Source organism: Mycobacterium interjectum, from assembly GCF_900078675.2.
Taxonomy (GTDB): Bacteria; Actinomycetota; Actinomycetes; order Mycobacteriales; family Mycobacteriaceae; genus Mycobacterium; species Mycobacterium interjectum.
In genome coordinates, this window is record NZ_LT546237.1 from 4,647,148 (window position 1) to 4,699,341 (window position 52,194).

The window sequence follows — 52,194 nt, forward strand, 5'->3', positions numbered from 1 at the left end:
GTCGGCGTCGACCTCGACGCCCCCCATCACGTAGTGGCAGGTGGGCCCGACTTCCATCGGCTCCTTGGTGATGTCGACGCCGGCCAGCTCCTTGAATTGGTGGTACATCGACGGCAGGCGCCGCTTGATCTCCTCGGGCGTCAGCCGGGAGGCGATGTCGAGGTACACCCCGCCGTGCGGGGAGCCCCGGCCGGCCTTGACCTCCGAGTTGATCGCGCGCGCGACCTCGTCGCGCGGCAGCAGGTCCGGGGTGCGGCGGGCCGAGTCGTTGTCCTTGAGCCACTGGTCGGCCTCTTGCTCGGTCTCGGCGTACTGGCCTTTGAACACCGGCGGGATGTAGTCGAACATGAACCGCTTGGTGTCGGAGTTCTTCAGCACGCCGCCGTCCCCGCGGACGCCCTCGGTGACCAGGATCCCCTTCACGCTGGGCGGCCACACCATGCCCGTCGGGTGGAACTGGACGAACTCCATGTTGATCAACGACGCGCCCGCCCGCAGGGCCAGCGCGTGCCCGTCGCCGGTGTACTCCCAGGAGTTCGACGTCACCTTGAACGACTTGCCGATGCCGCCGGTGGCCAGCACCACGGCGGGGGCCTCGAACAGGACGAAGTTGCCGCTTTCGCGCCAGTAGCCGAAGGCCCCGGCGATCGCGTCGCCGTCCTTGAGCAGTTCGGTGATCGTGCATTCGGCGAAGACCCTGATCCGCGCCTCGTAGTCGCCGAGCTCCGCGAAGTCCTCCTGCTGCAGCGAGACGATCTTCTGCTGCATGGTGCGGATCAGTTCCAGGCCGGTGCGGTCGCCGACGTGCGCCAGCCGCGGGTAGGTGTGCCCGCCGAAGTTGCGCTGGCTGATCTTGCCGTCCTTGAGGCGGTCGAACAGCGCGCCGTAGGTCTCCAGCTCCCAGACCCGGTCGGGGGCCTCCTTGGCGTGCAGCTCGGCCATCCGCCAGTTGTTGAGGAACTTCCCGCCTCGCATGGTGTCGCCGAAGTGGGTCTTCCAGTTGTCTTTCGGGTTGGTGTTTCCCATCGACGCGGCGCAGCCGCCCTCGGCCATGACCGTGTGGGCCTTGCCGAAGAGGGATTTGCACACCACCGCGACCTTGAGGCCGCGTTCCCGCGCCTCGATGACCGCGCGGAGCCCCGCGCCGCCGGCACCGATGACGACTACGTCGTAGGAGTGCCGTTCGACCTCAACCATGAAACCCTCGCTAAGTTCCGATTTCTTTTTCAAATGGCTTTTCAGCCAACAAATCTCAGGTCAGGGATGGTGCCGCTGGCCACCAGCGCGATGTAGAAATCGGTGAGCATCAGCGTGCCCAGCGTGATCCAGGCGTACATCTTGTGCCGGGTGTTGATGCGGCTGACCTGCGTCCAAATCCAGTACCGCACAGGGTGCTTGGAGAAGTGCTTGAGCCGCCCACCGGTGATGTGCCGGCACGAATGGCAGGACAGCGTGTAGATCCACAGCATGACGACGTTGCCGACCAGGATCACGTTGCCCAGCCCGAAACCGAATCCGCCCGGTCCGCTGTCGGAGTGGAACGCGACGATCGCGTCGTAGCTGTTGATCACCGAGATGATGCCGGCGATGTAGAAGAAATACCGGTGGGTGTTCTGAATGATCAGCGGGAGGCGGGTCTCGCCGGTGTAGTGCACGCGGGGCTCGGCCACCGCGCAGGCGGTGGGCGACTGCCAGACCGTGCGGTAATAGGCGCCGCGGTAGTAGTAACAGGTCAGCCGGAACAGCAACAGGAACGGCAGCGACATCGCCGCGTATGGCACAAACCACCAGTTCGGCAGGAACTGCGGCCAGAAGTCGCTGCCCTCCCCGCAGGCCTTGCTCATGCACGGCGAGTAGAACGGCGTCAGGTAGTGGTACTTGGGAACGAAGAAGTAGTCCTTCTGCAACCCGCGCGCTATCGCGTAGATGAGGAAGGCCGCGAAGCCCAGGTCGATCCGCAGCGGCGACATCCACCACCGGTCGGTGCGTAGGGTCCGTTGCGGGATGTTGGCGCGGGTCGGTGAAAAGACACCTGACGCAGGACGGTTCGCCGTGGGTGCGCTCATCTAGTGTTCCTCTTCGAACGGGCTGTTGGTCGAAGGGTACACAGAGAGCACCCCCTCATTTCCGGGGGGCTTGTGTTGTCAGGACCTGCTGTGACCCCCGACACCCTCGTCGTCGACATCGCGCCAAAAATCGCTGTCGTATTGCGTGTCGGGAATGACGACTTTCTCGCCCGACTGCTGCACGGTGGCGCGGGCCAGATCCAATTCGGAGACGTCGGAATCGAGCAATTCGACGTCGGAAAGGATCCGGTCGGCGTCGATGACGATGCGGCGCATCGCCGGGCTGTCGCCGTAACGGGCCCTCAGGGAGTTCACGCACCGCCGCAAGCCGCCGATGAGGTCGTGCAATTCGGTGAGTTCAGCAGTGCCAGTAGGGCTCGTCAACAGATCTCCTCGGATCTCCCCGCGCCAGCCGGTTTCACGGATCACAGTACGCCCTCGATAGTAGCCACCGCGTCCGCCTAATGTCGGACACCATGACAGGCCAAACCACCGCCCGGCGCGCGACGGCGCTGCTCGAGCTGCACCAGCCGGGCAACCCGGTGGTCCTGCCGACCGTGTGGGACGCGTGGTCGGCCCGCCTCGCCACCGACGCCGGATTTGTCGCCCTGACCGTCGGCAGCCATCCGCTGGCCGATTCGATCGGAAAACCCGACGGCGAGGGCATGTCGTTCGACGACGTGCTCACGCGCGTGGCGCAGATCACCGCCGCCGTCGAGGTGCCGGTGTCGGTGGACATCGAATCCGGGTACGGACAGCCGCCGGCGCGCCTGATCGAGGGCCTGCTGGGCGTGGGCGCCGTCGGCCTGAACATCGAGGACACTGTGCATGCCGAGGGCAAGCGGCTGCGCTCGGCCGGCGAACACGCCGAACTGGTCGCGGCGCTACGCTCGGCCGCCGACGCGGCCGGGGTGCATGTCGTGATCAACGCCCGCACCGATCTGTTTTTGCGCAAGGACGGAGACGACTCCGACCGAGTCGAGCGGGCGATAGCGCGGCTGACCGAGGCCGCGCACGCGGGCGCCGACGTCCTGTACCCGGTGGGCCGACACGACCCGGACACGTTGCGGCGCTTGGCCACCGAGTTGCCGCTGCCGATCAACGCGATCGCGCTGCCCGACCAGGGCGACCCGGCATCGTTCGGCCCGCTGGGCGTCGCCCGGATCAGCTTCGGCCCCTTCCTGCAGGCCGCGCTGGCGGACCGGGCCAAGGAGTGGCTGGCGCGCTGGGGCTAGATCGGCTCCAGCAGCCGGTGCGGCCGCCTGAGCGCCCGGCTGACGGGATCGTCGCGGCCCGGCTTGCGCGGTCGCGGCGGTGGGTGCGCGACGAGGTCGGCGACGTCGGGAACCTGCGCGCATCGGTGGCACCGGCGGTCCGGACCGATCATGCCCCCGCAGTCCGCGTGTCGGTAGGTTCTCCTGTTGGGCTTCTCGACGTAGTTGTCGTTGCCCCAGGTGATCATCGACCAGAGCAGCGGCCACAGCCGCTTGCCCTTGACGGTCATCCGGTATTCGCCCGAATCCTTGCTCAGCACGCCCTGTTCCACGAGGAAGCCCAACCGGTCGGACAGCACCGCTTTCGGGATGCCGAGATGGCGCTGCAAGTCGCTGAAGCGCCGCGCCCCATAGAAGGCGTCGCGCAGGATCAGCAGGGTCCACCGTTCGCCGACGATCTCCAGGGACCGCGCAATGGGGCAGCTCTCGGCGGGATATTCGCGGGGAAGGGCCACGGCGCCGATGCTACGCCTTGTGGGTTCGTTGACTGAACCATATACTCGCGGGTGGCGAGTTCATTCACCGAACCAAAGTGGCCACGAAACGTGAGGGAAGACCATGACGACCAGCGTTCAACCGGCCGAATTCACCGTGGCGCCGCACGCGATGAACCGCATCGACGTGGCCACCGGCGTGGAATTCGACGAATTCCGAACCGCTTTCGAGAAAGCCGCGCCGCCGTTCGACCGTGAGTCGGTGCAGGAGATCGTCGCGCGCGGGGGCAGCTGGGACGACGTCCGTGCCGCCGCGGCACTCAACGCCCCGCACGGCCTGATGGTCTACGCCACCATCGAGGCCCTGCCCCTGCTGGGCCTCGCCGGCCACACGACCAACGCGGTGGAGTACCTGCTCGGCAACCACACGATCGCCGAGACCATGTTCCGCCACGACCCCAGGGCGCTGTTGTATGCGCCGCTGCGGGTGCTCGTCTACGCCGACGCCGACGGCAATGCCGTCTTCTCGATGGACCAGCCCAGCGCGGCGTTCGGCAGCCTGGGCATCGCGGCGGTAACCGGGGTGGGGGAGGAGCTCGACCGCAAGGTCGCAAACCTGTTGCGGGTCATCGGAATCGACGCGGGCGCCGCCTTCGGGTGCTAGACGCGGCGAATCCGGCGGAGCCGGTGCCCCGCCGGATTCGTCGCGATTGACCGCGAACTACTTCGTGATCGCGATGCGTTGCGCCTGGCTCCCGGCGTAGGCCCCAGCGACCCGCACCGTCAAGACGCCGGCGTCGTAGGAAGCCGCGATGGCCTCGCCGGTGACGTGCGCGGGCAGTTGGAACGTCCGGCGGAACGACCCGTAGCGAATCTCCCGCAGGCTCCGGCCGTTCTCCTCCTCCGCGTGCTCGTCGCGGTGTTCGCCGTGGATCACCAGGCGGCCCTTGTCCACCTCGACGTTGACGTCCTTCTCCACGTCCACGCCGGGCAGTTCGAGGCGGACGACGGCGTCATCGCCGTCCCTGACGATCTCGGCGGCGGGCGTAAAGCCGCTGGTGACCGGCTTGAACCAGTCGGTCGTCGCCGCGGGGCCGAAAAAGTCGCGCAGCCACCGGTCGGTGTCCCAGGCCGGCCGCGACCACAATGCGAGGTTGCTCATGGGGTTTCTCCTTTTGCTTCCTTGTGCTTCCTTGTGAGTTTGCTGTGACCGGCGAGCCGCCGGACGGCTATTTTTAGAAACTTGAGTCGATCCCGCTAAAGTTCCACCCGCGCGTTCGCCCGCAGCGAACACCTTCACAGCGGTCGTTGTGAGGTGTGAGGGCGCCGTCATGTGCGCGTCACATTCCGCGATTTTTCCTTAATTTGGGGCTCCTACCCTCGTGGCATGGCCCCATCCGAAACCGGGCGCGAGCACTGTGCGACGCGTCACGTCATTGTGGTCGGGCACGGCATGGTCGGCCACCGCCTGGTCGAGGCGCTCCGTGCCCGCGATACCGAGGGGTATTGGCGTATCACGGTTTTGGCGGAGGAGGCCGACGCGGCCTATGACCGCGTTGGCCTCACCTCCTACACCGAAAGCTGGGACCGGGCGCTGCTGGCGCTGCCCGGCAACGACTACGCCGGTGACGAGCGGGTCCGGCTGCTGCTGAACGCGCGCGTCACCGAAATCGACCGGGCGACGAAGTCGGTGGTCACCGCCGACGGTCAACGGCACGGCTACGACGCCCTGGTGCTGGCCACCGGGTCCTACGCGTTCGTCCCGCCGGTTCCCGGCCATGACCTGCCCGTGTGCCACGTCTACCGCACCCTCGACGACCTCGACGCCATCCGTGCCGACGCCCGGCGCACGCTGCAGGCCGGGCGCACTTCGGGGGTGGTCATCGGCGGTGGGCTGCTGGGGCTGGAAGCCGCTAATGCGCTGCGCCAGTTCGGGTTGCAGACGCACGTCATCGAGATGATGCCGCGGCTGATGGCCCAGCAGATCGATGAGGCCGGCGGTGCCCTGCTGGCCAGGATGATCACGGAGCTCGGCATCGAGGTGCACGTCGGCACGGGCACCGAATCGATCGAATCGGTCGACCACGCCGACGGCTCGACGTCGGTGCGGGTGCGGCTGACCGACGGGGAGGTCATCGACGCCGGCGTGGTGATCTTCGCGGCCGGGGTCCGGCCGCGCGACGAGCTGGCGGCCGCCGCGGGGCTGACGCGCGCCGAGCGGGGCGGCGTGCTCACCGACTTGTCCTGCCGGACCAGCGATCCCGACATCTACGCGATCGGGGAGGTCGCCGCGATCGAGGGGCGCTGCTACGGCCTGGTCGGGCCGGGCTATACCTCCGCCGAGGTGGTGGCCGACCGGCTGCTGGACGGCGCCGCGGAATTCCCGGAAGCGGACCTGTCGACGAAGCTCAAACTGCTGGGCGTCGACGTCGCCAGCTTCGGCGACGCCATGGGCACGACCGAGAACTGCCTCGAGGTCGCCATCAACGACGCGGTGAACCGGACGTACGCCAAACTGGTGCTCTCCGACGACGCCAAAACCCTTCTCGGCGGGGTGCTGGTGGGCGACGCCTCGTCGTACGGGGTGCTGCGGCCCATGGTCGGCAGCGAGTTGCCGGGGGATCCGCTCGCGCTGATCGCGCCGGCCTCCTCGGGCGGCGGGGCGGCCTTGGGTGTTGGGGCGCTGCCGGATTCGGCGCAGATCTGCTCGTGCAACAACGTCACCAAGGGCGACCTGACGGGCGCGATCGCCGGCGGCTGCGCCGACGTTCCCGCGCTCAAGTCGTGCACGGCGGCGGGCACGTCGTGCGGGTCGTGCGTGCCGCTGCTCAAGCAGCTGCTGGAAGCCGAGGGCGTGGCGCAGTCCAAGGCGCTGTGCGAGCACTTCAGCCAGTCGCGGGCCGAGCTGTTCGAGATCATCTCCGCCACCGAAATCCGGACGTTCTCGGGGCTGCTGGAGCGCTTCGGCAGCGGAAGGGGTTGCGACATCTGCAAACCCGTGGTCGCCTCCATCCTGGCGTCCACCGGTTCCGACCACATCCTCGACGGCGAGCAGGCCGCGCTGCAGGATTCCAACGACCACTTCCTGGCCAACATCCAAAAGAATGGTAGCTACTCGGTGGTGCCGCGGGTTCCCGGCGGCGACATCAAGCCGGAGCACCTGATCCTGATCGGCCAGATCGCGCAGGACTTCGGGCTGTACACCAAGATCACCGGCGGTCAGCGGATCGATCTGTTCGGCGCCCGGGTGGACCAGTTGCCGCAGATTTGGCGGCGGCTGGTCGACGGCGGCATGGAATCCGGCCACGCGTACGGCAAGGCGCTGCGCACGGTGAAGAGCTGCGTGGGCAGCGACTGGTGCCGTTACGGCCAACAGGATTCGGTGCAGCTGGCCATCGACCTGGAGCTGCGGTATCGCGGCCTGCGCGCCCCGCACAAGATCAAGCTCGGCGTCTCGGGTTGCGCGCGCGAGTGCGCCGAGGCGCGCAGCAAGGACGTGGGCGTCATCGCCACGGAAAAGGGGTGGAACCTCTACGTCGGCGGCAACGGCGGCATGACGCCCAGGCACGCTCAGCTGCTGGCCAGCGACCTGGACACCGAGACGCTGGTCCGCTACATCGACCGGTTCCTGATGTACTACATCCGGACCGCCGATCGGTTGCAGCGCACCGCGCCGTGGGTCGAGTCGCTGGACGGCGGCCTGGATCACGTGCGCGAGGTCGTGTGTGCCGACTCGCTCGGCCTGGCCGGCGAATTCGAGGCCGCGATGGAGCGGCATGTGCAGAACTACAAGTGCGAATGGAAGGGCGTGCTGGAGGACCCGGACAAGCTGTCGCGGTTCGTCTCCTTCGTCAACGCCCCGGATGCCGTCGATGAGACGGTGACATTCACCGAGCGTGCCGGACGCAAAGTACCCGTGCCGATCGGCATGCCGCGGGTCCGTGTGGGAGAGGAATCATGACAGTTCTCAACGACGTTCAGGTGTGGACGACCGCCTGCGCCTACGACCGCCTCATTCCCGGCCGTGGCGTCGGAGTGCTGCTCGACGACGGCAGCCAGGCGGCGCTGTTCCGGATGGAGGACGGGTCGGTGCACGCGGTCAGCAACATCGACCCCTTTTCCGGGGCGGCCGTGCTCTCGCGCGGGATCGTCGGGGACCGCGGTGGCCGCGTCACCGTCCAATCCCCCTTGCTGAAACAGGCTTTCGCGCTCGACGACGGCTCCTGCCTGGACGACCCGCGGGTCTCGGTGCCGGTGTACCAGGTGCGGGTGACGCCCGAGGGCGAAATCCAGATCGCCGCCTGAGGGCTCAGCCGGTGATGTCGCCGACCAAATAGCGCTGCATCGTCGGGCCGATCGCGTCGACCAGCGTCTCCACCGACATCGAGTGCAGCGGCTCGGAGCGGATGCCGTAGCGCATGATGCCGAGGCCGACCAGCTGGGAGGCGCACAACGACGCCCGAACGGCCGCCTTGTCGGCGCCCAGCATTTTCAGGATCGGGCCGAAAACCGGGCCGATGAACATGGCCTCGACGATTTCGGCGGTTTTGGCCATCCCGGTCGATGCGACCGCACTGGCCGCGAAGGGGCCGCCGCCGGCCGCGTCCCAGGTGGTGATGAGCATGTGCAACGTGCGGCGGCCCACCTGGTTGACCCCGCCGGTGACGATCCGATCGATGAACTCCGGTGTGCCGAAGGGCAACCGCAGCATCTTCGCCACCGGGTCAAGGAGCCCGCGCGAGGGCTCTTCGCGGCGCGGCATGAAGCCAGAATCGCCGGTATGCGATTAAAGATCAAGCGCCGCGCGCCTCGGCGTGCCTCTTCGGATGGGGCCGTTGAGCCAGCAGCAGGCTGGGCCGCCGCGACGCGTGGCGGGTCGTGACGGGGGCGAGCCCGGGCACGGCCCGGCGGAATCGGTTCGCGACGAGCCGGGCCAGCCCGGGGTGGGTGCCCAGCGGTTGGCTCACCACATCGGCGCCGCTGGCCAGCAGGCGTTGCTGGAACAGGCCGTCCGCCAGGAGATAGGAGGCGACCACCACGCGCCGTGCACCGCCGCGGCGGGCGGCGGCCACCGCGTGGTCCACGGACGGATCGCCGGTGGCCGCGAATCCCAGCCGCACCCGCGCCCCGACCATGGCCGACAAGGTGGTCGCGGTGACGTGCAAATCGGCACGCGCCCGCCCATCCGTGGTGCCCGCCGCCGCGAGGATCACCGAATCACCCAGCCGCCAGCCGGATTTCGTCAACTGGTCGGCGACTATCCGCGCGATCTCGCCGCTCGGCCCCAGGGCGGGGGCGAGAGTGACGCGCGGGTGGCCGCTGGCCGCGACATGGGCCGGCAGGTCGGTGCGCACGTGATATCCCCGCGACAAGAACGCCGGCACCACCACCGCGGGGCGGCCGGCGGCCGCCGCCTGCGACAGCACCTCGCTGGGGCTGGGACCCAACACGTCGACGAACGCGACCTGCACCCGGCGGTCGAGCAGTGCGCTCACCCGCGCCGCAAGGTCGCCGATCATCGCGACACCGCCCGGCCGGCGGGTGCCGTGCGCGGCCAGGATCAGGTCCACGGTTCGCCCTGGCGATCGTCGACGGCGAGCCGGTAGCCGCGCTTGACCACCGTTGCGACCATGTTCTTGTCGCCCAGGGCGGTTCGCAGCCGGAGCACGGCGGTGTCGACCGCGTGCGGGTCGTTGCTGTTGCCCGGCAGCGCCCGCAACAGATCGGTGCGCGCGACGACGTCGCCCGGCCGTTGCGCGAGCGCGCGCAGCACCGACATCCCCGACGGCGACAGCAGCTTGATCGAACCGTCCACCAGCACGCAGGTGCCGCGGATGTCGAGCGTGTGGCCGGCCGCCTGGACGGTGCACGATCCCAGCAGCGGCAACTCCTCGGCGATATGGCGGGCCAAGGCCCCCAACCTCATTCGCTCGGGCGCCGATGTCGGTACGCCTTTGCGGATCAGCGGTTTGGATGTCACCGGGCCGACGCACATCGCGTGCACATCGGTGCGCAGCGCCCCCAGCACCTGGTCCTCGATGCTGAGTTCGCGGCTGCGTTCCAGCACCGCGGCGGCCGCGGGTGCCGACGTGAAGGTGACCGCGTCGAATTGGCGGCGCGCGATCCCGGTGACCAGCTGGTCGAAGTCGCCGCCCAATGGTGTTGGCTTCCACCGGTATACCCGGATCGGGATCACGTCGGCTCCCGCGAAGCGCAGCCCGCCGAGGAACTCCGGGAACGGGTCCCAGGCGTCGGCGGCGCCGTGCAGCTGGATGGCGACGCGCATCCCCGATACGCCCGACTCGAGCAGATACTCGAGCACCTCCTGTGAGGATTCGGACTCAGGGGACCACTCCTCGTGCAGGCCGGCGGCGCGCACCGCTCCGGTCCCCTTCGGCCCGCGCGACACGATCCGCGCCGACGACAACGAGGTGACGAGCTGGCTGGCCAGGCCCCACCCCTCGGCAGCGGCGAGCCAGCCGCGGAATCCGATCCCGGTGTGCACGACCAGGATGTCGGGCGGGTCCGCGATCAAAGCCTCTGTGTGACGGTGTAATTCGTCATCGTCGGGCAGCGCGATCATGTTGATCGCGGGGGCACTGCACACCTCGGCGCCCTGCCGGCTCAACAGGGCGCACAGCTCCTCGGCGCGTCGGGACGAGGTGACCGCAACCCGGTAGCCGGTGAGCGGCGCGGATTTTGGTTGACCCATATGACCTGTGTATGCCCGCGACGTTTCCGAGGCGTTACCGCGGAATTGCTGACGCATTGCTCCTGTTGCGACGGCGCTCACACCCGGGCGAACTCCGTCTGGGCCTGCGAGCCCGCCACTTCCGGGGCCGCCGACGCGTGCCGGCGCACGTAACGCGCCCACGTCAAAACCGCTGCGGCGACGTAGAAAAACAGGAAGACCCAAAACGCCAACGTGTCGGTGCCGGTGCTCAGGTAGGACTGGCGCAGCGCGAGATTGATCCCCACGCCGCCGAGCGCGCCGAAGGCGGCAACGAACCCGATGACCGCGCCCGACGTGGCTTGCGACCAACGACGGCGGTCGGCGTCGCTCAGGCCGAGCCGGTGGCTGCGTGCCTCGAAGACCGACGGGATCATCTTGTACACCGAGCCGTTGCCCAGCCCGGCGAGGACGAACAGGGCCATGAAGCCGCAGACGTAGCCGACCATGGTGGCCGTTGTGGTGAGGCCGGGAGTGCGGTCGTCGTGGGTGCTGAGGGCGACCAGGAACGCGGTGGCGACCGCCATGGTCGCGAGCACCGCCAGGGTGACGCGGCTGCCACCGATGCGGTCGGCCAGCCTGCCGCCGTAAATTCGCGCCACCGACCCCAGCGCCGGGCCGATGAAGGCGAATTCGGCGGCGTGCAGCGCGGCGTCGGCGTGGCTCTGCCCGGTCCCGACGAAGTTGATCTGCAGGACCTGGCCGAACGCGAACGAGAAACCGATCCAGGAGCCGAAGGTGCCGAGGTAGAGCATCGCGAGCACCCACGTGTCGCGCTCGGACAGGATCGAGCGCAGGTGGCCGACGTCGTAGGTGGCGTGCGCCAGGTTGTCCATGTACCGGGTCGCACCCAGGGCTACGGCGGTCAGCAGGAGCAGGTAGAGGCCGCACACCCAGTACGGCTGGCGGTGGCCGGCGATGGCGAGCACCAGCAGCCCGACCAGCTGGATCATCGGCACCCCGAGGTTGCCGGCGCCGGCGTTGAACCCGAGCGCGAAGCCTTTGCGCCGGTGCGGGTAGAAGAAGTTGGTGTTCGTCATCGACGCCGCGTAGTTGGCCCCACCCATTCCGGTCAGCGCCGCGCACACCAGATACGGCCACAGTGGCAGGCCGGGGTGGGCCAGCAGCCAGATCGTGCCGGCGGTGGGCACCAGCAACGCCAGGATCGAGAACACGGTCCAGTTGCGGCCACCGAAGGTGGCGATGCCCAGTGAGTAGGGGATCCGCAGGCATGCCGCTACGAAAGTTGCGGTGGCGCCGAGCAGGAATTTGTCGGCAGCCGAAAAGCCGTACACGCTCTGGGGCATGAACAGCGCCATCACCGGAAACAGGGTCCAGACGCCGAAGGCGATGTGGTCACAGGCGATGATCCAGAGCAGGTTGCGCCGGGCGATCTTGTTGTTGCCGGCCTCCCAGGCGGCCGCGTCTTCCGGATCCCAGTTCGTGATGCGGTGGCTGCGGCCCATGCGATTGCACCTTTCTGCCAACTCTTCCAGCGGGTTCGCCCCGGGGGGCGACGACGATGTCGCCGGGGTCTCGCAAACGCTCGCACCGGCGAAATCGCCTGGACGCGTTGATGATTGACTGCTGCCAACCGCCGGCGTGCCAATTTGGGCCGCGCGAGGTCACGCGAACGAAGAGACTTGCCCCGCCGTATGTTTCGATGCTCACATTTAGAACTTAAGTCCGTCAACTCGATTCGGCCGATATCGCCTGTAAGTTGAATCCCAGTTATCTGGTAAATCGCTGAGCGACAATTCAGCGGCAATCGCCGCCCGCGTCAAGTGATTTCGTGCGGCCGTGGGATTTGGTGTGAGCTGGAATACATTTCGTTTAAACCGCATTCACCGGCCGCGGCGCCACTGCGGAAAAAAATCTGCCTTGCTACCAGACGTCGCCGGCGCGCCAGTCACACGCCAGGGCCGCGGAGGTGTCCAGGCTGATGCCGACGGGCAGGACGTACACGCCGCCGTCGTCGTCGGGTGTGCGGACCGGGCCGGTGGGGGCCAGCACCGACGTCGGCCCGCGCCAGGGCAGCCACCCGCGCGCCGTGTACACCCCCCGGGCCGCATGGGACGAACTGGCCGCACCCACTTCGTAGGCGCCGCGGATCACCTGCTCGACGCCGTCGAGCAGGGCGTGCACCAGGCCCTGCCCCCGGCGGTCCTCCCGCACCGCGACCCCTTCGACGTAACCGCAACGCAGCGCATGCTGGCCGTAGAACAATCGTCGCTGGATCACGGCGGCGTGCGCGATGATCGCGCCGTGCTGCCAGATCAGGGCGTGCATGCCGCCCAGCGTGTGCTCCCAGTCGTCGTCGGTGAAATCTCCGGCGAACGCCGCGGTGACCATCTCGCGGACGCGCTGTCGGGTTTCGCCGTCCAGATCGGCGGTGTGTACCAGGCGTGCGGTGTGGACCTGGGCTTGCACACTCCTTGTCTACCAGCCCTGTCCAGCGGGCCGCGCTAAGAGAACGGCCACCCCTCGGCGCTCGACACCGGCCGTCCCCCCGCCGCGCACCGGGGTCGCGCCCAGTGCAGCCGCACGTATTGGCCGGGTCGCACCTGGGCGACCTTGTCGATGTCCTCGTCGGTGAGCACCCCCACCACCGGGTAGCCGCCGGTCACCGGGTGATCGGGTCCCAGGATCACCGGTAAACCGTTGGGCGGCACCTGGATCGCGCCGCGAGTCGTTCCCTCGCTGGGGAGCTGGCGGTCGGGGTAGCGGTGCTGCATTGGTCGGCCCTCCAACCGCATCCCGACCCGGTCGCTGCGGTCGGAGGCCATCCAGATTGTGTGCACGAGGGTGTCGGGATCGACCAACCAGTCGTCGCGCGGCCCCGGCACCGCCCGCAGCTCCACCAGGTGCTCGGCGATGCCGGCCACCGGCGCCTGGTCCAGTTCGGGGTAGTCGTCGGTGTGCGCGCCGATCGCCAGCCGGTCGCCGGCCCGCAGCGGCGGCGGGCCGATCGCCGACATCACGTCGTAGCTGCACGACCCCAGCACCGGCTCCACGCAGATGCCGCCGCGCACCGCCAGGTACGTCCGCAGGCCGGCGCGCGGGGTGCCCAGGGTGATCACCTGCCCGGCGCGGACATGGTGAATGCTGTTGGTGCCGAACTCAATTCCGTCCACGGTGGGGTCCGTGTCGGCGCCCGTCACCGCGATGTCGACGTCGCCGCCGCGGACCCGGGCGCACAAGCCGCCGAACGTCACCTCGACCGTCGCGCGGTCGTCGGGGTTGGCGACCAGCCGGTTGGCCAGCTTGTGGGCGCTGCGGTCGGCGGCCCCCGAACGGCTGACGCCGAGGTGGGCCAGCCCCGGACGGCCGAGGTCCTCGACGACGGCGAACGGGCCGGTGCGCAGGATTTCCAGGGTCACCATGGCTACCTCCTCAGACCGCCCGGAACTGAACCCACATGCCCTGCGTCAGCAACGCCGGGCTGGAACGATCGAGGTCCCACAGGACGGCGTCGGTGCGTCCGATGAGCTGCCAGCCGCCGGGCGACTGCCGCGGATATACCGCGCTGAATTCTCCGGCGAGGGCGACGGAGCCGGCCGGCACGGAGGTCCGGGGCTCCGCGCGGCGCGGCACCCGCAGCCGCGCGTCGCCGTCCACCAAATACGCGAAACCCGGTGCGAATCCGCTGAATCCGACCCGCCAGAGGCTGGACGTGTGGGCGTCGATCACCTGCTCCGCGGTCAGCCCGGTGACCTCGGCGACCTCGCGGAGGTCCGGACCGTCGTAGACGACGTCGATCACCACGTCGGCGCCGCGGCCCGGCGCGGCGTCCGCGGAGGCGGTGACGCGCATCCTGCGAAGCCGCTGCCGGGTGACCCCCTGCAAGCGGGGGTCGTCGAGCTTGACCAGCACGGTGCGGGCGGCGGGGACGATGTCGAGCACGCCGGGCAAGGCCGCCGCGCGCAGCGCGTCCACCCACGCCAATACCTCGGCGGTGCTGCCGCATTGGAGCATCAACGCCTGGTCACCGTAGTCGTAGACGGTGTTGCCGACCAGCTCGGTCGACAGCTCCGTGGGGACGCCGCCGCTCATGTCCGTCACGCTCATTACTCGACGGTAACTCCGCGATCGGGGCAGGCGGGAGGGGATGCGGACGGATTTTCGAGCACTGCCAGAGGTGCCTTAGCGAACGCTCAAACAGGCGGGCTCTAACCCAGTATCTTGCCGAGCAGGGGCGGCAGTTGGTCGGCGACGACCGGGTAGCTCAGCGGCGACGCGAACGCGATCGCGCCGGCCTGGTCCTTGGTGGTGAAGATGTGGCGGTTCTGGGCGGTCGCGAGCGCGCCCGCCACCTCCGGGTCGGCCAGGATCGCCTTTTGCTCGTCGGGGCTTTCGGTCGTCCAGATCACCACGTCGGCCGAATCGAGCACCGACTTGATCTGATCGCGCGGGATGACGGCGCGGTGATCGCTGCCGAAGGGCTTGATGCCATCGGAGATGACGAGACCCATCTGGTTGAGGAAGTCGGTGCGCCAGCCCGCCAGGGTCGCGACCACCGTGCCCTGAAAAAACGTGCCCTGCATCAGCAACGCCTTCTTGCCCTTCCACTGCGGATTCCTCTGGGCGACATCGGTGAACTGCTTGTCGACGGAGTCGATCAGGGACTTCATCTGGTCGGGCTGAAACACCGCCTGGCCGACGGTGGTGGCCTGCTCCTTCCAGGGCTCGAAGAAGGCGTCGCCGTCGGATTGCGCGACGGTCGGGGCGATCGCCGACAGCTTCTGATAGGTGTCGGCGTCCACGCCGGCGTTGATGGCCACGATCAGGTCGGGTTTGAGGCCGGCGATCTGGCCGACCGGGATCCCGTTGTCCAGGTTCAGCACCACCGGCTGGGCCGAGCCGAGCTTGGGCTGGGCCCATGGCCACACCGCGAATGGCTGGTCACCGAACCAGTTGGTCACCGCGACGGGCACCACGCCCACCGCCAGCAGGTCGTCCTGCTCGGTGTAGCCGGCGCTGACGACGCGCTTGGGCGGCTCCTTGATGACGGTCTGACCGAACAGGTGGGTGATCGTCACCGACCCGCCGGGCGCGGCGCCTGGTGCCTGTTTGCGCGGCGAGCACGCAGCCGGCGCGCCGGCGACCGCGGCCACCCCCATAGCCCCCGCGAGCTGCAAGAATCCCCGTCGATTCCAACCGCCCATCGCGTGAGATTATCGCGTTCTCGGTCCGGGCCTGCCCAGCGGCATGCCGGCGTCGAGAAAGTCCAGGGCCCGATAGATCGTCTCGGCCGTTTTAGGCGCGCTGTCGTAGGCCGCCATCATCGCGCCCACCATCGCGCCGACGAACACGCGGACCTCGAAATCGTCTGCGGGACGGCCGATTCGGTCCCCGATGGCCTCGGCCATGACGGTGACGGTGCGGTGGTACTCGTCGTAGAGCGCGGCCTTGAGTTCGGGTATCGAGAAGATCAGCCGCTGCCTGGTGCTCTCGAACTCCGACTGCTCGTCGGACAGGCCCGCCATCGTCGACCCGTAGGCACGGCGGATGGCCTGGCCCGGCGACAGTTCGGGAGGCTGGGCCCGCAGCGCGGCCAAGATCAGCGGGTCCAGGTCGTCGGCCAGCAGCAGCGACTCCTTGGACGGGAAATACCGGAAGAACGTGCTCGGTGACACCTCGGCGGCGTCGGCGATCTGTTCGACGGTGGTGGCGGCGTAGCCGTGGGCGTCGAACAGGCGAAACGCCTCACGCCTGATGGCCTGCCGGGTCTTGATCTTCTTGCGTTCCCGCAGTCCCAGGGGCTGGTCGGTCGCCTGCATGGGGTCAATTCTCCCGCATTCGGGCGGCAAAAAGTTCTGACAGGCCACCATCGGCCGTTGCGAGATCCACGTATCTCTGACGTAACTGCGCACACCACGACCGGTAACAGTCCCTCCCTAGCGTCGGGTCCGTGACCATCACCACTCCCGAGACCGGCACAGGACTCGTAGCCCCCGCGCCGCCGCGCGGGCATCACCACGGACGGCGCTGGATCGACGACTGGCGGCCCGAAGACCCCGCGTTCTGGCAGGCGACCGGCAAGGCGATCGCCCGCCGCAACCTGATCTTCTCCATCTTCGCCGAGCACATCGGGTTCAGCGTGTGGATGCTGTGGAGCATCGTGGTCGTCCAGATGATGGCCGGCCCGCACGGGCACCCGGCGGCGTCCGGCTGGGCGCTGACCGCCAGCCAGGCGTTGTGTCTGGTCGCCGTGCCCAGCGGCGTCGGCGCCTTCCTGAGGCTGCCGTACACCTTTGCCGTCCCGGTCTTCGGCGGCCGCAACTGGACGATCGTCTCGGCGTCGCTGTTGCTGATCCCGTGCCTGCTGCTGGCCTGGGCGGTGAGCCATCCCCACACGTCGTTCGCGGTGCTGGTCGCGATCGCCGCGACCGCCGGCTTCGGGGGCGGCAACTTCGCGTCGTCGATGGCCAACATCTCGTTCTTCTACCCGGAGAAAGACAAGGGCTGGGCGCTGGGCCTGAACGCGGCCGGCGGCAACCTCGGCGTGGCCGTCGTGCAGAAGATCATCCCGCCGATCGTGATCGTCGGCGGCGGCGTGGCGCTGGCGCGCGCCGGGCTGTTCTACGTGCCGCTGGCCGTGGCGGCCGCGGTGTGCGCGTTCGCGTTCATGGACAACCTCTCCGAGGCGAAGGCCGACGTGAAGCCGGTGCTGCAGTCGCTGCGGCATGCCGACACCTGGATCATGTCGCTGCTGTACATCGGGACGTTCGGCTCCTTCATCGGCTACTCGGCGGCCTTCCCGACCCTGCTCAAGACCGTGTTCGGACGCGGGGACATCGCGCTGACCTGGGCGTTCCTGGGCGCCGGCATCGGATCCCTCATTCGGCCCGTGGGCGGCAAGCTGGCCGACCGGATCGGCGGGGCGCGCATCACCGCGATGAGTTTCGTGATGCTCGCCGTCGGTGCCGCGGCGGCGCTGTGGTCGGTCAACGCTAAAAACCTGCCGCTGTTCTTCGCCAGCTTCATGTTCCTGTTCGTCGCCACCGGCATCGGCAACGGTTCGACCTACCGGATGATCTCGCGGATCTTCCTGATCAAGGGCGAGCTCGCCGGCGGCGACCCGGACACCATGGTGCACATGCGCCGCCAGGCCGCGGGGGCGCTGGGCGTCATCTCGTCGATCGGCGCCTTCGGCGGGTTCGTGGTGCCGCTCGCCTATGCCTGGTCCAAGTCGCACTTCGGCAGCATCGAGCCCGCGCTGCGCTTCTATGTCGCGTTCTTCATCGCGCTGCTGGCCGTCACCTGGTCGGTGTACCTGCGCAAGAAGACACCGATGGGGCAGCGGGGCGTCTAGTCGTTTCGATAGCGCGACTCATATCGTGCCCAAGGGCTGTAGTCGGCGATCAGCTCCTCCTGCGGGGGGCGCTGGTCGTCCGGCACGTGCTGCAGGTTGATCCGGATCCGGTACCAGATGGAACTCGGCCCGCGCATCCCGTCGACCAACACGTCGGTCGGCTGCAGCAGGGCTGCCGCGGCGGGATGGCGGTCCCGCCAGGTGTCCAGCGCGGCCATCGCCTCGTCCTTGGTCTTGGTGCGGGCGATCTCGATGAGCGGCTTCGACGAGACGCGCCCGCCCTCGGTGCGGGTGCCGGAACCCTTCGGCGCTCGCTCGGGTGGTCCCATGTCCTCGGCCAGGATCAGCAGCCGGTCGAGCTCGCCCACCGCGTCGTCTATCCCGGCCCACGGGTCGCCCAGTTCGGCGAACCGGTCGGGCACCGTTTCGATGGTGAACGCCTCGGGCCGGCAGTCGGCGACCTCGTCCCAGCGCAGCGGCGTCGAGACCCGCGCGTCCGGGGTCGCCCGCACGGAGTAGGCCGACGCGACGGTGCGGTCCTTGGCGTTCTGGTTGAAATCGACGAAGACGCCCTCGCGCTCCTCCTTCCACCAGCGGCTCGTCGCGGCCTCGGGCGCCCGCCGCTCGACCTCGCGGGCAACGGTCTGGGCCGCCAGTCGCACCTGGCGGAATCCCCAGCGCGGCGCGATCCGGGCGTAGATGTGAAAGCCGCGGGACCCGGACGTCTTCGGCCACGCGACCAGGCCGTAGTCCTCCAGCACCTCGCGGGCCACCATCGCGACCTCGACGATGCGCGGCCACGCGACCCCGGGCATCGGGTCCAGGTCGACGCGCAGTTCGTCGGGGTGGTCGAGGTCGCCGGCGAGCACCGGGTGCGGGTTGAGGTCGACGCAGCCGAGGTTGATCACCCATGCCAGCCCGGCGGCGTCGTGGATGACGGCTTCGGCGGCGGAAGTGCCGCGCGCGTAGTGCAGTTCGGCCACGTCGACGTAGTCCGGCCGGTTGGCCGGCGCCCGCTTCTGGAAGACGGCCTCCTGCCGGATGCCCTTGACGAAGCGCTTGAGGATCATCGGCCGCCCTGCGACGCCGCGCAGCGCCCCCTCGGCCACGGACAGGTAATAGCGGATCAGGTCGAGCTTGGTGTACGGGCCCGCGTCACCGTGGCGTTCGAAGACCACCTTGTCGGGATGGGTGACCGTGACCCGGTGCCCGGCCACCTCCAATGACGCCGGACCGGTCATGTTCATCATCGTAAGTCGGGGGGTATTAACTAGTGGCACTGAGACGGACGTCACATAGGGTGGAATGCATGCCAAACCTCATCGGCCTGCCGGGGCAGGCTGTCGCCAAAGTTCAGCAGTACCTCGACCGCGGCGCGGCCGAATTGCACTACGTGCGCAAGATCTTCGAATCGGGTGCGTTCCGGATCGAGGCGCCGCAGAACTACGCCGCGATGGCCGCCGACATCTACAAGTGGGGCGAGTTCGGCATGCTGCCGTCGCTCAACGCAAGGCGCCATCCGGACAACGCCGCCTGCATCGACGAGGAGGGCGAATTCACCTACCGCGAGCTCGATGACGCCGCGCACGCGGTGGCCAACGGGCTGCTGGAGAAGGGGGTCAGGGGCGGCGACGGCGTCGCCGTCCTGGCCCGCAACACACGCTGGTTCCTCATCGCCTACTTCGGTGCCGCACGCGTGGGCGCCCGCATCATCCTGCTCAACAGCGAGTTCTCCGGCCCGCAGATCAAGGAGGTGGCTGAGCGCGAGGGCGCCAAGCTGATCATCTACGACGACGAGTACACGAAGGCCGTCAGCAAAGCCGAGCCGGAGCTGGGCAAGCTGCGGGCGCTGGGATCCAATCCGGATGCGGACGAGCCGTCGGGCAGCGAGGACGAGACGCTGGCCGACCTGATCGAGCGCAGCGACAAGTCTCCCGCCCCGAAGGCGAGCAAGCACTCGTCGATCATCATCCTGACCAGCGGCACCACCGGCACGCCCAAAGGCGCGAACCGCAGCACCCCCCCAACGCTGGCGCCAATCGGGGGCATCCTGTCGCACGTGCCGTTCAGGGCAGGCGAGGTGACCTCGCTTCCCGCGCCGATGTTCCACGCGCTGGGTTTCCTGCACGGCACCATCGCGATGTTCCTCGGCTCGACGCTGGTGCTGCGCCGGAAGTTCAAGCCGCCACTGGTGCTCGAGGACATCGAGAAGTACAAGGTGACCGCGATGGTCGTCGTCCCGGTAATGCTGTCGCGCATCCTGGATGCGATCGAAAAGATGGACTCCAAACCCGACCTGTCCTCACTGAAGATCGTCTTCGTGTCCGGCTCGGCGCTCGGGTCGGAGCTTGCGGAACGGGCGCTCAAGGACCTGGGACCCGTCGTCTACAACATGTACGGCTCGACGGAAATCGCCTTCGCCACGATCGCCGAGCCCAAGCACCTGGAATTCAATTCCTCGACCGTCGGCCCGGTCGTCAAGGGCGTCAAGGTCAAGATCTTCGACGACAACGGCAAGGAGTTGCCACAGGGTGAGGTCGGGAGGATCTTCGTCGGCAACGCGTTCCCGTTCGAGGGATACACCGGCGGCGGCAAGAAGCAGATCATCGACGGGATGTTGTCCTCCGGCGACGTCGGCTACTTCGACGAGAACGGCCTGCTCTACATCAGTGGGCGCGACGACGAGATGATCGTTTCCGGCGGCGAGAACGTCTTCCCGGCCGAGGTCGAGGACCTCATCAACGGGCATCCGGATGTCGTGGAGGCCACCGCCATCGGTGTCGAGGACAAGGAGTGGGGCCACCGGTTGCGCGCGTTCGTCGTCAAGAAGGACGACGCCAGCGTCGACGAGGACACCATCAAGCACTACGTGCGCGACCACCTGGCCCGCTACAAGGTCCCGCGGGAAGTGGTCTTCCTCGAAGAGCTGCCGCGCAACCCCACCGGCAAGGTCCTCAAGCGCGAGCTGCGCGAGATGGAGATCGACTGACTTAGGCCGGTCGGCGACCAGCGGCGTCCCCGGTCACCTGCGGGTCTGAATGGCGCGGGTGATCTGCGAGGAGAGCTTGGGATCGATCAGCAACTGATCGATCAGCGCGCTGAGAACCTCTTGCCCGGTCACCCGGGCGACGCCGATGCGGTCGGCGGCGTCGCGCTGCCAGACGTCGAGCGCGCGGTGGGTGGCCAACGGCAGGTCGACAGTGCGACGCGTGCGTCGATCGCGCGACGGCTTTGCGGGTACCTCGCCCAACGCGCTGAGGCGCTGCGTCGGCCCCGTCTGCCCGGGCGGGGGAGGCTTGGCGGTATACCGGGCGAACCGGTTGGGACCTGAGTTGATCGTCATCGCGCGACTTTCTCTAAGGTGCACATCAGTAGTTCCGCTTATCAGTATGCGCGCCGTTGGGGCCTTCTCATTCATACCACCGCTAGGCGCCTGCGGCGTGCCGCGAGCGTTCCACGCGGAGTGCGCGGGGACTCGGTCGCGGTAACCAGCAAAAACCGTTTACCGGCCCGTCTCTGGGCGCTGGATATAAGTAGCTACAGATAATTCGCCCTATTTTGAGCCATGATCAGTCGCCGAAGCTGGATATTTGCCGTAGACGTACAAGTCGTCTTCTAGACGATGGATCTCACCGTTACTTAATCTCACGAATTGGCGAGTAATGAGGTGCCAGACGCCGGACCTACTGAGCGCAGTAACTCCGTAAAAAGGGTTGAAAGGCCACTCGTCAAATGCGGGCTTGCGCGCTTCGGATGCGCAGATGTACTGAAGGGCGTGAATGCCAACTGGCCGAAAAGATTGTATGAAATACAAATATACGCAATTTCAGGAATAGCTAGCGCGAAAAAAAGCGTCCTATCGACGGGGCATGAATGGAAATTCATATGGTTTGCAGTGCAATTTTTGGGGTAACGTTATAACTGTCACGCGAACTTATCTCCGAAGGAGCTCATGATGATGATTTCACGGCGATCCGCCTATAACGCGGCCGCTGGTGCAGTCGGCGCCGGCGCGCTAGCGGGAGCCATGCTGTTCTGCAGCGTCCCCGCGGCACAAGCCGCCCCCGGCCCTGCTCTCGGCGCAAGTTTTGCGATGGCCGGGCCGCACGGCCCGGGTGGTCCCGCTGGGCCCCACGGCCCCGGTCCCGGCGGCCCCCACGGTCCCGGTGGGCCCCACGGCCCCGGTCCCGGCGGCGGCCGCAACGTTGGCCATGGTGGCTGGGACCGCGGTGGCCATGGTGGCTGGGACCGCGGTGGCCATGGCGGCTGGGACCGCGGTGGCCATGGTGGCTGGGATCGCGGTGGCCATGGTGGCTGGGGTCACGGCGGCGGGAATCACTGGTGGTGGTGAGCTAGCGCCGCCCGCTTAGCGGCCAAAGACCGGGCCATGCCGACCTGACAGACGTGCGACGGGTCGGCATGTCCCTTTTGGGGGCGATTACGGGTCGCGGGGCAGGCCCAGCAGCCGTTCGGCGATGATGTTGAGCTGCACCTCCGAGGTGCCCCCGTAGATGGTGGTGGCCCGGCTGGCCAGCAGGTACTCGCCCCACTTGCCCGCAAGTTCGGCGGTGTCGCCGATCGCGGCGTCGGTGCCGAAGGACGACACCGCGAATTCCGCGTAGCCCTGGCCCGTTCGCATCGACAACAGCTTCGAGATGGCCGCCGACGGCATGGCGTCTCCACCGGCCAGCGTCAACAGTGTCGAGCGCAGGTTCAGCACCTTGGCGGCGTGGCCCTCGGCGATCAGCTGCCCGGCCCGGTGCTGCGCGACCTGATCGAACTGCCCGTCGCGGACAAACTCGACGAACTCGGGAAGTGTCGCAAGGAAATTCGCGTCGCTGCCGCCGATCGAGACCCGCTCCGCCGTCAGCGTGTTGCGGCTGACCTCCCAGCCCCGGTTGACCTCGCCCAGCACACACTCGTCGGGCACGAACACGTCGTCGATGTAGACGGTGTTGAAAAACTCTTGGCCCGTCAACTCACGCAGCGGCTTGACGGTAACGCCTTCGCTTTTCATGTCCAGCAGGAAGTACGTGATGCCATTGTGTTTCGGGGCCGACGGGTCGGTACGCGCCAGCAGGGCGCCCCATTGCGAGAACTGCGCGGCGGTGGTCCAGATCTTCTGCCCGGTGATGCGCCAGCCGCCCTCCGTCCTGGTCGCCTTGGTGGACAGCCCGGCCAGGTCGGACCCGGCGCCCGGCTCGGAGAACAGCTGGCACCAGATCATCTCGCCGCGGAAGGTGGGCGGCAGGAAACGCTGCTTTTGCTCCTCGGTGCCGAACGCGACGATCGACGGGATGATCCACGCCGCGATCCCGACCTGCGGCCGCTTGACCCGCCCCGAGCTGAACTCCTGGGCGATGATGACCTGCTCCACCGGACTGGAGGCCCGGCCCCACGGCGTGGGCAGGTACGGCAGGACCCAGCCGCCCTCGGCGATCGCGACCGTGCGGGCGTCGCGCTCCATCGCCTTGAGCGCGTCCACCTCCGCCCGGATCTCGCCCCTCAGCTTCTCGGTGTCCGGATCGAGGTCGATGTTGACCGCGCGCATTCCCGTGCTGGTCGCCGTGTCCACCACCTTCTGCGGGTACTCCGAAGCGCGGCCGAAGGAGGCGGCCAGCATCACCGCCCGGCGGTAGTAGACGTTCGTGTCGTGTTCCCACGTGAACCCGATCCCGCCGTGCACCTGAATGCAATCCTGCGCGCAGCGCTGGGCGGCCGCCGGCGCCAATGTCGCCGCCACCGCGGCGGCGAACTCGACTCCGGAAGCGACGATGTCCCAATCGTTTTGGCCGGCCTCGTCGATCGCGCGGGCCGCATCCCAGACGGCCGCGGTGGCCCGCTCGGTGTCGGCGATCATCTCCGCGCACTTGTGCTTGATGGCCTGGAACTGGCCGATCGGCCTGCCGAACTGCTCCCGGATCTTCGCGTATTGCGACGCCGTGTCGGTCGCCCAGCGCGCCACGCCGATGGCCTCGGCCGACAGCAGCGTCGTCATCAGCGCGTGCGCGGTCGCCATGTTCAGGTTTCCCAACACGACGTCGTCGCCGACCTCGACGGCGTTGGCCCGCACATGCGCGATGGGCCGCAGCGGGTCAACGCTTTTCACCGGCACGATCTCGAGCTGTTCGGCGCGCAGCACCACCCATTCCTCGCCGCTGTCGATCGCGACCGGCAGCACCAGCAGCGACGCCTGCGCGGCGGCCGGGACCGCGCGGACCTCGCCGCGGATAACCAGTGCGTCACCCTGACGGGTGGCGGTCAGCGCGGAGCAATCCAGCCCGTAAGCGCCGATCGCCGCGCCGGACGCCAGCTCGGCGAGGACCTTCGCGTGCGGGTCGTGCGCGGAGATCAGCGCGCTTGCGATGGCCGACGGCACGAACGGGCCGGGCATCGCCCCGTAGCCGAACTCGGCCAGCANCCAAACCCCGGCCCGCCGCCCGACCCCCCCAACTCCCCGCCCTGCGGGCCCTGTTCGGCCGCGGCCCGCCAGTACGGCGGGGGGTTCTCGATCGGTGTCTCCATGGCCTGGTGCAGCACCTCGGGCGGCGCGACGCGCGCCACCAGGGACCGCACCGAGTCGGCCAGGTCTTGATGCTCAGGAGTTATTGCGATCGGCATTGGTCGCCTTCCCATGGCTCGCGTTTCGGCCCAGCAGCTTCCAAGCTAACAACCAGTCGGTTGGTTGACTACATGGGCCAGCGGCTGGCCGTCGCGCAGCCGGCGGCAGTTGGCCACCGCCTCGGTCAGGTACCGGCGCATGGTGTCCGCGGTGTACCAGGTGACATGCGGCGTCAGCACCACGTTGTCCAGGCCGAGCAGCGGATTGTCCGGCGCCACCGGCTCGACCTCGAAGACGTCCAGCCCCGCCGCGGCGAGCCCGCCCGTGCGCAGCGCGTCGACCAGGGCCCCCTCGTCGACGACGGCACCACGGGACGTGTTGACCAGCACCGCATTCGGTTTCATCCGGGCCAGCGCGGCGCGGCCGAGCAGATGACGGGTCTGCGCCGTCAGGGGCAGGTGCAGCGAGACGATGTCGCTGGCGGTCAGCAATTCGGGCAGCGGCCGCCATCCGGGCCGGCCGTCGTCGCGGGTGCTGGTGTGCAGCACCATGGCCCCCATCGCCGCGACGATCTCGCTCACCCGCTTGGCGATGTTGCCGTAGCCCACCAGGCCGACGGTGCAGCCACCGATGTCGCGCACCGTCTCGCCCAGCCCCGGGTCCGACGGCCAGCCCCTACCCTGGCGGATCGCGCGGTCCAGGCCCGGTAGCCGGCGCAGCGCGGCCAGCATCAGCAGCACCGTGCCCTCGGCCACCGACGGCGCGTTGGCGCCTGGCATGTTGGCGACGGCGATGCCGCGTTCGGTGGCGGTCTGCACGTCGATCGTGTTCACCCCGGCCCCCAGCTTGTGCACCAGGCGCAGCCGGGCCCCGAGCCGCAGGTCGGCGCCCGACAGCGGCCGAAGCACATGCCAGATCACCTCGGCCTGCGGCAGCTCCCGATAAAATCCCGCGTCGTCGTCTTCGGCGCACCATCGGACGTCGAGCCAATCCGATTCTGGCGCAACGAAGTCGAGCACTTTGTCGCCGGGAACGAAATGGGCGAGAACCCTCAGCGCCACCGCTTGGTGATCCACCTGGCGATGGTATCGGCCTGTTCGCTGCGTGCGCCCGGGGTGGTGAAGTAGTGGTCGGTGTCGATCGAGACCCGCGCCTTGTCCGTGCTGGCGAGCGCGTCGAAGATGCGCTGGGCGTCGGACGGGAACACGCCGGTGTCGGCCTCGGCGTTGATCACCAGCGCCGGGCAGTCGATGCGGGCCAGGTGCGGATCCGCCCGGGTCTGCGCCACCCGCAAACTCCACATGCCCAGCCAGTTGCGCAGGGTGCACGCAGCGGCGATGCCGTGTGCCGACCGGTTCGCCTTGGCCGGGACGCCCGCGTAGCACAGGTTCGGCTGGCGCTTGGTGGGCTCGATGCTGGGATCGACCATGCGGGGATCGGCCCAGGTGCGCATCACGGTGAACGGCCGGTCCGAAAACCCCGCGGCGCGAACCCGTTTGAGCTCCGTCTCGGCCCAGTCGGTGATGGCGTGGTTGCGCGCGGTCTGCGCCTTTCGGTAGCGGGCGATGAACTCCGCCGGGTACGGGGGGCCGTTGTCCTCGTTGAACAGGTCGAGGTCGGTGGCGGTGGCGACCGGGTCGTTCTCGTCGACGACGGCGGCGTCCATCCAGGCCGTCAGCACGTCGGGGCGCCCGGGGTGGGCCGCGGTGGCCACGTAGCCGTCGGCGGGGATCAACTCTGTCAGCCCGGCCGCGGGGCGCATGCCTTCGAGCGGGGTCACGTTGGGTTCGACCGCCTGTGACTGATAGGCAGCCATCAACGATCCGCCACCCGAATTACCCAGCAGCACAACGGTATCGATGCCTTGCACTTCCCGCAGCCAACGCACCCCGACACCGATGTCGACCAGCGCGTGGTCGAGGAGGAAGCTGCTCTCGAAGCCGCGGAATCTGGTGTTCCAGCCCAGGAATCCGACTCCGCGGGTGGCCATGTAGTCCGCGAGGTAGTGCTCGGAGAAGTCGATTTGATAGTGCGCAGCGATCATCGCCACCTTCGGCTTGCGTCCCACCGCACGGTGGTAGAGGCCCTGGCAGGGATGCCCGCCGGCGCCGGCACGCCCGGCGGTGGGCGACGGCAGCCCGATGAACTCGCGGAGCACCCCGGCGGCGGCGTTGCGACGGTTCAATTCGGTGCACCTCCGTCGGTGTAGATGGCCCGGTAGTAAATGTTGGCCAGCGTCCGGATGCACGCCTCGTCATCGGGCTCGCCGGGGCCGGCGAGCTGGATGTAACAGAACTGGTAGAACATGGCCAAGATCGCCTCGGCGATCAGCCGTGGATCGTCGTCGGTGCAGTGGCCCTTGGCCTGGGCGCGCTGCACCGAATCGCTGATGAAAGCGATTGGCGTAGAACAGATTTCGGACCAGTACTGCGCGAAGTCATCGTTGACCATCGCCAGCTGATAAATGCTGACGACCTCGGCGCGCCGGTTGCGGTAGGTGTGCCACTGCGCGGCGGCGGCCTGGTATGCGCGCTCGCGATCGGACAAGCCGTGTTCGGTCACCGCACGCGCCCGCTGGGTGATTTCCTCGCGGAACCGCAGGGCCCATTCGCGGACCATCGCCTCCTTGGAGTCGTAGTAGTTGTAAAACGAGGCTGAGGAACGGCCCGCCTCGGCGGCGATGTCGGCGATCGTTGTCGCCAGAATGCCCTTGCGCGCGATGACGCTCCGGGCGGCCATGTCGATCGCGGCCTGTGTCCGCCTGCCGCGCCGCGTCGGAAACGCCCGGACGGGGTCGGCTCGGCCATGAGGTTTCGCTGCGGTCGACACCCGGGCGCACCTCCCTAGAGCAAAACTGAACCTGATGTTAGATTCAGATTTGCATCTTGGCCATGACCCGCGGAGGGGAGCCGCATGATGATCAAGCCGCACAACGCCAACACCGAATTCGAGCTCGGCGGGATCAACCATGTCGCTCTGGTGTGTTCGGACATGGCGCGGACCGTGGACTTCTACTCCAACATCCTCGGGATGCCGTTGATCAAATCGCTCGACCTGCCCGACGGCGCGGGGCAGCACTTCTTCTTCGACGCCGGCAACGGCGATTGCGTCGCGTTTTTCTGGTTCGCCGACGCCCCCGACCGGGTGCCTGGCCTCTCGTCGCCGGGCGCGATCCCCGGCATCGGGGACATCACCAGCGCGGTGAGCACCATGAACCATCTCGCGTTCCACGTGCCGGCCGAGAAGTTCGACGACTACCGGCAGCGGCTGAAGGACAAGGGCGTGCGGGTGGGCCCGGTGCTCAACCACGACGAGAGCGAGCGCCAGGTCTCCGCGACGGTGCATCCCGGCGTTTACGTGCGCTCGTTCTACTTTCAGGACCCCGACGGCATCACACTGGAATTCGCCTGCTGGGTCAGGGAATTCGGCACGAGCGACACCAGGGCCGTGCCCAAGACCGCGGCCGACCGCAGGCCCCCGGTGGAGGCCGTACGCTGAAACGGAGATGACCCACGGCATACTGTCCGACGCCCAGATCGCGGCGCTGACACCCGAGCAGCGCCGCGACCTGATCAGCCGGCTGGAGCAACCGCTGAGCGACGTGATCGACCCGGCGTTCCTCAGTCGGGTGCGGCGCATCCGGTTGAGCCTGATGACCGGGGGCTCGATCGCGATGATCCCCTGGCTCGGGTATCTGTCGATGACGCTGCCGCAGAACTACGTCGCCCACAATTGGACCCTCACCTGGATCGGTTTCGACGTCCTGCTGGTCGGGTTCATGATGGCTACCGCGGTGCTCGGCTACCTGCGCCGTCAGCTGCTGGTGCCGGCCGCGTTCACCACCGGGGTGTTGCTGATCTGCGACGCGTGGTTCGACCTGATGACCGCCGGGCCCAAGGACGTCTGGCTGTCGGTCACCACCGCGTTGCTGATCGAGGTGCCGGTGGCGGTCTTCATGATCTTCAGTGCCCAGCGGCTGCTGCGGCTCACGCTGATGCGGTTGTGGTTGATCAATCCTGGGATGCGGCTGTGGCACCTGCCGCTGTTTCCGTGACGCGGTACAGGTCGGGGTTGGTCAGTTCCTCGAGCAGCGCTGCCAGGTGATCGACGAGCTGGTCTGGCTCGAGTTGGACGTCGCCGGCCAGCCAGGCGCTGATGGTCTGCCCGACGCCGCCGACCGCGAAGTGCGCCGCCGCCTTGACGCGCTCGTTCGCCGGTGCACGCAGCGCCTCGACGGCGTGCTGGCCGGACAGCATGGCGAACAGCGCGCTGGATTCGGCGCGCTTGCGCACGACGACCGCGTTGGCCAGCTGGGTGCTGAACAGCAGCCGCCCGATGCGCGGATCACCGGCGATGGTCCGCACGATGTTGGCCATCCCGGCGCGGGTCTTCTCGTGCGGCGGCACGGCGGCCACCGCGGCCTGGGTGGTGGCCGCCAGCTCGGCGACCACCCAGTCGAACACCCGCCCGACGAACTGGTCCTTGTCGGTGAAGCTCTCATAGAAATAGCGCGCCGCCAGGCCGGCCTGGCCGCAGATGCCACGAACGGTCAGGTCGGAGATGTCCTGTTGTTCGGCGCCCAGCAGTTCCAGGCCCGCGGTCAGCAGCCGACGCCGGCGGCCGGCGAGCCGCTCGGCGGCCTCGACACCGCGGTACGGCCGCGCGTTGGAACCCTCAGCCATAACAACCATCTTGACACCGGCGCCATTACAGGACAACATCGGGAAACGGGTGTTCGCAGAATTGGTGAAGCGCCCCCGGGAGGACTCACTATGGCCGTTCACGAGCCCGTTCACGAGCCAATTCGGCACGTGGAGCGCCCCGTCGCCGATCCGCCCCGTTCGCGGCATACCCGACGTTCCCGATCGCGGCGCGCCCTGGGCATCGACGAGGGTTTGATGGGCGTCGCGCTGCTGGCCGGACCCGCGAACGTGATCATGCAGTTGGCGCGGCCCGGCGTCGGCTACGGGGTGATGGAGAGCCGCGTCGACAGCGGCCGGGTGGATCTGCACCCGATCAAGCGCGCGCGCACCACCTTTACCTACCTCGCGGTGGCCACCGCCGGCAGCGACGCCCAGAAGGAGGCCTTCCGCCGGGCGGTGAACCGCGCGCACGCGCAGGTCTACTCCACCCCCGACAGCCCGGTGCAGTACAACGCCTTCGACGTCGACCTGCAGCTGTGGGTGGGGGCATGCCTGTACAAGGGCGGGGTCGACATCTACCGCACCTTCATCGGTGAACTGGACGGCGAAGAGGCCGACCGCCACTACCGCGAGGGCATGGCCCTTGCCACCACGTTGCAGGTTCCGCCCGAGATGTGGCCGGCGGATCGGGCGGCCTTCGATCGTTATTGGCAGGAGTCGCTGGCCAAGGTGCACATCGACGACGCGGTCCGCGACTACCTGTATCCCATTGCGGCGGGCCGCATTCGGGGTGTGGCGCTGCCACGCAGGCTGCAGCGCCGGTCGGATGATTTCTCGTTGCTGATCACCACCGGCTTTTTGCCGCAGCGGTTCCGCGACGAGATGCGGTTGCCCTGGGACGCCGCCCGACAACGGCGCTTCGACCGGCTGATGGCCGTGCTGCGCGCGGTCAACCGCGCGCTGCCGCGCTTCGTCCGGAACTTCCCGTTCAACGTGCTGCTGGCCGACGTCGACCGCCGGATCAGGACGGGACGTCCCCTGGTGTAGCGCCGGCGCCGGCTTGATAACGACAATCATTTTCATTAGACTCCCGGTCTGGTAACCCTTCCAGCCCGAGGAGTGCCGCGATGACCGCGCCGATTTGGATGGCCTCCCCACCGGAGGTGCACTCAGCGCTGCTGAGCAGCGGCCCGGGACCGGGGTCCCTGCTGGCGGCGGCGGGCGCGTGGGATGCGCTGAGTGCCGAATACGCTTCGGCCGCAGACGAACTCACCGCGGTACTGGCCTCGGTACAGGGCGGCGCGTGGGAGGGGCCGAGCGCCGAGTCGTATGTTGCCGCGCATGCCCCATACCTGGCGTGGTTGATGCAGGCCAGTGCGAACAGTGCGGCGACGGCCGCCCAGCATGAGACCGCGGCCACTGCCTACGCCGCCGCGCTGGCGGCGATGCCGACCCTGCCCGAGCTGGCCGCCAACCACGTCGTGCACGGAATCCTGTTGGCTACCAATTTCTTTGGGATCAACACCATTCCGATCGCGCTCAACGAGGCCGACTACGTGCGGATGTGGATTCAGGCCGCCACCACGATGGGCGTCTATCAGGCGGTGTCCACCACGGCGGTGGCGGCGACGCCGACGACCACCCCCGCGCCGCAAATTGTGAAATCCGACGCGACAACGAACCCCGCGGCGAGCACCAACCCGCTGCAGAACTTCCTGCAGCAGATCCTGCAGTTCTACCAAAGCCTGCTCACCAACCCCTTGAATTCCGATCCGGCCAACCCGGCAAATTTCCCGCCGTGGTTCGTGCAGGGCCTGCAGAACTTCGGTATCGGAAATGGCCCGGTTGTGCACGCGCCCCTGCTCGACTACCCGTGGGATACCTGGCTTTCCAATATCCTGCAGAACTTCGGGATAAATTGGAATCCCAGCCTGGGCATGGTGAACGGACTCACCTACGACGCCTATACGGATCCGACCACAAAGCTCTGGTGGGTCGCTCGATCCCTCGAAGTCTTTGAGGATTTACAACAGTTCGGCACCTACCTCGTGCAAAACCCGGTAGAGGCTTTTCAATACCTGATCAGCTGGCAACTGTTCGATTTTCCGCTTCACGTAGAAGAATNGGCGGTTCCTGTTCTGGCGCTCGGCGTCGTAGTCAGCGGGTTGATCGCGGCGTTCGTGTCACCGGAACGATTGGCGCGCTGGCTGCCGCGCCGACCCGCGGTGGCGGTGTTGGCCGCCGGCGTGGGCGGGGCGGCGTTGCCCGGCTGTGAATGCGGTTCGGTTCCGGTGGCGCGGCGATTGTTCGGCGAAGGAGGGGCCACGGGGGCGGCGGCTTTGACGTTCATGCTGGCCGCGCCGGCGATCAACCCCGTCGTGCTGGTGGCCACCGCGGTCGCATTTCCCGGTGCGCCCGGGATGGTCGTCGCGCGCATGGCCGCCTCGCTGCTGACCGCGGTGATCATGGGCTGGGCGTGGTCGCGTTGGGGCCGCGCGGAATGGATCACCCGTCGGTTGCCCGCTTCGGGAACCCGGACCGAGTCGCGGTGGACGGTTTTCACCGAGGCGGCCAGACACGACTTCCTGCAGGCCGCATCGTATTTGGTGGTGGGTGCCGCCGCTGCGGCCGCGCTTCATGTCGTGGTGCCACGCTGGGTGTTCACGCACCTGGCGTCGAACCTGATCCTGGGTGTAGCGGTAATGGCCACCCTGGCGGTGGTTCTGGCGTTGTGTTCGGAGGCCGATGCGTTCGTGGCGGCCAGCATGATCATGGTGCCGCTGCTGCCCCGGCTCGTGTTTCTGGTTGTGGGCCCGGCGGTTGACCTAAAGCTGTTCGCGATGCAAGCCGGCATGTTCGGCCGGGCCTTTGCGGCCCGCTTCGCCCCCTGCACGTTCCTCGTCGCGATCGCAAGCGCCTGCGGCGTCGGACTGTTCGTTCTGGGCGGCAGGTAGTGACCCGCGAAACCGAGAACACCGTGCTGCTGGTGGTGGGCATCAGCATCGTCATGATCACGATCACGGGCGAGTTCACCCGCTACGTCAAGCCGGGACTGCTGCCGTGGCTGGTCGCTTCGGCGGTGCTGCTCATCGGCTTGGCGCTCTTGGCGATGCTCGACGATATCCGCCGCGGCGGTCCGCGGAGCGGTGATGAGGTCGACGACCACGGCCACGCGCACTCCCATCGGCGCGGCATCGTGTGGCTGCTCGTCTTTCCCATCGTGGCCCTGTGTTTCATCACGCCACCGCCGCTGAGGCCGTCGGCCGCCGCGCCGTCGGTGACCTCGGTGTCCAATGACGTTCTGAATCGTGCGTTTCCGCCGATCCCCGCCGGCAGGGCTCCCGAACTGTCGCTGCCGGAGGTGCTCATGCGAGAGGCTCAGGACACCACCGGCTCGCTGAAGGGCCGGCCGATCACCGTGACCGGCTTTGTGCTGAACGAGGCACAGGGCGTTGACCTTGGTCGCGTCGTCATCATCTGTTGCGCGGCCGATGCCCAACTGGCCCGCATTCACCTGGGTGGCCCCGCCGCCGCCCAGGCGACGGGTTTACCCGACAACACATGGATTCGGGTCGAGGGCGAAGTCCCGCCCAGGCAACCGAATTCGCCCAAGATTCCGACGCTGCAGGCGACCGCGGTGACCCGCATCGACGCCCCGGCAAACCCTTACGATTACCCTCGTTGACGACGTGCCGGAGCCTCAATTGCTTCGACCGGCGTTGCGAGTCCAAAACTGGTGTCTGCCGAGATCCCTTGGCGCGGGAGTGTTTTCCCATTGTCCGAGCTCGAGCCAATCGCACAGGGCCGCGGCCTCGCCGTTGTCCGTGATGGGGCCGATCCAATGGGGTGGTCCGCAGGCTATCCGGTCGTCCGTGCAGGGCTGGACGAGAGCCATGACGCCGAATCCGGTTGGGCGCGAGGCACAGGTGAGTGGTCCGAGCATGCACGTGGCGCAGACCAGCATGGCGTGTGGACAGCGTCGGATCGTGGGACGAAGTTCGTCGATGACCGAGAGGGCGTGGTCGGCCGCACGCGCGGTACAGACAACGACGGTAAACGGGCGGTCGGTACCGCCGTGCGGCGAAGTCAACGGCCATTCCCTTCATATCGCCCGGATGTCTTGACTCCGCGCACGTTTCAGTGGCCCGCGGTCGGTCCCGGGTAGGGCAGCAGCGCCATTTCGCGCGCGTTCTTGATCGCGGTGGCGACCTGACGTTGTTGTTGGACGGTCAGCCCGGTGACGCGCCGGGAGCGGATCTTGCCGCGCTCCGAAATGAACACGCGAAGCGAGGCGGTGTCCTTATAGTCGACCGCGCTGAGCCCCATGCTGAGGAGGAGATTCTTCTTGGGCTTCACGAGGAGTTCCGCGGCCCGCCGACCGCGCTGAGGTTTCTTGGCCTTCACCAGCTAGCCTTCCGCACGCCGGGCAACTGCCCGTTGTGGGCCAATTGACGGACCCGCACCCGCGACAGCCCGAACTTGCGCAGGTGCCCGCGCGGGCGCCCGTCGACGGAGTCGCGGTTGCGCAGCCGCACGGGGCTGGCGTCGCGCGGCTGGCGCGCCAGCTCGCGCTGCGCGGCCTCTCGTTGCTCAGCCGTGCTCGACGGTGAGCGAATGACCTCTTTGAGTTCGGCCCGGCGTTGGGCGTAGCGCGCCACGATGGCGCGCCGCTGGTCGTTCTTGACGACCTTGGATTTCTTGGCCATGCTCAGCGCTCCTCGCGGAAGTCAACGTGGCGGCGGATCACGGGGTCGTATTTGCGCAGTACCAGCCGGTCGGGGTCGTTGCGCCGGTTCTTACGGGTCATGTAGGTGTACCCGGTGCCCGCGGTGGAGCGCAGCTTGACGATCGGGCGTAACTCGTTGCGCGCCATCAGATTCGCTGCCCCTGCCGACGCAGCCTGGCCACGACGGCCTCGATGCCGTCACGGTCGATGACCTTGATCCCCTTGGCGCTGACCCGCAGCCGGATCCGGCGACCCTCCGACGGCAGGTAGTACGTCTTGAGTTGGATGTTGGGTGACCAGCGCCGGCGAGTGCGGCGATGCGAATGCGAGACCGCGTTGCCGAAACCCGGCGCGCGTCCGGTCACTTGGCAATGAGCAGACACACTTCCCTTTCCGGGCCCGCTGTTATTGAAAATCATTTTCGACAAGCCCCGACGGACACGGTACCGTACCGGTAGCACTAATGAAAATGATTTTCAAAAGGGGGAGCGATGCGGACGCCCGTCATCCTCGTCGCCGGCCAGGCCGGCACCGATCCGGTCGTGGGGGCGCTGCTACGCACCCCCGGGACGCTGGTGGTGGAGCATCGTTTCGACGGGCATGTGGTGCGCCGGACTACGGCGATGCTGCAGCATCGGGTGTTGACGACGGCCGAGGCTGGGATCGAGCTCGCGCACGGGTGCGTGTCGTGCACCATCCGCAACGACCTGCTGGTGCTGTTGCGTCAGCTGCACCGCCGCGACGACGTGGATCGCATTGTGGTGCACCTGGCGCCGTGGCTGGAGCCCGAACCGATCTGCGTGGCCATCGACCATGTCCGGATCCGTGTCGCGCCCGGTTACGTCGATGGGCCTGCGGCTCTCGACGTGTCGATCGCCGCCGTGGTGACCTGTGTCGATTCTTCGGTCTGGCTGGGCGACGCGCTCGGGGACGCCGAACTCGACGACGGGCGCACCCGGGCCCAGGTGGTGGTCGGTCAGGCCGAATTCGCCGACGTGGTCGTGCTCAACCGACCCGACCCGCACGTGGCCGGCGTGCTGCGTCGTCTATCGCCCCGCGCGCGCATCCAGGTGGGCCCGGACGACATCGAGCACGCTTTGGACAATCTGCCGTCCGACGCACGGCGGGGCCGAAGCGATGATCCGCACGGTCCGCTGCTGGGCGGAGAGCCACCCCTGGATTCCCGTGGCCCGATCACGTTGGTGGAGTTCAATTCCCGACGCCCGTTTCATCCGCAGCGTCTGCACGCCTGCGCGGACCTGCTGCTCGACGGCGTGATCCGAACCCGGGGACGGCTCTGGCTGGCCACCCAACCCGAGCACGCGATGTGGTTGGAATCGGCCGGCGGCGGATTGCGGGTGAGCTCCGCCGGCAAATGGCTCGCCGCCCTGACGGCCGCCGAGCTGGCCGGTATCGACGCCGAGCGACGCGCGTTCGCCGAGCTGAGATGGGACGACAGGCACGGCGATCGACACACGGCGATGACCGTACTGCTCTGCGGCGCCCAGCTTTCCGACATTCTCGACGGCCTGCACGGCGCACTGCTCACCGACGAGGAGTACCGGTCGCCGCAGGACTGGATCCACTACGACGACCCGTTTGGCCACTGGCACGAAGACCCCTGCGCGGCGCTGACGGAAGCCGTTGAGGACGCGCCCGCATGGCACGCCCAGGACGGAGAGAGCTGATGAAGCCCGGCATCCACCCCGACTACCACCCCGTCGTCTTCCAAGACGCCACCACCGGTGCGATGTTCTTGACCCGATCGACCCTCACCAGCTCACGCACCATCGAGTGGCGGACGCCGCACGGGATGGAAACGTACCCGCTTGTCGTCGTGGAAGTGACCTCCGATTCACACCCCTTCTGGACCGGCGGGCGCCGTATCGTTGACACCGCCGGGCAAGTGGAGAAATTCCGGCGCCGCTACGGCGTTCGACGCTCGTCTGAATGAAGCGCGGCGGGATGCGGTCCACCCGCTGAGCGTTCGGATCCCGGGGCGGCACGGCATAGCGGACATATGCCGTAGAGATCGACGTAGTGAGTGACGTCGGTGTAGCGGTGTTGGCGGCTCAGGCGGTGGGTGTGCTCTTCGACCTCGACTGGGGTGAATCCCACGGCCGCACCGCACCGCCTACAGACCAGATAGTGACGATGACCCGTCCCGGTACGCAGGCGGTAGAGGATCTCGCCGTCCTCGGCGCGCTGCGTCTCGGCGATGCGGTCGTCGGCCAGCGTGCGCAGGATGCGGTAGACGCTGGTCAGACCGATCCGCAGCTGTCGCTTCTGGCGAACGTCCAGATAAAGCTGCTGGGCACTGCGGAAGTTCTCCTGCTCCCGCAAGACCTCTAACACGGCCCGTTGCTTGGCCGTGGAGCGTCGCCGCGGGCGTTCAGAAGGCGAAGACACCGGAAACACGACTCCTTTCGGCGCGCGGGATGGCCGTCAAATCCCCGAGGTAGCGGAGCTCGGCCTCGTTGACTCGGTCACGGTGGGTGGGGCGCTGCGCGATTCATCCACTGCTCGGGCGGCACCACGCCGGCGGCGGTCGCTTGCCCAGACGGTTAACCAGACGGCGCAGGCGATGGTGACGATGGGGAAACTCGGCGGCAGGTTGAACATCGCCGACGCGCCGAGTCCGAGCCACACCGCGCTCACGCTGATGGCTGTCGAGGCGCACATGGCCACGACCGGGCGGGGGGTCAGCAGGATTGCGGTAGCAGCGGGAGTGACGACCAACGCGAACAACAGCAGCGTGCCGACCGCCTGCACGGCCATGGTCACGGTGACGCCCAGCAGCACCATGAACACCATCGACAGCGCACGCACGGGCACGCCTTTCGCCTCGGCGACCAGGGCATTGACGGAACTGAACAGCAGCGGTCGGTAGATGACGCCGACGCTGAGGCCCAGCACCACGAGCAGGGCCGCGAAGCTCACCAATTGATCGCGCGAGATGGCCAGCAGGTTGCCGAACAATACGTTGGTGACCGTGCTGGAGCTTTTGGTGGCCAACGAGCTGAAGAACAGGCCTACACCGGTCGCCATGGCCAGCACTGTCCCCGTGACCACTTCGCGGTCGGAGGCACGTTTGCCCAGCACGCCGATGACCAGTGCGCCGCCGATGCAGAACACGGCGAGCCCGACGCCTACGGGCACGCCCAGCAGGACCGCGCCAGTGGCGCCGGGAAATCCGATGTGCGCCAACGCGTGGGCCGCGAAGGCGGTACGTCGCACGACGACAAAGTAGCCGATCAGCCCCGCGGCCAGGGCGACGATGGTGCCGCCGATCAGAGCGTTGCCCATGAACGGCGATGTCAGAATCGGCCACCAATTATGTTGGTAGCCAAGCGCTATGGCGTGTGAGGTCACAGTGTGCTCCTCATGTACCGGTCCCCTTGCAGCGTGTGCGCGACATGGATCGGGATCCCGTATAGCTGGGTGAGCAGCGCATCGTCCACCACATCGTCGATGGGTGCGTAGTGGGGGTGCCCGTCGAGGAGATAGATCGCGCTGTCGAGGATGGGCAGCAGCGGGTTGAGGTCATGAGAAACCACCAGGATCGTCACGCCCAACTCGGCGTGCAGCCGGGCCAGCAGTGCGACGATGTCACGCTGGCTGCGAAGATCCAGTGACGCCAGCGGTTCGTCGAGGATCAGCATTTGGGGGCGCGCCACCAGCGCGGCGGCTATCGCGACGCGCTGGCGCTGCCCCCCGGACAGTGTCGACAGCCGCCGGTCCGCGATCCCGGTGGCTTCGACGGCGGCCAGTGCCCAATCGACCTCGCGGCGTTGGGCTGCGCTGCTGTGCCCGAAAGCCCACCGGCGCCCGGTGAGTCCGAGCAGCACAACATCGGCGGCACGGACGGCCTCACCCGAGCCGTCGGCATAGTGTTGCGGCACGTAGCCGATGCGGTCGTTGGCCTGGCCGGGGCTGCGGCCGAATACCTCGAGGTGACCACTCGCGGGCGAAATCAGCCCGAGGACCATATGCAGCAGGGTGGTTTTGCCGGACCCGTTGGGTCCGATGACGGCGACGAGGCCGCCGGTGGGCACGTCAAAGGTGGCCTGCGACCAGATACGCCGTCCGCCACGTACCGCGCTGACGTCAGTGAATGCGAGCGCGGTGGAGGTCGCGACAGGCTCAGACCGAGACACCGAGTGCCTTTCCCACCGCGACCAGCTGGGTATATTGCCAGCCCTCAAACGACGTTTGCCCGGGCGGCACGGTCTCGGTGACGTTGACGACGGGTACCCCGGCATGTTCGGCAGCCGAACGGATCTGCTGCGGGATCGACCCTTCTGTCTGGGTGTTGTAGATCAGGACGTCGACACGTCGCCCGGCCAGCGCGGTGCGGAATGCATCGATGTCTGCCGGCGACGGATCCGTATCGTTGGCCGACGCGCGTTGGTAACCCTCCGGGGTCTTGTTGACGAGGCCCAGCGCCTGCGCTTGGTAGTCGAAGATGGTCTCGGTGGCCGCGTACGACTTGCCCGCCGCCGCGGTCTTGATCTTGCCGATCAGGCCGGTGTAGGGCGCGATTGCCGCCCCGAATTCCGAGCGGCGCTGGTTGAAGTAGTCACCGGCTTGCGGGTCGATATTGCGCAACTCGGCGCTCACGGCATCGGCGACGGCGGTCACCGCCGAAGGCAGGTACCACAAATGCGGGTTGGCGCCATCCGGGGTCTTCGTGACTTCAGCGGCACTCACCACGTGTGCGCCGGGTGCGGAGCTGGCGGCCAGCCTGGAGGCCCACGAGTCGTAACCGTCGCCGTTGACGACCACAAGTTTGGCGCCCGTGATGGATTCGGCATCCGCCGGCGACGGTTCGTAGTCGTGCGGGTCCACAGATGAGCTGGCCAGCACCGTTTTGACGATCCCGCACGCGCCGGCCAGCTCCGAGACGATATCGCCCCACTGGTCCACGCTGACCACTACAGCGACCGGGGAGGTAGGGCAGGACGTCCCGGCGGCGCCGCGAACGGTTGCGGGCGTGCTCGCGCCGGACGGCGAAGACCGATTGGCTTGGTTCGTCGAACAGCCCGCCACGGCGACTGTCAACGCAGCGGCGGCGGCGACCCATGGGCGGAGGGGTGGGAGCGCGAAGACACTCACAGGCAAACGATAACCGTTTTCATTATGGCTCCGCGAGGGGCTGTGCGGATTTGGTGGCCGCGTAGTGTCGATCGGGTGCGTAGCGAAGGTGATACCTGGGACATCACAACGAGTGTCGGTTCGACCGCGCTTTTCGTGGCGACGGCCCGAGCCCTGGAGGCGCAGAAGCCCGACCCGCTGGCCGTCGACCCGTACGCGGAGCTGTTCTGCCGCGCCGTCGGCGGTCCCGCGGCCGAAGTCCTCGACGGTAACGAACCCGACCACCCGCTGAAGAGCGCCGACTTCGGCGAGCACTTCGTCAACTTCCAGGGCGCCCGCACCCGGTACTTCGACGAATACTTTCGCGGGGCCGCTGACGCGGGCGTGCGGCAGGTGGTCATCCTGGCGGCCGGCCTGGATTCTCGCGCCTACCGGCTGGACTGGCCGGCCGGGACCACGATCTTCGAGCTGGACCGCCGGCAGGTCCTGGACTTCAAGCGCGAGGTGCTCGCCGGCCACGGCGCCCAACCGCGTGCCGAGCGCCGCGAGATCGCCGTCGACCTGCGGGAAGACTGGCCACAAGCCCTGCGCGACAACGGCTTTGATGCGGCCAAGCCGTCCGCGTGGATCGCCGAGGGCCTGCTGATCTATCTGCCAGCGGCCGCCCAGGAGCAGCTGTTCACCGGCATCGACGGCCTCGCCGGGCACGGCAGCCACGTCGCGATCGAAGACGGCGCCCCCCTCGAGCCGGACGAGTTCGAGGCCGCGGTCGAGGAGGAACGCGCTGCCGCCGCCGAGGGCGACCAGCGCCTGTTCTTTCAGTTGGTCTACAACGAGAGGCACGCGCCGGCCACCGAGTGGTTCGGCCAGCGCGGCTGGACCGCCGTGGGCACGCCGCTGGCCGATTACCTCCGGCAGGTCGGCCGGCCGGTGCCCGGCCCCGACACCGAGGCCGGGCCCATGATCGCCCGCAACACCTTGGTCAGCGCTGTCAAGGACTAAGCGACCGATAGCCGGCACGGCCGCGACGCTCGCTCACGCGGGTTCGCATTGCCGCGGAACTATGAAGCGGTTCTGCGCGACCAACATGCGAATTCGATGGAAGGAAACGCGTCGGTGACGTTTCAGGTCTGGCCGCCGGAGATCAACTCTGGGCTGATGTATTCGGGTGCGGGGTCGAGTCCGATGCTGGCAGCGGCCGCAGCCTGGGATGGGCTGGCCGCCGAGCTCGGGTCGGCGGCGTCGGCGTTCGGGTCGGTCACGTCGAACCTGGCCGACCAGTTATGGCAGGGTCCGGCGTCGACCGCGATGCTGGCCGCGGCCTCGCCGTACGCCCGGTGGCTGAACTCGGCGGCGGCGCAAGCACGGGAGGCGGCCACCCAGGCCAAGCCGTCGTCGGCGCGTTCGAGGCGGCTAGGGCGGCGACGGTGCATCCCGTGGCGGTGGCGGCCAACCGCAGCGAATTCGTGCAACTGGTGCGGTCGAACTTCCTCGGGATGAACGCATCGTCGATCGCAGCGGCCGAGGCCCAGTATGAGGAGATGTGGGCGGCCGACGTGGCCGCGATGGCGGGTTACCACGGTGGCGCCTCGGCGGCGGCCGCGCAGCTGCCGTCTGTCAATACCGGTCTTGGCAACATCGGCAGCTGGAACTTGGGCGGCGGCAACATCGGCAATACCAACCTGGGCAGCGGCAACGTCGGTCACACCAACCTGGGCAGCGGCAACATCGGCAACATCAACCTGGGCAGCGGCAACGTCGGTGACACCAACCTGGGCAGCGGCAACATCGGCAACACCAACCTCGGCCTGGGCAATGTCGGCAATCTCAACTTGGGCAGCGGAAATCAGGGCAGTACCAACGTCGGCGGCGGCAACATCGGCTCGGGCAACGTCGGCAGCGGCAACACCGGCAACTCGAACCTTGGGTTCGGCAACCGCGGCAACAACAACTTGGGCTTCGGCAACAGTGGCAGCGGCGATATCGGCATCGGACTCACCGGCGACAATCAGGTCGGCGTCAATCTCGCCGGCTTGCTGAACTCGGGTACGGGGAACCTTGGCTTCGGAAACTCCGGCAACAACAACGTCGGCTTTTTCAACTCCGGTGACGGCAACTTCGGTCTTTTCAACTCGGGAAGCGGCAACTTCGGATTCGGGAATGCGGGCAACGCCAACACCGGCTTCTGGAACGGCGGCAACTTCAACTCCGGCTTCGGCAACGCGGCCGACCTCAACTCCGGCTTCGCGAACGCGGGCGCGGGGAACATGGGCTTCGGCAATGCGGGCAGCGGCAATTTCGGTTGGGGCAACGCGGGCCTTTTCAACGACGGCAACTTCAACTCAGGCGGCGGAACCTTCGACTACTCCGGCGGTACCCCAGTCCCGCCGGGTGTCGGCGCCAACACCGGCAGCTTCAATTCGGGGAACGTGAACACGGGCTGGTTCAACTCGGGCGACAGCAACACGGGTCTGCTCAACTCGGGAATCCTGAACACCGGTGTCGGCGGGACGGCCGACCTCACCGGAGTCGTCACCAGCTCGGGCTATGGCAACGCGGGCACCGGTTCCTCGGGGTTCTTCAATTCAGGTGACTTTTCCTCGGGATTTTCCAACAACGGTTCGCAAAGCGCCGGCCTGTTTAACACCGGTGACGTGCAAACGGGTGTGTTCAACACCGGCGGCGCCAACGTCGGCATCTTCAACCGCGGCAACGACAACGTCGGCTTCGCCAACAGCGGCCAGCTGGACAGCGGGTTTTCCAACTCGGGCACGGCCGACAGCGGGTTCGAGAACACGGGAGACTTCGATTCGGGCGCTCTCAACCGTGGCGGTTACCAGGCGGGAATCCTCGGAATCGGAAGCTAGGCAGCGCCGATCGGCCGATGCCCGACGAATTCCGATCCGATCGGACGCACGCGGGAACTTTCCCTCATCGGCGACCGACTACTGACACAGTGCGGGCGCCCGGAAAAGAGTGGCCGTCACTTCAACCCTGCAAGGAGTCCGTGCCATGGCGCTACGGGTCGGCACCCGACGGTTCCTGCCGGCGTCGCACTCGGAGGGGGACGGCTGACGATGACCGGGCCGATTTGGATGGCCTCCCCGCCCGAGGTGCATTCCGCCCTGCTCAGCGCCGGTCCCGGGCCCGGCAGCTTGCTGGCCTCCGCCGGGTCGTGGAGTTCGATGAGCGCGACCTATACGTCGGTCGCAGACGACCTCACCGCCATCTTGGCGGCGGTCCAATCCAGCACGTGGGAAGGTCCAACTGCCGAACAATACGTGGCCGCGCACGTGCCGTTCTTGATGTGGCTGCTGCAGGCGAGCGCCGACAGCGCGGCCACGGCTGCCCAGCAGGAGACGGCGGCCGCCGCCTACGGCGCTGCGCTTGCCACGATGCCGAGCATGGCGGAGTTGGCCGCGAACCATGCCGTCCACGCCGCATTGATTGCGACGAACTTCTTCGGGATCAACACAATCCCGATCGCCCTAAACGAGATCGCGTACGTGGGGATGTGGATCCAAGCCGCCGCGACCATGGCGCAGTATGAGCTGACCTCCTTCTCGGCGGTGGCCTCGGTACCGCAAACCACGCCGCCGCCGCAGATCGTAAAACCCATCCAAAGCGGCGACAGCGGCAACAGCGGCGGAACTCAGGACATCATCGACAGCGATGTGGGGAACCCGTACCAACTGAGTTGGTGGACAAACCGAATCCTCGAAATCACGCAAACCCTGCAGCGCGACATCCTGATGTTTCCGCAAAATCCCTCCGGCGCGCTGTCGCAGCTGCAGTCCGACATTCCGGCACTGATCGCCGACGAGGTGGGCCACGCCGCGGAGGCGTACCAAGCGTTTTACCCCGAGATCAACGCGCTGGCGGTCTTGGCGACGGCCGCCAACCCCGNCGCGCACCGCGACCACGGCGGGCCGGTTGCAGCGCCGGGTGGAGCTGGCGCCCGGGGCCCTGGGCTTCCGCTACGACACCGGCCTGTACCTGCAGTTCCGCGCGGCCACCCCGGATGAGTTCCACCTCGCCTATGCCGCGGCGCTGGCAACCGACGGGCGGTTCGCCGACGCGCACGAGATCGTCGACGGCCTCATCGACCGCCGCCCCGGCTGGCGCGAGGCCCGCTGGGTCGCCGTCGTCATCCACTACCGCGCCGAGCGCTGGTCGGACGTCGTCAAGCTGCTGACCTCGATCGTCAACGACCCCGATCTCGACGACGCTTTCGCGCACGCGGCCAAGATCACCATGGGCATCGCGCTGGCCCGGCTGGGCATGTTTGCCCCGGCGCTGTCGTATCTCGAGGAGCCCGACGGCCCGGTCGAGGTGGCCGCGGTCGACGGCGCGCTGGCCAAGGGCCTGGTGCTGCGGGCGCACGTCGACGAGGAGTCGGCGAGCGAGGTGCTGCAGGACCTGTACGCGGCCCATCCCGAGAACGAGCAGGTCGAACACGCCCTGTCCGACACCAGTTTCGGGTTTGTGACCACCACGGCGGATCGCATTGCGGCACGCACCGACCCGTGGGACCCCAACACCGAGCCGAGTCCCGGTGACTTCGTCGACCCCGGAGCCCAGGAGCGCAAGCACGTGCTGCTCGCGGAGGCCGAACGCGAGCTCGATGAGTTCATCGGCTTGGAGCAGGTCAAAGACCAGGTGGCCCGGCTGAAGAGTGCGGTGGCCATGGAGCTCGTGCGCAAGGCGCGCGGGCTGGAGGTGGCGCAGCGCACCCACCACCTGGTGTTCACCGGACCGCCGGGCACCGGCAAGACCACCATCGCTCGCGTCATCGCCAAAATCTATTGCGGCCTGGGGCTTTTGAAGAAGGAGAACATCCGGGAGGTGCACCGCGCCGACCTGATCGGCCAGCACATCGGCGAGACCGAGGCCAAGACCAACGCGGTCATCGACAGCGCGCTGGACGGGGTGCTGTTCCTCGACGAGGCCTACGCGCTGGTGGCCACCGGCGCCAAGAACGACTTCGGCCTGGTGGCCATCGACACCCTGCTGGCCCGGATGGAGAACGACCGGGATCGGCTGGTGGTGATCATCGCCGGGTACCGGGCCGATCTGGACAAGTTCCTCGACACCAACCAAGGCCTGCGGTCGCGGTTCACCCGCAGCATCGACTTCCCGTCTTACAAGCCGGCCGAGCTCATCGAGATCGCGAACTTCATGGCCCACAAGCGCGACAGCGCTTTCGATCAGGCCGCGCTCGAGCATCTCGAGGCGTTGTTCACGCACCTGGCCGAAACGTCGAAGCCCGACTTCAATGGGGTCGAACGCCGCGGCCTGGATATCGCGGGTAACGGCCGGTTCGTCCGCAACGTGGTCGAAAAGGCCGAAGAGGAACGCGAATTCCGGCTGGATCACTCCGCGCACGCCGAAACCGGCGAGTTCACCGACGAGGAGCTGATCACGATCACCGACCAGGACGTGCAATATTCGGTTGAGCCGCTGCTGCGAGGCCTGGGCCTCGAGGTGCCGGCATGACGACCAATAACCATGAGCCCGAAGCAGACCGGCGCTCGTTCACCTCGCGGACCCCGGTCAACGACAACCCCGACAGAGTCGAATACCGCCGCGGTTTCGTCACCCGCCATCAGGTGAGCGGCTGGCGCTTCGTGATGCGCCGCATCGCCTCGGGCATCGCCCTGCACGACACCCGGATGCTGGTCGACCCGCTGCGCACCCAGTCGCGCGCGGTCCTGATGGGCGCGCTCATCCTGATCACCGGCCTGGCGGGCTGCTTCGTGTTCTCGCTGATTCGGCCCAACGGGACGGCCGGCAACAACCCGGTGCTCGCCGACCGCTCGACCGCCGCGCTGTACGTGCGGGTCGGGGAGGACCTGCACCCGGTGCTCAACCTGACCTCGGCCCGGCTGATCGTCGGCAAGCCGGTCGACCCCACCACGGTGAAAAGCAGTGAGCTGGACCGGTTTCCGCGGGGCAACCTGATCGGCATCCCCGGCGCGCCGGAGCGCATGGTGCAGAATGCCTCGCACGACGCCAACTGGACGGTGTGCGACGCCGTCAGTGGCACTCCCCAGCTTCGCGGGGGCCCGACGCGGGGCGCCCACAGCGCGGGCGTCACGGTGATCGCCGGCCCGCCCGACGGCGAGGGCGCGCGGGCGGGCGCAATTCACGCCAATCAGGGGATCCTGGTGGACAACGGCACCACCTGGCTGCTCTGGGACGGCAAGCGCAGCCAGATCGACCTGTCCAACCACGCCGTCACCAACGCACTCGGCCTCGGCGCCGGAAATTCCGACGTGCCCGCGCCGCGGCCGATCGCGCAGGGGCTGTTCAACGCGATACCGGAGTCCCCGGCGCTGACGGCGCCGTCGATCCCGAATGCCGGTGGGCCCGCGGGCTTTTCGGTGCCGGCGCCGATCGGCGGTGTGGTCGTCTCCTACGGCCTGGAGCAAAACTCGTCCGGCACCCTGCATTACTACGCGGTGTTGCCCGACGGCCTGCAGCCGATTTCGCCGGTGCTCGCCGCGATCCTGCGCAACTCCAATTCCTATGGGCTGGACCAACCGCCGCGGCTGGGCGCCGACGACGTGGCCAGGCTGCCGGTGTCGCGCCTGCTGGACACCGCCCGCTATCCGGACCAGGAGGTCGCCCTGATCGACGCCGCCAAAGACCCCGTCACGTGTGCCTACTGGGGCAAACGCGCCGGGGCGGCCACCAGCTCACTGAGCCTGCTGTCCGGCTCGGTGCTGCCGGTGCCCGAGTCGATCCACACCGTCGACCTGGTCGGCGCCGCCCCGGGGATGGCCACCCGCGTCGCCCTGGCGCCGGGAACCGGCTACTTCACCCAGACCGTGGGCGGCGGGCCGGCGGCGCCGGCGGCCGGGTCTTTGTTCTGGGTGTCTGACACCGGGGTGCGCTACGGCATCGACAACGAGGCCGAGAACGGACCCGGGGCCGTCGGGCATGGGAAAACGGTTGAGGCGCTTGGGCTGAACGCGCCCGCGGTGCCGGTGCCGTGGTCGGTGCTGTCGCTGTTTGCGCCCGGCCCGACGCTGTCGCGCGCGGACGCGCTGCTGGCCCACGACGGCCTGGCGCCCGACGCCAAGCCGGGCCGCCCGGTTGCGGCGCAGGGAGAGGGACGATGAGCCGACTGATCTTCGAGGCCCGCCGCCGGCTCGCGCCGCCGGCGACCCGGAAGGGCACCATTACCATCGAGGCGCCGCCGGAGCTGCCCCGGGTGGTTCCCCCGTCGTTCCTGCGGCGCGCCATGCCATATGTGCTGGTGATCCTGATCGTCGGCATGGTGGTGGCGCTGGTGGCCACCGGCATGCGGGTCATCTCCCCGCAGACGCTGTTCTTCCCGTTCGTGTTGCTGCTCGCGGCGACCGCGCTCTACCGCGGCAACGACAACAAGACCCGCACCGAGGAGGTCGACGCCGAACGCGCCGACTACCTGCGCTACCTGTCGGTGGTGCGGGACAACATCCGCACCCAGGCCGCGCAGCAACGGGCGGCCGCGGAGTGGTCGCACCCGGACCCGACGGCGCTGGCGGCGGTGCCCGGCTCGCGACGCCAGTGGGAGCGCGATCCGCACGACCCCGATTTCCTGGTGCTGCGGGCCGGCCGCCACCAGGCGCCGCTGGCCACCGCGCTGCGGGTCAACGACACCGCCGACGAGATCGACCTGGAACCGGTGTCGCACAGCGCATTACGCAGCCTGCTGGACACCCAGCGCACGGTCCGCGACGTCCCGACCGGAATCGACTTGGCCAAGGTCTCCCGGATCAGTGTGCTCGGCGGCGAAGACGAGGTGCGGGCGGCGCTGCGCGCCTGGATCGCTCAGGCGGTGACGTGGCACGACCCCACGATGCTCGGCGTGGCGCTGGCCTCCCGGGACCTGGAAAGCCCGGACTGGTCCTGGCTGAAGTGGTTGCCGCACGCCGACATTCCGGGCGAGCTCGACGGGGTGGGCCCGGCCCGCTTCTTGTCGACGGACCCCGACGAGCTGATCGCCATGCTGGGGCCGGCGCTCGTCGACCGCCCCGCGTTCACCGGTGCGCCCGCGGATGCGTTGCGGCACTTGCTGATCGTCGTCGACGACCCGGACTATGACCTCAGCGCCTCGGCGCTGACGGTGGGCCGGGCGGGAGTGACCCTCGTGCACCGCTCCGCCACACCCCCGCACCGGGAGCAGTATTCGGATCCGGAAAAGCCGATCTTGCGGATTGCCGGCGGTGCCATCGAACGCTGGCAGACCGGCGGCTGGCAGCCCTATGTCGACAGCGCGGATCGACTCGGCGCGGACGACGCNCCACAGCGCGGGCGTCACGGTGATCGCCGGCCCGCCCGACGGCGAGGGCGCGCGGGCGGGCGCAATTCACGCCAATCAGGGGATCCTGGTGGACAACGGCACCACCTGGCTGCTCTGGGACGGCAAGCGCAGCCAGATCGACCTGTCCAACCACGCCGTCACCAACGCACTCGGCCTCGGCGCCGGAAATTCCGACGTGCCCGCGCCGCGGCCGATCGCGCAGGGGCTGTTCAACGCGATACCGGAGTCCCCGGCGCTGACGGCGCCGTCGATCCCGAATGCCGGTGGGCCCGCGGGCTTTTCGGTGCCGGCGCCGATCGGCGGTGTGGTCGTCTCCTACGGCCTGGAGCAAAACTCGTCCGGCACCCTGCATTACTACGCGGTGTTGCCCGACGGCCTGCAGCCGATTTCGCCGGTGCTCGCCGCGATCCTGCGCAACTCCAATTCCTATGGGCTGGACCAACCGCCGCGGCTGGGCGCCGACGACGTGGCCAGGCTGCCGGTGTCGCGCCTGCTGGACACCGCCCGCTATCCGGACCAGGAGGTCGCCCTGATCGACGCCGCCAAAGACCCCGTCACGTGTGCCTACTGGGGCAAACGCGCCGGGGCGGCCACCAGCTCACTGAGCCTGCTGTCCGGCTCGGTGCTGCCGGTGCCCGAGTCGATCCACACCGTCGACCTGGTCGGCGCCGCCCCGGGGATGGCCACCCGCGTCGCCCTGGCGCCGGGAACCGGCTACTTCACCCAGACCGTGGGCGGCGGGCCGGCGGCGCCGGCGGCCGGGTCTTTGTTCTGGGTGTCTGACACCGGGGTGCGCTACGGCATCGACAACGAGGCCGAGAACGGACCCGGGGCCGTCGGGCATGGGAAAACGGTTGAGGCGCTTGGGCTGAACGCGCCCGCGGTGCCGGTGCCGTGGTCGGTGCTGTCGCTGTTTGCGCCCGGCCCGACGCTGTCGCGCGCGGACGCGCTGCTGGCCCACGACGGCCTGGCGCCCGACGCCAAGCCGGGCCGCCCGGTTGCGGCGCAGGGAGAGGGACGATGAGCCGACTGATCTTCGAGGCCCGCCGCCGGCTCGCGCCGCCGGCGACCCGGAAGGGCACCATTACCATCGAGGCGCCGCCGGAGCTGCCCCGGGTGGTTCCCCCGTCGTTCCTGCGGCGCGCCATGCCATATGTGCTGGTGATCCTGATCGTCGGCATGGTGGTGGCGCTGGTGGCCACCGGCATGCGGGTCATCTCCCCGCAGACGCTGTTCTTCCCGTTCGTGTTGCTGCTCGCGGCGACCGCGCTCTACCGCGGCAACGACAACAAGACCCGCACCGAGGAGGTCGACGCCGAACGCGCCGACTACCTGCGCTACCTGTCGGTGGTGCGGGACAACATCCGCACCCAGGCCGCGCAGCAACGGGCGGCCGCGGAGTGGTCGCACCCGGACCCGACGGCGCTGGCGGCGGTGCCCGGCTCGCGACGCCAGTGGGAGCGCGATCCGCACGACCCCGATTTCCTGGTGCTGCGGGCCGGCCGCCACCAGGCGCCGCTGGCCACCGCGCTGCGGGTCAACGACACCGCCGACGAGATCGACCTGGAACCGGTGTCGCACAGCGCATTACGCAGCCTGCTGGACACCCAGCGCACGGTCCGCGACGTCCCGACCGGAATCGACTTGGCCAAGGTCTCCCGGATCAGTGTGCTCGGCGGCGAAGACGAGGTGCGGGCGGCGCTGCGCGCCTGGATCGCTCAGGCGGTGACGTGGCACGACCCCACGATGCTCGGCGTGGCGCTGGCCTCCCGGGACCTGGAAAGCCCGGACTGGTCCTGGCTGAAGTGGTTGCCGCACGCCGACATTCCGGGCGAGCTCGACGGGGTGGGCCCGGCCCGCTTCTTGTCGACGGACCCCGACGAGCTGATCGCCATGCTGGGGCCGGCGCTCGTCGACCGCCCCGCGTTCACCGGTGCGCCCGCGGATGCGTTGCGGCACTTGCTGATCGTCGTCGACGACCCGGACTATGACCTCAGCGCCTCGGCGCTGACGGTGGGCCGGGCGGGAGTGACCCTCGTGCACCGCTCCGCCACACCCCCGCACCGGGAGCAGTATTCGGATCCGGAAAAGCCGATCTTGCGGATTGCCGGCGGTGCCATCGAACGCTGGCAGACCGGCGGCTGGCAGCCCTATGTCGACAGCGCGGATCGACTCGGCGCGGACGACGCCGCACACCTGGCCCGGCAGCTGTCGCGGTGGGACTCCAACCCCACGCATGCCGGCCTGCGCTCCGCGGCCACCCGCGGCGCGACGTTCACCACGCTGCTGAACATCCCGGACGCGTCGCGGCTGGACGTGCCGACGCTGTGGGCGCCGCGCCGCCGCGACGACGAGTTGCGCGTGCCGATCGGCGTCACCGCGACCGGCGAGCCGCTGATGTTCGACCTGAAGGACGAGGCCGAGGGCGGGATGGGGCCGCACGGCTTGATGATCGGCATGACGGGGTCGGGGAAGTCGCAGACCCTGATGTCGATCCTGTTGTCGCTGTTGACAACCCATTCGGCGGACCGGCTGATCGTGATCTACGCCGACTTCAAGGGGGAGGCCGGCGCCGACAGCTTCCGGAATTTCCCGCAGGTCGTCGCGGTGATCTCGAACATGGCCGAGAAGAAGTCGCTGGCCGACCGCTTCGCCGACACGCTGCGGGGCGAGGTGGCCCGCCGCGAGACGCTGCTGCGGGAGGCAGGCCGCCGGGTGCAGGGCAGCGCGTTCAACTCGGTGACCGAATACGAGAACGCGGTCGCCGCCGGGCACGACCTGCCGCCCATCCCCACCCTGTTCGTGGTCGCCGACGAATTCACCCTGATGCTGGCCGACCATCCGGAATACGCGGAGCTGTTCGACTACGTGGCCCGCAAGGGGCGCTCGTTCCGCATCCATATCCTGTTCGCGTCCCAGACGCTGGACGTGGGCAAGATCAAGGACATCGATAAGAACACCTCGTACCGCATCGGTTTGAAGGTGGCCAGCCCCAGCGTGTCGCGCCAGATCATCGGCGTCGAGGACGCGTACCACATCGAATCCGGCAAGGAGCACAAGGGCGTGGGCTTTTTGGTGCCGGCGCCCGGCGCGACCCCGATCAAATTCCGCAGCACCTACGTCGACGGCATCTATGAGCCACCGCAGGCGGCCAAAGCCCTTGTGGTGCATTCGAACCCGGAGCCCAAGCTGTTCACGGCCGGGATGGTGGAGCCCGACCCCGGTACCGTGATATCCACGGGTGAGGACGAGGACGTCGCCGGACCGCCGCGCAAGCTCATCGCGACCATCGGCGAGCAACTGGCGGGCTACGGGCCGCGGGCGCCGCAGCTGTGGCTGCCGCCGCTGGACGAACCGATCCCGCTGACGGCCGTGCTGGCTCGCGCCGGTGTGGCGCCGGGGCAGCGGCGCTGGCCGCTCGGCGAAATCGACAAGCCCTTCGAGATGCGCCGCGACGCGCTGGTCTTCGACGCCTTGTCGTCCGCGGGAAACATGGTGATCCATGGCGGTCCCAAGTCCGGGAAATCGACTGCGCTGCAGACGTTCATCATGTCGGCGGCCAGTCTGCACTCGCCGCGCGAGGTCACCTTCTACTGCCTGGATTACGGCGGCGGGCAGCTGCGCGGGCTGGAGGAGCTGTCGCACGTCGGCAGCGTCGCCTCGGCGCTGCAACCCGAACGCATCCGCCGCACCTTCGGCGAGCTGGAGCAGCTGCTGCTGTCCCGGCAGCAGCGCGAGGCCTTCCGGGAAAGGCACGGATCCGCCCCGGACGACGGCTACGGCGAGGTGTTCCTGGTCATCGACAACCTGTATGCGTTCGGCCGGGACAACACCGACCAGTTCAACACCCGTAATCCCTTGCTGGCCAAGGTGACCGAGCTGGTCAACATCGGCCTGGCCTATGGCATCCACGTGGTCATCACCACCCCCAGCTGGCTGGAGGTGCCGCTGGCCATGCGCGACGGCCTCGGGCTGCGGCTCGAGCTCAAGTTGCACGACGCGCGGGACAGCAACGTGCGGGTGGTCGGCGCGCTGCGCCGCCCGGCCGACAGCGTTCCACACGACCAGCCGGGACGCGGACTGACCACGGCCGCCGAGCATTTCCTGTTCGCGCTTCCCGAGCTCGGCCAGGTGGACGCGATCAACGCCCGCTACCCCGGGGTCTTCGCACCGCGGGTGCGCTTGCTGCCCACCGATCTCGCGCCCGACGCGCTGGGGCCGCTCTACCGCGGCGCGGAGTCGGTGGTCATCGGCCAGCGCGAAGAGGACCTCGCGCCCGTCGCGGTCAACTTCGCCGAGAACCCGCTGCTGATGGTGTTCGGCGACAGCAGGTCGGGGAAGACCACGCTGCTGCGCCACATCCTCCGCACCATCCGCGAGCACTCCACCGCGGACCAGGTGGCGTTCACCGTGCTGGACCGCCGGCTGCACCTCGTCGACGAGCCGCTGTTCCCCGACAACGAATACACGGCCAACATCGACCGGGTCGCCCCCGCGATGCTGGGGCTGGCCAACCTGATCGAGTCTCGGCGGCCACCGGCGGGCCTGTCGCCGGCGGAGCTGTCCGGCTGGCGCTACCAGGGCCCCACGCACTACCTGATCATCGACGACGTCGACCAGATCCCGGATGCGCCGGCGATGAGCGGTCCGTACGTCGGGCAGCGGCCGTGGACCCCGCTGATCGCGCAGCTGGCGCAGGCCGGCGATTTGGGCCTGCGGGTGATCGTCACGGCGCGCGCCACCGGTTCGGCTCACGCGTTGATGACCAGCCCGTTGCTGCGCCGCTTCAACGACCTGCAGGCGACCACGTTGATGCTGTCGGGCAATCCGCAGGACAGCGGCAAGATCCGCGGCCAGCGGTTTGGCCGGTTGCCCGCCGGCCGGGCGATTCTGCTGGGCGACAGCGACATTCCGACGTACGTGCAGTTGGTCAACCCGCTAGCCGGTGAGACCGTGATGTCCGGTGAGACGCAACAGAAGGGGAGTTAGTCATGACGTTGCGAGTGGTTCCCGAGGGGCTGGCCGCGACCAGCGCGGCC

Annotated in this window: 45 protein-coding genes and 6 pseudogenes; 22 read left to right on the forward strand and 29 right to left on the reverse strand. The window is 68.2% G+C overall.

Going from position 1 to position 52,194, the window contains the following annotated elements; all coding sequences use genetic code 11:
• From BN4348_RS62000 to BN4348_RS57020, 3 genes are all read right to left on the reverse strand, one after another.
• On the reverse strand, positions 1-1,197 hold a 1,197-nt coding region (locus BN4348_RS62000), incomplete at its 3' end, for a fumarate reductase/succinate dehydrogenase flavoprotein subunit (protein ID WP_084454690.1).
• A gap of 41 nt (positions 1,198-1,238) precedes the next feature.
• A complete protein-coding gene (locus tag BN4348_RS57015) occupies positions 1,239-2,066 on the reverse strand; it encodes a hypothetical protein (protein WP_066917443.1) in 828 nt (275 codons plus the stop codon).
• Between the two features lie 78 nt (positions 2,067-2,144).
• Entirely contained in the window at positions 2,145-2,450 is a 306-nt protein-coding gene (locus BN4348_RS57020; RefSeq protein WP_066917477.1) for a hypothetical protein, read from the reverse strand.
• Between the two features lie 92 nt (positions 2,451-2,542).
• Here BN4348_RS57020 and BN4348_RS57025 point away from each other — a divergent pair, with 92 nt between their 5' ends.
• Entirely contained in the window at positions 2,543-3,301 is a 759-nt protein-coding gene (locus BN4348_RS57025) for an isocitrate lyase/PEP mutase family protein (protein WP_066917478.1), read from the forward strand.
• On the opposite strand, the gene BN4348_RS57030 is transcribed toward BN4348_RS57025, so the two are convergent.
• The gene (locus BN4348_RS57030; RefSeq protein ID WP_066917444.1) at positions 3,298-3,795 is read right to left on the reverse strand and encodes a winged helix-turn-helix transcriptional regulator; all 498 of its coding nucleotides are present in this window, start codon (positions 3,793-3,795) and stop codon (positions 3,298-3,300) included. The two genes, BN4348_RS57025 and BN4348_RS57030, sit on opposite strands and share 4 nt — an antisense overlap.
• 103 nt (positions 3,796-3,898) lie before the next feature.
• On the opposite strand from BN4348_RS57030, the gene BN4348_RS57035 reads away from it, so the two are divergent.
• Positions 3,899-4,438, forward strand: a complete 540-nt coding sequence (locus tag BN4348_RS57035; RefSeq protein ID WP_066917445.1) for a DUF302 domain-containing protein — start codon at positions 3,899-3,901, stop codon at positions 4,436-4,438.
• A 57-nt stretch (positions 4,439-4,495) separates the two neighbouring features.
• On the opposite strand, the gene BN4348_RS57040 is transcribed toward BN4348_RS57035, so the two are convergent.
• On the reverse strand, positions 4,496-4,936 hold the full coding sequence (locus tag BN4348_RS57040) for an Hsp20/alpha crystallin family protein (protein ID WP_066917446.1): 441 nt from the start codon (positions 4,934-4,936) through the stop codon (positions 4,496-4,498).
• 225 nt (positions 4,937-5,161) lie between these two features.
• Between BN4348_RS57040 and nirB the strand changes: the two genes are divergently transcribed.
• Both nirB and nirD read left to right on the forward strand, forming a co-directional pair.
• Positions 5,162-7,735 (forward strand): nitrite reductase large subunit NirB, encoded by a 2,574-nt coding sequence (gene nirB, locus BN4348_RS57045; RefSeq protein ID WP_084454692.1) that lies wholly within the window; start codon positions 5,162-5,164, stop codon positions 7,733-7,735.
• Positions 7,732-8,079 (forward strand): nitrite reductase small subunit NirD, encoded by a 348-nt coding sequence (nirD, locus tag BN4348_RS57050; protein WP_066917447.1) that lies wholly within the window; start codon positions 7,732-7,734, stop codon positions 8,077-8,079. Before nirB ends, nirD begins: the two co-directional genes overlap by 4 nt.
• A 4-nt stretch (positions 8,080-8,083) precedes the next feature.
• On the opposite strand, the gene BN4348_RS57055 is transcribed toward nirD, so the two are convergent.
• The 9 genes from BN4348_RS57055 to BN4348_RS57095 form a co-directional block, all read right to left on the reverse strand.
• The gene (locus tag BN4348_RS57055; protein ID WP_066917448.1) at positions 8,084-8,536 is read right to left on the reverse strand and encodes a TetR/AcrR family transcriptional regulator; all 453 of its coding nucleotides are present in this window, start codon (positions 8,534-8,536) and stop codon (positions 8,084-8,086) included.
• Between the two features lie 31 nt (positions 8,537-8,567).
• Positions 8,568-9,344 carry a sirohydrochlorin chelatase gene (locus BN4348_RS57060; RefSeq protein ID WP_066917449.1) on the reverse strand — a complete coding sequence of 259 codons (777 nt, stop codon included), beginning with the start codon at positions 9,342-9,344 and terminating at the stop codon, positions 8,568-8,570.
• The gene (locus tag BN4348_RS57065) at positions 9,335-10,486 is read right to left on the reverse strand and encodes a uroporphyrinogen-III synthase (RefSeq protein ID WP_066917450.1); all 1,152 of its coding nucleotides are present in this window, start codon (positions 10,484-10,486) and stop codon (positions 9,335-9,337) included. Before BN4348_RS57065 ends, BN4348_RS57060 begins: the two co-directional genes overlap by 10 nt.
• Positions 10,487-10,563: 77 nt before the next feature.
• Positions 10,564-11,970 carry an MFS transporter gene (locus BN4348_RS57070; RefSeq protein WP_066917451.1) on the reverse strand — a complete coding sequence of 469 codons (1,407 nt, stop codon included), beginning with the start codon at positions 11,968-11,970 and terminating at the stop codon, positions 10,564-10,566.
• A 418-nt stretch (positions 11,971-12,388) separates the two neighbouring features.
• Positions 12,389-12,934: a GNAT family N-acetyltransferase gene (locus BN4348_RS57075; protein WP_066917452.1), complete on the reverse strand. Its 546-nt coding sequence runs from the start codon at positions 12,932-12,934 to the stop codon at positions 12,389-12,391.
• Positions 12,935-12,969: 35 nt separating this feature from the next.
• On the reverse strand, positions 12,970-13,887 hold the full coding sequence (locus tag BN4348_RS57080; RefSeq protein WP_066917453.1) for a 5-oxoprolinase/urea amidolyase family protein: 918 nt from the start codon (positions 13,885-13,887) through the stop codon (positions 12,970-12,972).
• Positions 13,888-13,897: 10 nt separating this feature from the next.
• On the reverse strand, positions 13,898-14,572 hold the full coding sequence (locus BN4348_RS57085) for a 5-oxoprolinase subunit B family protein (RefSeq protein WP_066917454.1): 675 nt from the start codon (positions 14,570-14,572) through the stop codon (positions 13,898-13,900).
• Between the two features lie 101 nt (positions 14,573-14,673).
• Positions 14,674-15,669 carry an ABC transporter substrate-binding protein gene (locus BN4348_RS57090; protein ID WP_084454694.1) on the reverse strand — a complete coding sequence of 332 codons (996 nt, stop codon included), beginning with the start codon at positions 15,667-15,669 and terminating at the stop codon, positions 14,674-14,676.
• A 9-nt stretch (positions 15,670-15,678) separates the two neighbouring features.
• The gene (locus BN4348_RS57095) at positions 15,679-16,284 is read right to left on the reverse strand and encodes an acyl-CoA-like ligand-binding transcription factor (RefSeq protein WP_066917456.1); all 606 of its coding nucleotides are present in this window, start codon (positions 16,282-16,284) and stop codon (positions 15,679-15,681) included.
• Positions 16,285-16,496: 212 nt separating this feature from the next.
• Between BN4348_RS57095 and BN4348_RS57100 the strand changes: the two genes are divergently transcribed.
• Positions 16,497-17,819: a NarK family nitrate/nitrite MFS transporter gene (locus BN4348_RS57100; RefSeq protein WP_456238212.1), complete on the forward strand. Its 1,323-nt coding sequence runs from the start codon at positions 16,497-16,499 to the stop codon at positions 17,817-17,819.
• Here BN4348_RS57100 and BN4348_RS57105 read toward each other — a convergent pair.
• Positions 17,816-19,069, reverse strand: coding sequence for a DNA polymerase domain-containing protein (locus BN4348_RS57105; protein WP_066917457.1), 1,254 nt, complete (start codon positions 19,067-19,069; stop codon positions 17,816-17,818). The two genes, BN4348_RS57100 and BN4348_RS57105, sit on opposite strands and share 4 nt — an antisense overlap.
• A gap of 59 nt (positions 19,070-19,128) precedes the next feature.
• On the opposite strand from BN4348_RS57105, the gene fadD2 reads away from it, so the two are divergent.
• On the forward strand, positions 19,129-20,808 hold the full coding sequence (gene fadD2 / locus BN4348_RS57110) for a long-chain-fatty-acid--CoA ligase FadD2 (RefSeq protein WP_066917481.1): 1,680 nt from the start codon (positions 19,129-19,131) through the stop codon (positions 20,806-20,808).
• Between the two features lie 33 nt (positions 20,809-20,841).
• Here fadD2 and BN4348_RS57115 read toward each other — a convergent pair whose 3' ends face one another.
• The 5 genes and pseudogenes from BN4348_RS57115 to BN4348_RS57140 all read right to left on the reverse strand — a co-directional run bounded on the left by BN4348_RS57115 (position 20,842) and on the right by BN4348_RS57140 (position 27,210).
• Positions 20,842-21,162 (reverse strand): ATPase, encoded by a 321-nt coding sequence (locus BN4348_RS57115; protein WP_066917458.1) that lies wholly within the window; start codon positions 21,160-21,162, stop codon positions 20,842-20,844.
• A gap of 1,095 nt (positions 21,163-22,257) precedes the next feature.
• A pseudogene (locus BN4348_RS57125) lies at positions 22,258-24,440 on the reverse strand (acyl-CoA dehydrogenase).
• 45 nt (positions 24,441-24,485) lie between these two features.
• Complete coding sequence (locus BN4348_RS57130) at positions 24,486-25,457, reverse strand: 2-hydroxyacid dehydrogenase (RefSeq protein WP_407937913.1); 972 nt, start codon at positions 25,455-25,457, stop codon at positions 24,486-24,488.
• Positions 25,433-26,566: an alpha/beta hydrolase gene (locus BN4348_RS57135; protein WP_096866236.1), complete on the reverse strand. Its 1,134-nt coding sequence runs from the start codon at positions 26,564-26,566 to the stop codon at positions 25,433-25,435. The genes BN4348_RS57130 and BN4348_RS57135 overlap by 25 nt, the downstream gene beginning before the upstream one ends.
• Complete coding sequence (locus tag BN4348_RS57140) at positions 26,563-27,210, reverse strand: TetR/AcrR family transcriptional regulator (RefSeq protein ID WP_066917460.1); 648 nt, start codon at positions 27,208-27,210, stop codon at positions 26,563-26,565. Before BN4348_RS57140 ends, BN4348_RS57135 begins: the two co-directional genes overlap by 4 nt.
• 87 nt (positions 27,211-27,297) lie before the next feature.
• Between BN4348_RS57140 and BN4348_RS57145 the strand changes: the two genes are divergently transcribed.
• Both BN4348_RS57145 and BN4348_RS57150 read left to right on the forward strand, forming a co-directional pair.
• A complete protein-coding gene (locus tag BN4348_RS57145; RefSeq protein WP_066917484.1) occupies positions 27,298-27,879 on the forward strand; it encodes a VOC family protein in 582 nt (193 codons plus the stop codon).
• Positions 27,880-27,886: 7 nt separating this feature from the next.
• Entirely contained in the window at positions 27,887-28,435 is a 549-nt protein-coding gene (locus BN4348_RS57150) for a hypothetical protein (protein ID WP_066917461.1), read from the forward strand.
• Here the strand turns inward: BN4348_RS57150 and BN4348_RS57155 are convergent.
• Positions 28,392-29,063, reverse strand: a complete 672-nt coding sequence (locus tag BN4348_RS57155; protein WP_372513908.1) for a TetR/AcrR family transcriptional regulator — start codon at positions 29,061-29,063, stop codon at positions 28,392-28,394. The genes BN4348_RS57150 and BN4348_RS57155 overlap by 44 nt on opposite strands.
• Before the next feature lie 90 nt (positions 29,064-29,153).
• Here BN4348_RS57155 and BN4348_RS57160 point away from each other — a divergent pair, with 90 nt between their 5' ends.
• The 4 genes and pseudogenes from BN4348_RS57160 (at position 29,154) to BN4348_RS57170 (ending at position 32,709) form a co-directional block, all read left to right on the forward strand.
• Complete coding sequence (locus BN4348_RS57160; RefSeq protein WP_066917463.1) at positions 29,154-30,071, forward strand: oxygenase MpaB family protein; 918 nt, start codon at positions 29,154-29,156, stop codon at positions 30,069-30,071.
• An 80-nt stretch (positions 30,072-30,151) separates the two neighbouring features.
• Positions 30,152-30,698: pseudogene (locus BN4348_RS63010) on the forward strand (PPE family protein); the annotation flags it as partial.
• A 452-nt stretch (positions 30,699-31,150) separates the two neighbouring features.
• A pseudogene (locus BN4348_RS63015) lies at positions 31,151-31,978 on the forward strand (permease); the annotation flags it as partial.
• A complete protein-coding gene (locus BN4348_RS57170) occupies positions 31,978-32,709 on the forward strand; it encodes a TIGR03943 family putative permease subunit (RefSeq protein ID WP_066917464.1) in 732 nt (243 codons plus the stop codon). The pseudogene BN4348_RS63015 and the gene BN4348_RS57170, both read left to right, overlap by 1 nt.
• A 452-nt stretch (positions 32,710-33,161) precedes the next feature.
• On the opposite strand, the gene rpsR is transcribed toward BN4348_RS57170, so the two are convergent.
• From rpsR to rpmB, 4 genes are all read right to left on the reverse strand, one after another.
• The gene (gene rpsR, locus BN4348_RS57180) at positions 33,162-33,350 is read right to left on the reverse strand and encodes a 30S ribosomal protein S18 (RefSeq protein WP_211145831.1); all 189 of its coding nucleotides are present in this window, start codon (positions 33,348-33,350) and stop codon (positions 33,162-33,164) included.
• Positions 33,351-33,424: 74 nt separating this feature from the next.
• On the reverse strand, positions 33,425-33,730 hold the full coding sequence (gene rpsN, locus BN4348_RS57185) for a 30S ribosomal protein S14 (protein ID WP_066917466.1): 306 nt from the start codon (positions 33,728-33,730) through the stop codon (positions 33,425-33,427).
• A 2-nt stretch (positions 33,731-33,732) separates the two neighbouring features.
• On the reverse strand, positions 33,733-33,897 hold the full coding sequence (rpmG, locus tag BN4348_RS57190; RefSeq protein WP_066917467.1) for a 50S ribosomal protein L33: 165 nt from the start codon (positions 33,895-33,897) through the stop codon (positions 33,733-33,735).
• Complete coding sequence (rpmB, locus tag BN4348_RS57195; protein WP_066917486.1) at positions 33,897-34,133, reverse strand: 50S ribosomal protein L28; 237 nt, start codon at positions 34,131-34,133, stop codon at positions 33,897-33,899. The genes rpmG and rpmB overlap by 1 nt, the downstream gene beginning before the upstream one ends.
• A gap of 108 nt (positions 34,134-34,241) precedes the next feature.
• Between rpmB and mrf the strand changes: the two genes are divergently transcribed.
• Together mrf and BN4348_RS57205 are read left to right on the forward strand one after the other, a co-directional pair.
• Positions 34,242-35,438 carry a ribosome hibernation factor-recruiting GTPase MRF gene (gene mrf, locus BN4348_RS57200; protein ID WP_066917468.1) on the forward strand — a complete coding sequence of 399 codons (1,197 nt, stop codon included), beginning with the start codon at positions 34,242-34,244 and terminating at the stop codon, positions 35,436-35,438.
• Positions 35,438-35,704: a type B 50S ribosomal protein L31 gene (locus BN4348_RS57205; protein ID WP_066917469.1), complete on the forward strand. Its 267-nt coding sequence runs from the start codon at positions 35,438-35,440 to the stop codon at positions 35,702-35,704. Before mrf ends, BN4348_RS57205 begins: the two co-directional genes overlap by 1 nt.
• Here BN4348_RS57205 and BN4348_RS57210 read toward each other — a convergent pair.
• The 4 genes from BN4348_RS57210 to BN4348_RS57225 all read right to left on the reverse strand — a co-directional run bounded on the left by BN4348_RS57210 (position 35,677) and on the right by BN4348_RS57225 (position 38,685).
• Positions 35,677-36,105: a Fur family transcriptional regulator gene (locus BN4348_RS57210; RefSeq protein ID WP_235852831.1), complete on the reverse strand. Its 429-nt coding sequence runs from the start codon at positions 36,103-36,105 to the stop codon at positions 35,677-35,679. The genes BN4348_RS57205 and BN4348_RS57210 overlap by 28 nt on opposite strands.
• Before the next feature lie 90 nt (positions 36,106-36,195).
• Positions 36,196-37,056, reverse strand: a complete 861-nt coding sequence (locus tag BN4348_RS57215) for a metal ABC transporter permease (protein ID WP_211145832.1) — start codon at positions 37,054-37,056, stop codon at positions 36,196-36,198.
• 62 nt (positions 37,057-37,118) lie between these two features.
• Positions 37,119-37,907, reverse strand: a complete 789-nt coding sequence (locus tag BN4348_RS57220; protein WP_066917471.1) for a metal ABC transporter ATP-binding protein — start codon at positions 37,905-37,907, stop codon at positions 37,119-37,121.
• The gene (locus BN4348_RS57225) at positions 37,894-38,685 is read right to left on the reverse strand and encodes a metal ABC transporter solute-binding protein, Zn/Mn family (RefSeq protein WP_084454700.1); all 792 of its coding nucleotides are present in this window, start codon (positions 38,683-38,685) and stop codon (positions 37,894-37,896) included. The genes BN4348_RS57220 and BN4348_RS57225 overlap by 14 nt, the downstream gene beginning before the upstream one ends.
• A gap of 255 nt (positions 38,686-38,940) precedes the next feature.
• Here BN4348_RS57225 and BN4348_RS57230 point away from each other — a divergent pair, with 255 nt between their 5' ends.
• The 8 genes and pseudogenes from BN4348_RS57230 to eccCa all read left to right on the forward strand — a co-directional run bounded on the left by BN4348_RS57230 (position 38,941) and on the right by eccCa (position 52,144).
• Complete coding sequence (locus tag BN4348_RS57230) at positions 38,941-39,846, forward strand: class I SAM-dependent methyltransferase (protein WP_066917473.1); 906 nt, start codon at positions 38,941-38,943, stop codon at positions 39,844-39,846.
• 114 nt (positions 39,847-39,960) lie between these two features.
• Positions 39,961-41,711: pseudogene (locus BN4348_RS57235) on the forward strand (PPE domain-containing protein).
• A gap of 210 nt (positions 41,712-41,921) precedes the next feature.
• Positions 41,922-42,485 (forward strand): annotated as a pseudogene (locus BN4348_RS62005) (PPE family protein); the annotation flags it as partial.
• 304 nt (positions 42,486-42,789) lie between these two features.
• On the forward strand, positions 42,790-44,340 hold the full coding sequence (eccA, locus tag BN4348_RS57245; protein ID WP_328589054.1) for a type VII secretion AAA-ATPase EccA: 1,551 nt from the start codon (positions 42,790-42,792) through the stop codon (positions 44,338-44,340).
• Positions 44,337-45,968 carry a type VII secretion protein EccB gene (eccB, locus tag BN4348_RS57250; RefSeq protein ID WP_066917474.1) on the forward strand — a complete coding sequence of 544 codons (1,632 nt, stop codon included), beginning with the start codon at positions 44,337-44,339 and terminating at the stop codon, positions 45,966-45,968. The genes eccA and eccB (BN4348_RS57250) overlap by 4 nt, the downstream gene beginning before the upstream one ends.
• Positions 45,965-47,161: pseudogene (locus BN4348_RS60915) on the forward strand (type VII secretion protein EccC); the annotation flags it as partial. The gene eccB (BN4348_RS57250) and the pseudogene BN4348_RS60915, both read left to right, overlap by 4 nt.
• On the forward strand, positions 47,097-48,179 hold the full coding sequence (gene eccB, locus BN4348_RS57260) for a type VII secretion protein EccB (protein WP_211145789.1): 1,083 nt from the start codon (positions 47,097-47,099) through the stop codon (positions 48,177-48,179). The pseudogene BN4348_RS60915 and the gene eccB (BN4348_RS57260), both read left to right, overlap by 65 nt.
• Complete coding sequence (gene eccCa, locus BN4348_RS57265; protein ID WP_066917476.1) at positions 48,176-52,144, forward strand: type VII secretion protein EccCa; 3,969 nt, start codon at positions 48,176-48,178, stop codon at positions 52,142-52,144. Before eccB (BN4348_RS57260) ends, eccCa begins: the two co-directional genes overlap by 4 nt.
• Positions 52,145-52,194: the final 50 nt, after the last annotated feature.

What these genes read in the sequence shown, in the direction of transcription:
- rpmG (WP_066917467.1), bottom strand. Translation starts at nt 33,897, where the DNA reads ATGGCGCGCAACGAGTTACGCCCGATCGTCAAGCTGCGCTCCACCGCG.
- BN4348_RS57035 (WP_066917445.1), top strand. Translation starts at nt 3,899, where the DNA reads ATGACGACCAGCGTTCAACCGGCCGAATTCACCGTGGCGCCGCACGCG.
- BN4348_RS57145 (WP_066917484.1), top strand. Translation starts at nt 27,298, where the DNA reads ATGATCAAGCCGCACAACGCCAACACCGAATTCGAGCTCGGCGGGATC.
- nirD (WP_066917447.1), top strand. Translation starts at nt 7,732, where the DNA reads ATGACAGTTCTCAACGACGTTCAGGTGTGGACGACCGCCTGCGCCTAC.
- BN4348_RS57040 (WP_066917446.1), bottom strand. Translation starts at nt 4,936, where the DNA reads ATGAGCAACCTCGCATTGTGGTCGCGGCCGGCCTGGGACACCGACCGG.
- fadD2 (WP_066917481.1), top strand. Translation starts at nt 19,129, where the DNA reads ATGCCAAACCTCATCGGCCTGCCGGGGCAGGCTGTCGCCAAAGTTCAG.
- rpsR (WP_211145831.1), bottom strand. Translation starts at nt 33,350, where the DNA reads ATGGGGCTCAGCGCGGTCGACTATAAGGACACCGCCTCGCTTCGCGTG.
- BN4348_RS57105 (WP_066917457.1), bottom strand. Translation starts at nt 19,069, where the DNA reads ATGATGAACATGACCGGTCCGGCGTCATTGGAGGTGGCCGGGCACCGG.
- eccB (WP_066917474.1), top strand. Translation starts at nt 44,337, where the DNA reads ATGACGACCAATAACCATGAGCCCGAAGCAGACCGGCGCTCGTTCACC.
- BN4348_RS57015 (WP_066917443.1), bottom strand. Translation starts at nt 2,066, where the DNA reads ATGAGCGCACCCACGGCGAACCGTCCTGCGTCAGGTGTCTTTTCACCG.
- BN4348_RS57065 (WP_066917450.1), bottom strand. Translation starts at nt 10,486, where the DNA reads ATGGGTCAACCAAAATCCGCGCCGCTCACCGGCTACCGGGTTGCGGTC.
- nirB (WP_084454692.1), top strand. Translation starts at nt 5,162, where the DNA reads ATGGCCCCATCCGAAACCGGGCGCGAGCACTGTGCGACGCGTCACGTC.
- BN4348_RS57215 (WP_211145832.1), bottom strand. Translation starts at nt 37,056, where the DNA reads ATGGGCAACGCTCTGATCGGCGGCACCATCGTCGCCCTGGCCGCGGGG.
- BN4348_RS57150 (WP_066917461.1), top strand. Translation starts at nt 27,887, where the DNA reads ATGACCCACGGCATACTGTCCGACGCCCAGATCGCGGCGCTGACACCC.
- BN4348_RS57055 (WP_066917448.1), bottom strand. Translation starts at nt 8,536, where the DNA reads ATGCCGCGCCGCGAAGAGCCCTCGCGCGGGCTCCTTGACCCGGTGGCG.
- BN4348_RS57090 (WP_084454694.1), bottom strand. Translation starts at nt 15,669, where the DNA reads ATGGGCGGTTGGAATCGACGGGGATTCTTGCAGCTCGCGGGGGCTATG.
- BN4348_RS57160 (WP_066917463.1), top strand. Translation starts at nt 29,154, where the DNA reads ATGGCCGTTCACGAGCCCGTTCACGAGCCAATTCGGCACGTGGAGCGC.
- rpsN (WP_066917466.1), bottom strand. Translation starts at nt 33,730, where the DNA reads ATGGCCAAGAAATCCAAGGTCGTCAAGAACGACCAGCGGCGCGCCATC.
- BN4348_RS57080 (WP_066917453.1), bottom strand. Translation starts at nt 13,887, where the DNA reads ATGGTGACCCTGGAAATCCTGCGCACCGGCCCGTTCGCCGTCGTCGAG.
- BN4348_RS57095 (WP_066917456.1), bottom strand. Translation starts at nt 16,284, where the DNA reads ATGCAGGCGACCGACCAGCCCCTGGGACTGCGGGAACGCAAGAAGATC.
- BN4348_RS57070 (WP_066917451.1), bottom strand. Translation starts at nt 11,970, where the DNA reads ATGGGCCGCAGCCACCGCATCACGAACTGGGATCCGGAAGACGCGGCC.
- mrf (WP_066917468.1), top strand. Translation starts at nt 34,242, where the DNA reads ATGCGGACGCCCGTCATCCTCGTCGCCGGCCAGGCCGGCACCGATCCG.
- BN4348_RS57115 (WP_066917458.1), bottom strand. Translation starts at nt 21,162, where the DNA reads ATGACGATCAACTCAGGTCCCAACCGGTTCGCCCGGTATACCGCCAAG.
- BN4348_RS57085 (WP_066917454.1), bottom strand. Translation starts at nt 14,572, where the DNA reads ATGAGCGTGACGGACATGAGCGGCGGCGTCCCCACGGAGCTGTCGACC.
- BN4348_RS57025 (WP_066917478.1), top strand. Translation starts at nt 2,543, where the DNA reads ATGACAGGCCAAACCACCGCCCGGCGCGCGACGGCGCTGCTCGAGCTG.
- eccCa (WP_066917476.1), top strand. Translation starts at nt 48,176, where the DNA reads ATGAGCCGACTGATCTTCGAGGCCCGCCGCCGGCTCGCGCCGCCGGCG.
- BN4348_RS57205 (WP_066917469.1), top strand. Translation starts at nt 35,438, where the DNA reads ATGAAGCCCGGCATCCACCCCGACTACCACCCCGTCGTCTTCCAAGAC.
- BN4348_RS57155 (WP_372513908.1), bottom strand. Translation starts at nt 29,063, where the DNA reads ATGGCTGAGGGTTCCAACGCGCGGCCGTACCGCGGTGTCGAGGCCGCC.